The organism is Haloferax marisrubri (assembly GCF_001469875.2).
GTDB lineage: Archaea > Halobacteriota > Halobacteria > Halobacteriales > Haloferacaceae > Haloferax > Haloferax marisrubri.
In genome coordinates this window covers 593,924-649,734 of record NZ_LOPW02000010.1, presented here as the reverse complement: position 1 = coordinate 649,734, position 55,811 = coordinate 593,924, and the positions used below count along the sequence as shown (strand labels likewise).

Sequence of the window (55,811 nt, the reverse complement as noted above, 5' to 3'; positions counted from 1 at the left end):
CCGCGTCGGCATCCGCGTCGTCGCCCGCGTCGGCATCCGCGTCGTCGTCCAACTCGATGTCGAACAGGTCGGCGAGGAGTTGCTCGGTCTCGGGCGAGACCTCGATTTCGTCGTCGTCGAAGTCGTCGGCCGCGGCCTCGTCCTCGTCGGCCTCGTCGTCGACGGAGACCAGCGAGGTCTCGGCGTAGACGTGCGCGAGGAGGCCTTCGCGGTCGCGCTCGAAGCGGCGAATCATCGCCGACACGGTCAGGTAGTCGTCGACGCCCGAGGCGGCGATGTACCGGAGCACGTCGGCGCGAACGTCGAGTTCGTACTGCAGGTCGGCGGCCGTCCAGCCGCGCTCGGCGGCGATTTCGTCGAGGACGACCGAGTCGCCGACGCGCTCGTGGGCGTCGTTCTCGGGGTTGCGCTTGAACACGTCGCGGAGTTCGACCTCGCCGTCGTCGTCGACGCCGGCGATTTCGGTGACGGCGATGTTCCGGCGGGTCCGGTCGCCGTCGAGGTGAATCTGCTTTTGGACCGAGATGATGTCGAGGTCTGAGAGCATCTGGGCCGGCACGCCGAGGGGCTCGTTGCGCATGCGGTGGACCACGCCCTCCGAGGAGTCGGCGTGGAACGTCGTGTACGCGGTGTGGCCCGTGGCGATGGAGTGGAAGAACGTCAGGGCGACGCGCTCTTCCGTGCGAATCTCACCGACCAGCAGGTACTCGGGGCGCTGTCGGAGCGCGGCCTGCAGGAGCGCGTACATCGACACCTCGCCGCGGCCGTCGGCCGTGAACGTGTCGCGGGTGACGGACTGAATCCAGTTGTCGTGCGGGAGCGTGATTTCGCGCGTGTCCTCGATGGAGACGACCTTCGCGTGGCCGGGGACGAAGAAGGACACCGCGTTCATCGAGGTTGTCTTCCCGGAGCCCGTGCCGCCCGCGAAGATGAGCGACCGGTTGTTCTCGATGGCGAGCCAGAAGTACGCCATCTGCTCGACGCTGAAGGTGTTCCAGCGCACGAGATCGACCGGCGACAGCGGCACGTCCGAGAACTTCCGGATGGTGAAGTTGGACCCGCGGGTGGCGACGTCGGAGCCGAGAGTCAACTGAACGCGGGAGCCGTCCGGGAGGCTCGCGTCCACGAGCGGGTCGGAGACGGTCACTTGCTTGCCCGCGCGTTGCGCGAGGCGGATGGTGAACGACGAGAGGTCGCCGTCGTCGAAGACCACGTTCGTCGGCACGTCCCGGTAGACGCTGTGGAAGACGTAGACGGGCACGTCGTCGCCGTCACAGGAGATGTCTTCGATGCCAGGGTCGCGCATCACGGGGTCGATGCGGCCGAAGTGGATGAAGTCGCGGAGCAGGAAGTAAAACAACTTCCAGAGCGACCCGTCTTCGACCGTCGCGGCGTGTTCGGAGATTATCTCGCGGGCCTCGTCGTCGAACACGTCCTCTCGGTCGCCGTCGGCGTCGAGGTCGCGGTACAGCAGGCTGTTGCGCAGAATCTTCGTCAGGTCGTCGCGCACGAAGTCCTCGAAGTCGTCGAGGCGCGGTTCGCTCACGTGGTACTGGTGTTCGCGCTTCTCGTGGTCGTACAGGATGGAGACGAACGCGAAGGGCTTGTTCACCCAGTAGTGTTCGACGGCCTCGACGCCCTCGAGGTACGAGAAGTCGAAGAACTTGTCTTCGATGAACGCCTCGGAGGGCGTCGGCGCGAACGCCGTCTCGTCGTCGATTTCGGCGAAGAACGTCTTCACTTCGCGGAGGACGGCCTCCCGGAGCGTTTCCGGGCGGTCCTCGTCTATCGCCTCGCCGGAGACGGGGTCTTCGACGGGGCCGTATTCGATTCGGTCCGACGCGGAGACCGGTAGTTCACTCGCGCGGGCGGCCATCGCCTCCGGACCGGTCGTGGGGACCAGTTCGGCGGTGCCGGCACCGTCTGCTCGGAACGATTCTTCGCCATCGAGGCGGTCAGTCTGGGAGTTCTTGTCAGGAGACGCCATTCTCTGGAAATACTGAACGGTAGGAACGGCTGTAAGTATGGAGCGACTAGATGTGCGAATTCGGCAGGTTAGGCCCGAACTACCGCCGAATTCAGGGACTTATCTGGTCCGCTCTCGGTGGGGGTACGAACCGAGTTACGCCTCGGATTCGCCCGACGGAGGCTGACAATTGAATGATAGTACAGCGCCGCGCGCGCCACCGTCACGGCCGACGTGTCGGCGAAAAATGGGGACGTTCAGCAAAATAATAGTGTTAACAATGCTCACAGGCCGTCTGCCGGCGGAATTCGTCCCTTCAGCCCCGGCGTGGCCTTGCGATTTCGGTCCTTCCTAGCGGATGGAAACGGGACGAACCTTCAAGAGACGAGGCGTTGTATGTAAGGATGTATTATGGATATTGCTGATATCGCCACTCCTGATTTCATCGAGGTCGACGTTGACGAGCGATTAGGCAAGGTCCGCTCTATCTTCGAGCGGGAAAACCCTAAGGGCATCATCGTCCAGGACGACGGCGAGTACGCGGGCGTCATCGGTGAGAAGCAGCTCATCAACTCGCACGTCGAAGACAGCACCAAAGCGGCCGCGCTGACGAAGGCCGTCCCCAAGATAGACCGTCACGAGAACGTGCGGGAGGTCGCGCGCATGCTCGTCGAGGGCGACACGAAGGTCGCGCCGGTCTACGAGGGCGAAAAACAGTACGGCATCATCACGCAGGACGCCATCCTCGAGGCCGTCCTCGACCACCTCGACGCGCTGACCGTCGAGCAGATTTACACCGACGACGTGGTCACCATCGGCGAACGGGACCACCTCGGGCAGGCCATCAACCGCCTCCGCGAACACGGCGTCTCGCGGCTGCCGGTCGTCAACCCGGACGGTCGCCTCGCGGGCATCCTGACCACCTACGACCTCGTCGAGTTCATGGTGCGCGACGAGGGCCGACAGGGCAAGCAGGACCGCCGCGGCGACACCGACCGGATGCTCGACCTCCCGGTCTACGACCTCATGACCAGCCCCGCGCGCACGGCGACGCCCGAAGAGAGCGTCCGCGACGCGGTCGCGCGCATGCTGGAACACGACATCGCCGGGCTGGTCGTCACGCCCGCCGACGACGACGGCGAGGTCCTCGGCGTGGTGACCAAGACCGACGTGCTCCGCGCGCTCACCTACACCGAAGAAGAGCAGATGGACGTGCAGGTCACGAACATCGGCCTCCTCGAGACGCTGAGCCGCGCCGACATCAACTCGGCCATCACCGAGGTCGCGGACAAGTACCAGCGGATGAGCGTGCTCCACGCCCACGTCCGCTTCCACGAGCACAAGGAGAAGCTCCGCGGGACGCCGCTCATCCAGTGCCAGATTCGGCTCCGCACGAGCCACGGCCAACTGGCCGGCAGCGGCGAGGGCTACGGCGCTGAACACGCGTTCCACGTCGCGCTCGACAAACTCGAACGCAACGTGCTCGAAGTCAAGGGCTTCGAGGCCGACGAGCGCTACCGCGGCCAGCTCCTCCGCAAGTTGAACGAGCTGTAACGTCGCCGACCGCGCCCGAGAAGAAACGCGAACAGAACACAGGAGCGGGATTCGGCCGGGGCGTCCGCCCGGCCGCGTCGACCTTTTTTTATACGTCAGTCGCGGAGAGCCCGCGGTCCGTTATCTTGAACGTCGCCGTCTCCCCGGCGGGTTTCGCGCGGTGCTTTTCGAGCGTCGCCCGGCGGTTGCCGCCGCGGAAGCGGTCGAGGCGGACGACGGTGCCGGTCCAGTGTTCGAGGGTGTGGCCGCCGAGCGCGCGCGTCCGGTCGGTGTCGGGGTCGGAGTACACCTGATTCGTTAGGACGACCGCGAGGTCGTGTTTGCGCGCGAGCGACAGCAGGTGCGTGACCTGCCGGGCGACCCGTCGGAGCGCCTCGCCGCCGTCGCCCTCGGCGGTCCGTTCGAGCCGGTAGAAGCCGGTCGCGGAGTCGAGGACGATGAGGTCGGCGCTGGCGGCGAACTCCTCGGCGTCGCGGACGGCCTGTTCTTGGTCTTCGAAGTCGTACGCCTCGCTTATCATCAGCCGCGAGGTCACAGACTCCACGTCCTCGGGGGCGACCGCCTCCGCGAGTTGTTGGAAGCGGTCGACCGACAGGCCCTCGGTGTCGATGTAGACGACGGTGCCGCCCGCCGCGGCGACCCGGACCGCCGCCGAGAGCGCGACGTTCGTCTTGCCGGCCGCGGAGGGGCCGTACACCTGCGTGACGGTGCCGCGTTCGAACCCGCCGTCGAGGAGGTCGTCGAGCGCGTCGCACCCGGTGGAGACTGACTCTGTCACGTCAGGTGGTGGGTGCCACCGGCCGAAAAAGACCCCGGTCCACCCCGGTCGTCGCGGGCGGCGGCCACCGCGGCGACTCGCGCACGACGCTTTATTCGTCGCCGTCGCCAAGGGACCCCCGTGATAGTCGTCGCCACCGCCGATTTCGACCTCTACCACGAGGCCGTGTCCGAACTCCGGAGCCGAGGTGTCACGTTTACGACCGTCGAGCCGGGCGACCCCTTGCCCGAGCGGGCGCGGGTCCTCCTCACCGGTCCCGACGACGACCTCGACGGCACGGGCTCCGACGGGAACGTGACCCGCGTGACCGCGACCGGCGACGACGTGCGCCGCGCCGTCGACGAGGCGCTCGCGAGCCTCCGCGACGGCGACGGGCGGACCGTCGTCGGGGTCGACCCCGGGACCAGACCCGGCATCGCCGTCCTTTCGGGCGAGACGGTCGTCGCCGCGTTCCACGTCCCGCTTGCGGACGCCGTCGAAGTCATCCGACGCGAGACGGAAGACGCGGTCGACCCCGTGGTCCGCATCGGCGACGGCGCGCGCCTGCAGGGCGCGAAACTCATCAACGAACTCGACGGCATCGCGGTCGAACTCGTCGACGAGACCGGGACGACGCCGTACCTCGGAAGCGGCGCGCGCGGCATGGGCGACGTGCTCGCCGCGGTGAACATCGCCCGTCTGGACGGCGAGCGAATCGAGTCCCGCGAGATAGAGCCGACCGAGGGCGAACTCACGCGCATCAAAGCGCGCTCGCGCGAGGCGTCCGACGACAACCGCACCATCGACGAGGGCCTCGCGCGCCGCGTCGCCGGCGGCGAACTGAGCATCGACGAGGCGCTGGACGAACACCGCTCGCGCGAGGAGTGAGCGCCCGCGGCGGCGGTTTTGACGCCGTTAACGGCCGCCTAACGGTGCTCTACGCGACCGACAGAAGCTTCCGTGATTCGAGTGGTCGGCGGGAAAAGAACGCTCTTAACCCGACTCTCAGTTTATGAGACGCGCCGTGTCCAAGTTCATAGCTACGTTCCACCGACGCGTATCGAGTGTCGCATGAGCACATCAGTCGCATGAGCACATCACGCACCCCTGGGGTCGGGCGACGGACGTATCTGAAGGCACTCGGCGTCGGCGCGCTCTCGGTCGGGGCGTTCACCGGGCCCGCGGCGGCGCACCGCGGGGCGCTCCAGCGCGAACTCGCGTCGGTCCGGGCGGCCACCTCGAAGTACGCGGACGTGCGGAAGGCCATCGCGGACGGCTACGTCCTCGGCAGTCCGTTCGTGCCGGACATGGGCTACCACTACGTGAACCACGAGTACATCATCGAGAACTACGACGACGAGGTCGATATCACGAAGCCCGCCGCGCTCGTCTACGGGAAAAACGAGGGCAACGGCAAGGAAACGCTCGTCCTCGGCGCGGTCGAGTATCTGTTCGACGAGGGGTCGGAGTACACCGGCCCGTTCCCGGACCTGTTCCACGGCGACAGCGACGACGGCATGTGGGGCTTCGCGGCGGGGCACTGGGGCCTCCACGCGTGGATTCACGTGAACAACCCCGCGGGGACGTTCGCGCCGTTCAACTCCCGGCCGCAGTTCAACGAGAAGTGACCGCCGAATAGCCGATTCGGATTTTCCCCTCGGTAATCGCCCAGTCGAGAGGCCGGCCGTCTCGATTTATCACCGTCGGCGACGCGTCTCTCGGATGGACCCGCGAATCACGGTGGTGACGCTCGGCGTTTCGGACCTCGACGAGTCGATTCGGTTCTACCGCGACGGCCTCGGCTTACCACTCCGCGACCGCGACCCGGACAGCGACATCGCGTTTTTCACCCTCGAAGGGACGTGGCTCGCGCTCTACCCGCGCGAGTCGCTCGCCGAGGACGCGACCGTCCCCGCGGACGGAAGCGGCTTCGCGGGCGTCACGATTGCGCACAACGTCGCCGAACAGTCAGAAGTGGACGCGGTTCTCGACGCGGTGCACGCGGCGGGCGGCGAGATAGTCAAACCCACACAGGACGCGTTCTGGGGCGGCTATTCGGGCTACTTTTCGGACCCGGACGGGCATCTCTGGGAGGTCGCGTATCCGCCGTTGACGGAGTAACCGAGTCACGTCGGCGGGGACGGCGTGGCTCACTCGCCGTCGTCCGACGACACCGCGTCGACGGCGCGGCGCATGACCTCGCGGACCGGAAGCCCCGTCTCTTTCGCCACGGCGAGCGCGTCGTCGTACTCGGCGCTTCGGTCGTAGACGACGCCGTCGGCGTCGCTTCCGACCTTGACGCTCACCTCGTAGGCTTCGCCGTCGATATCGAGCGTCGCCGTCTCGAACTCGCGGCGGGCGGTCCAGCGGTGGCCCGCGCCGTGTTCGCGGATTCCGAGCGTGCCCGTTTCGACCGCGAGGCGGTAGGCGACGCGCTCGGCGTCTTCGGGCTTGACGACGACCTTGACGAGGTGGCCGGGCCGGGACTTCTTCATCGTCGTCGGGACGATGGCCACGTCGCGCGCGCCGGCGTCTTTCAGGGTCTCCTGAAGCCCGCCGAGGACCTCGGGCGTGGCGTCGTCGAGGTTCGTTTCGAGGACGGTAATCTCGTCGCGGACGAGCCGCGAACCGCCGTCGCCGACGACCGCGCGGAGGACGTTTGGGTGGTCCGGGAAGTCCCAGCCGCCGGCCCCGTAGCCGGACGATTCGACCGACATCGCCGGGAGCGTCTCGACGCCCTCGGCGAGGTGCGCGAGGATGGCCGCGCCCGTGGGGGTGAGCAGTTCGGCCTCGACGGGACCCCCGCGGACCGACCAGTCGGCCGCCGCGGTGATGTTGAGCACGGCGGGCGCGGGCACCGGGTAGGTTCCGTGGCTCATCTCGGCCTCGCCGCCACCGACGGCGACCGGGCCGGTGACGACGCGGTCCACGTCGAGGTCGTCGAGGAGGAGACAGACCCCGACCACGTCGGCGATGGCGTCGTCCGCGCCGACCTCGTGGAAGTGCGTCTCCTCGAGGTTCGTGCCGTGGACCTCGGCTTCGGCCTCGCCGAGCACGCGGAAGATGGCCGTCGCGTCCTCGACGACGCCCGCGGGGAGGCCCATCGACTCGACGAGTTCGACGACCTCGGGGTAGGTCCGGTGCGGGCCGTGACCCTCGGCGTGGGTGTGGCCGTCGTGGGAGTGCGAATGGTCGTGGTGGTGGTCGTCGTCGTGTGAGTGTGGATGGTCGTGGTGGTGGTGGTCGTCGTGTGAGTGTGGATGGTCGTGCGAGTGACCGTGTCCACCACCGCCGCCGTGCGAATGACCGTGCCCGTCGTCGTGGTCGTGCCCGGCTTCGTCGTGAGCGCGGTCGTGGTGGTGATACTGGTGTTGGTTGCTGTGTTCGGCGTCGTCGCCGTTGCCACCGTCGTCGGAGTCTCCCCCGTCGTCGCCGTCGGCGCGCAGGCGTCGGTGGTCGTCGCCGTGACCCTCGCCGCGGGGGTCGCCACCGTCGGTCTCCGCGAGGAGCACGTCCACCTTGGTCGCGAGGATGCCGTTTTTTTCGACCTCGTGGACGCGGTAGGTCACGTCGAGGGCGTCTTCGACGGGCGAGAGGACGGACGGGTCAGCACCGGCGGCGACGAGCGCGCCGAGGAGCATGTCGCCGCTGGCACCCATCCGGCCGTCGAACGCGAGGAGTCGCATGCGTGAACCGTGGTGTTCGAGCGTAAAAACGCCAGCCATCGACGCGCCGACGCCTGTCCAGTCGGTAGGGATTAGTAGCCGCCCGCCCTACGGTGTGCTAGGCTGTAACCACGAGAGGACGGTGCCTCGGGCCGACCGGGGAAGGACTTATCCGATGGCCTCTCACAGGTATCAGCATCCCCGCGAGGTAATCATGAACGAAGTCCAACTCGAAGTGGCGAAAGCGTACCCGAACGACTCGGGGCGCGGTATCGCCCGTCTTGATCCGGACACCTTGCTCCATCTCAAGCTCTCGCCGGGAGACATCATCGAGATCGAGGGAGGAAAAACGACCGCCGCGAAGGTGTGGCGGGCAGACCGGCAGGACTGGAACACGGATACGGTCCGAATCGACGGATTCACGCGGCAGAACGCCGACGTGGGCATCGGCGAACGGGTCACCATCCGCAAGGCAGAGGCCACGAAGGCCGACAAACTCGTGCTCGCGCCGCCAGAGGAGGCGAGCGTGCAGTTCGGGTCCGACGCGGCCGGCATGGTCAAACGGCAGATTCTCAAGCGACCCGTGGTCGAACGCGACATCGTTCCGGTGATGTCGAGTACGAACCACCCGTTTATGCGGTCGCCCGGACAGGCGATTCCGCTCATCGCCGTCGAGACGAAGCCGGAGGGCGTCGTCCTCGTCACCGAGGACACTGATGTCGAACTCCGCGAGGAGCCCATCTCCGGCTTCGAGAAGGCCGGCGGTGGCATCACCTACGAGGACATCGGCGGCCTGACCAACGAGATTCAGCGCGTCCGCGAGATGGTCGAACTGCCGATGAAACACCCCCAGATATTCAAGAAACTGGGCATCGAGCCCCCGCAGGGGGTGTTGCTCCACGGCCCGCCGGGTACCGGGAAGACGCTTCTCGCCCGCGCGGTCGCCAACGAGACCTCGGCGAGTTTCTTCTCTATCGCAGGGCCGGAAATCATCTCGAAGTACTACGGCGAGTCCGAACAACAGCTCCGGGAGATATTCGAGGACGCCAAAGAGGAGTCGCCGAGCATCATCTTCATCGACGAGCTCGACTCCATCGCGCCCAAGCGCGAGGACGTGACCGGCGAGGTCGAACGCCGGGTCGTCGCCCAACTGCTGACGATGATGGACGGGCTGGAAGCCCGCGGACAGGTCATCGTCATCGCGGCGACGAACCGCGTCGATTCGGTGGACCCCGCGCTCCGCCGTCCCGGTCGGTTCGACCGCGAAATCGAAATCGGCGTGCCGGACGAGGAAGGCCGCAAGGAAATCCTCCAGATTCACACCCGCGGCATGCCGCTTTCGGACGACGTGGACCTCGACGACCTCGCCGACGACACCCACGGCTTCGTCGGCGCGGACATCGAGGCGCTGACGAAGGAGGCCGCGATGAAGGCGCTGCGGCGCTACCTCCCCGAAATCGACCTCGATAGGGAGGACATCCCGCCGAGCCTCATCGACCGGATGGTCGTCAAGAACGACGACTTCGGCGGCGCGCTCGGCGAGGTCGAACCCTCGGCGATGCGCGAGGTGCTCGTCGAGATTCCGAAGGTCACGTGGAACGACGTGGGCGGTCTCGAAGGGCCCAAACAGAAGGTCCAAGAGAGCGTCGAGTGGCCGCTGACGACCCCCGAGAAGTTCCAGCGGATGGGTATCGAGGCTCCGAAGGGCGTGCTCCTCTACGGGCCGCCCGGCACGGGCAAGACCCTGATAGCGAAGGCCGTCGCCAACGAGACGAACGCGAACTTCATCTCGGTGCGCGGCCCGCAACTGCTCTCGAAGTGGGTCGGCGAGTCGGAGAAGGCGATTCGGCAGACGTTCCGCAAGGCGCGGCAGGTCTCGCCGACCATCATCTTCTTCGACGAGCTTGACGCGCTCGCCCCGGCCCGCGGCAACGACATGGGCAACAACGTCTCCGAGCGCGTCGTCAACCAGCTCCTGACGGAGTTAGACGGCCTCGAAGACGCGGGCAACGTCATGGTCATCGCGGCGACCAACCGCCCGGACATGATCGACCCCGCGCTCATCCGCTCGGGCCGGTTCGACCGCCTCGTGCTCATCGGCCAGCCCGCAGAGGAGGGCCGCGAGCAGATTCTCGACATTCACACGCAGCAGAGCCCGCTCGCGCCCGACGTGAGCCTCCGCGAAATCGCGGAGATCACCGACGGCTACGTCGGCTCCGACCTCGAATCCATCTGCCGCGAGGCGGCCATCGAGGCGCTCCGTGAGGACTCCGACGCCGAGGAAATCGAGATGCGCCACTTCCGCAAGGCGATGGAGTCGGTCCGGCCGACCATCACCGAGGAACTGATGCGCTACTACGAGGACATCCAAGACCAGTTCAAGGGCGGTTCCCGCGAGGGCCTGTCGCCCGACACCCGCGACGGCGGCCGCATCGGCTTCCAGTAAGTCGGGGGCGGCTCTTCGCTCTTCGCGTCTTTTCGCTGCGCAAACTGTGTCAGCCAGCGGCTTTGATTTGGGCGCACACCCAGGATGACAACCAGAAAACATATTTCAGGGCGTCGTCAGCACAGTTGTGTGTCCACCCACATCGACCGACGGATCACCAGCGGGTTCCTCGTCGTCTGCGCTGGTGCCCTCGCGCCCCACATCGCCGAAGCACTACTGGCGCACCGACTATCGCTGGAGGGGATGCCCGTGGTATACGGCACGCTCGGCATGTCGCTCGTCGCGGCCGCCGGCGCAGTCTGGTACGCGTCAGCGTACTCGCTGAAGTACGTCCTGCTCTACAGTGCTGTGGCTGTCGGAACTGCGGGGCTGATGTTCGGGTATCTGTTCATGCAGACATCCGCCTGACCCGTTCGGAAAATGCGGAGAACGCCGGGGTTCGGTCCGGCCCGCGTTGACCGACCCGCGGCCGACCGAGCCACCCGAGCGCCGACGCCCGCTCAGAACAGCAGCGAGTCGTCGTTGTCGATCATGTAGAGCGTCCGCGCCGCGACGTTGACGGCGTGGTCGCCGATGCGTTCGAGGTCGCGCACCGTCAGCAGGAGTCGGCGCACGTCGACGAGGGCGGTCTCGGGCTCGAGGTCGCCGTCGCCCTCGAAGTCGTCGCCGTTCATGAGGTCGCGGACGATGCTCTGGGAGGCGTTGTCACACATCGTGTCGAGGTTGTCGTCGCGCTCGGCCACGGAGTGACAGAGGTCGGTGTCTTCGGTCTCGTAGGCGTCCATCGCCTGGTCCACCATATCGAGAGCGGCGTCGCCGATGCGGCGGATGTCGACCTCCGCGTACACGTCGTTTTCGGCGTCGATGGCGTACTGCGCGAGGTTGGTCGCGAGGTCGCCGATGCGTTCGAGGTCGGTGATTATCTTGAACGACGCCGCGATGAATCGCAGGTCGCCCGCGACCGGCTGTTGGAGCGCGAGCAGGTCGATGCAGTCCTGTTCCAAGTCGAGGTAGATGCGGTTGATTTCGCGGTCCCCCTCGATGACTTCCTGTGCCTTCCGCTCGTCTTTGTCTTCGAGCGCGTCGAGAGCGAACCGGACCCGTTCGGCGGTGAGTTCGCTGAGATACAACACGTCCTCTTCGAGCTGATTGAGGCGAGATTGGTACGTGTTTCTAGCCATACGTCACGTTCCGACAGGCGAAGTGAAATTCCTTGTGATGGTTTCGGTGGTCGAGTCGCGGTCCGTCTCGAACGACCGTGTTGAATGCGCGATGGCGGGGCGTTGGCGTCGCTCCGGGGCGGTGAATCGAGCGTCTCACAGAAGCAGCCGAGGGTGCGCGAACGCCGGCGAGGGCTATCCGAACTTGCCGGTGATGTAGTCTTCGACGCGCTGGCTCTCGGGGTTCTCGAAGATTTTCTGGGTGTCGTCGAACTCGACGAGTTCACCGCCGGTGAGGAAGACGGCGGTCTTGTCGGAGATACGCGCGGCCTGCTGCATGTTGTGGGTGACGATGACGACCGTGTAGTCCTCGGCGAGCTCCTCGACGAGGTCTTCGATCTGCGAGGTCGCCACGGGGTCGAGCGCCGATGCGGGCTCGTCCATGAGCAGCACCTCGGGGTCGGTGGCGATGGCGCGGGCGATACAGAGACGCTGTTGTTGGCCGCCGGAGAGGTCGAGACCGGACTCGTGGAGGCGGTCTTTCACCTCGTCCCAGAGGGCGGCGCGCTTGAGCGACTCCTCGACGACCTCGTCGTAGTCGGCGTCGATGCCCTGAATCTTCAGGCCGTAGACGACGTTCTCGTAGATGCTCTTCGGGAACGGGTTCGGCTTCTGGAACACCATGCCGACGCGGCGGCGGAGTGCGACGGGGTCGACGTCGTCGTCGTAGACGTTCTTGCCGCGGAGCGTGAGTCCCCCTTCGACGCGGGCGACGTCGATGAGGTCGTTCATCCGGTTGATACAGCGGAGGAACGTGGACTTCCCGCAGCCGGAGGGACCGATCATGGCGGTCACGCTGTTCTCGGGGATGTCCATCGAGATGTCGGTGAGCGCGTGGTCGTCGCCGTACCAGACGTTGATGTTCTCCGAACTGATGACGGTCTCGGCCTCCCGACCCACCGAGTTCCCCGACGCAGAGAGCCCGTCGCTCACGTCGGTTTCGACGAGCATCTCGTCGTTCGTCGGGTCCTCTGTTCCGTTCATGGCTTGCTGTTCTCCCTCGGGTGCTTTGTCTCTTTGGCTCATTGGTGGTATTCAGTTTTCACTTTCGAACTTGTTGCGCAGGACGATGGCGATGGAGTTCATGGCGAGGAGGACCGCCAAGAGAACCACGACGCCGGCCGGAACGGCCTTCGTGTAGAAGTCCTCGCTGGCGAACAGGCTGGACCACGCGTACACCTGCAGGGGCATCGCGCTCACCTTCGAGGTGAGCTCCGTCGGCAGGTTGAAAAGCACGTTCGGCGCGCCGATCATGATGAGCGGCGCGGTCTCGCCGATGGCCCGGCCGAGCGCGAGGATGGTCCCGGTCAGGATGCCGGGGAACGCCTCCGGGAGGACGACGTTCTTGACGGTCTGCCAGCGCGTCGCGCCCATGCCGTAGGACGCCTGCCGCATGTCGCCGGGCACGGCCCGAATCGCCTCGCGCGAGGAGATGATGACGATGGGCAGGATGAGGAGCGCGAGCGTCGCGCCGCCGATGAGGACCGTCCCCGTCGGCTGGCCGAGATAGGTGACGAACACGCCGAGTCCGAGCAGGCCGTAGACGACCGAGGGGACGCCGGCGAGGTTCGAGATGTTCACGTCGATGAATCGGGAGAAGGCGTTGTCGGGGGCGTACTCTTCGAGGTACACCGCCGCGCCGACGCCGAGCGGGAACGAGAGGGCGGCGACCGTCGCCATCAGCAGGATAGAGCCACCGATAGCCGGGTAGAGACCGGCGTTCTCGGCGGTTCCGCTGTGGGCGCTCGTGAGGAACTGCCAGTCGACCCACGACTGCGGGCCGGCGAAGCCGAGCGCGTCGACCGCGAACGCGCCGACGAGCGACCCGACGACGACGGCCGCGGCGAGAAGGAGGCCGATTCGCTCCTGTTCGCGGGTGACCGCCGCGCCGCCGGCGTAGGCCAGCGTCGGGACGAACGCGACGGACGTGACGACGGCGGCGGCGTTCGCATCGACGCCGAGCGTCGGGCCGACGACGGCCGCGAGGCCGGTCAAGAGGAGCGCCGACGCGCCCGCGGCGAGGCCCGCCGTGGTGTTCTCACGGATGCGGGCGACGTACTGGCCGACGACGACCGCGGCCACGCCGCCGAGGACGAGCGTCAGAATCATCCAGTCGGCGGGGACCACGGGGAGTTGGCGGACAATTTCGGGGATGCTGTGGAAGTACCCCGGCACGCCGACGAGCGACAGGATGAACGCGGCACCGGTCGCGGCGACCCGGAGCGTGAAGGGAATCTGCTGTTCGTACTTCGTCAGGACGACGACGAGCGCCGCCGGGACGAGGAGGCCGACGACGTACGAGAGGCCGGTCAGGGGCGGAATGATATCGACGAAGACGATGGCGACGCCGCCGCTGAACATCAGGAACACGGCGAGCATCCCGACGACCATGCCGCCGAGTTTGAGCGCCGGCACGTTGCGCCGGGCGAGGTAGCCGCCGACGACCGTCGTGGGGACGACGAGCGTCAGGAAGAAGGTGAGATGCCAGCCGAGGTCGGCGGTGAGCGGGCGAATCGCGTCGTTGGCGACGTAGACGAGGAGGACGGCGAGCGTGACGATGCCGAACATCGTCGCGGCCAACAGCAGGTACCGGAAGACGGTCCCGGTGGTTCGGCTGACCTGTCCGAAGCTATCGATGTAGCCGGAGTCGGTGTCGGTCGCCATCTCAGTATGCCTCCCGGTAGCGCCGCGAGACGTAGTCGCTGATGACGTTCATGACGAGCGTGATGACGAAGAGTACGAGGCCGATGGCGAACAGACTGCGGTAGGCCAGCCCGCCGCCGGTGATGTCACCGGTGAGAAGCTGGACCATCGCGGCGGTCATGGGCAACGCGCCTTCGAGGTACGACGCGGGGTTCAGCGGGTTGAGGAACTTCGCCTGCGCGCCCGCGGCGACGGTGACGGCCATCGTCTCGCCGATGGCGCGCGAGAGCGCGAGGATGAACGAGGAGAAGATGCCGGAGAGCGCGGCGGGGACGACGATGCCGGTGGACACGTCGAACTTCGTCGCGCCCATGCCGTAGCCCGCCTGCCGGAGTTCGTCGGGGACGGCGGACATCGCGTCCTCGCTGATAGAGGCGACCATCGGGATGATCATGATTCCGACGACGATGCTCGCAGACAGCATGTTGAACGTCCCGATGCTGGGGAAGACGACTTCCAGCGCCGGGGTGATGTAGATGAGCGCGAAGAAACCGTAGACGACGGTCGGGACGCCGGCGAGGATTTCCAGCGCCGGCTTGAGGACCGACCGCGCCTGCGTGCTCGCGTACTCGCTGAGATAGATCGCGGTGGCGACGCCGAGCGGGAGCGCGATGATGGCCGACCCGATAGTGACCATCAGCGTCGACGACACGAGCGCCAGTACGCCGAACTCTTGGCTGTGTATCTGCCACGTGGTTCCGGTGAGGAAGTCGACGATGGACGCCGTCTCCCCCGTTACTCCCATCAGCGGGGCTGTCAGCGTGAAGAACTTGGACGCCTCCGTGATGAGGAGTCCGACGATACTGAGGGTCGTCACGACGGACAACGCCGCGCACAGGAAGAAGAACGACCGCGTCAGTAGCTCACGCGGCGCGTTCTCCGTGTTCCGCGTGAGGTCGGTTTCGAGGTCATCTGTGCTCATTGGTTGGATTGAATCGTGGTGTATGAAAAAGCGCTTCGTTAGCTGATTCTGTCGGGAGAGCGGCTAGTTGGCTTCCTCGATGGCCGCGTTGAGGGTGTCGAGCATCTCCTGTTGCTCGTCTTCGCCGAGCGGGACGTAGCCGACTTCGTCAGCGACGATTTCGCGACTGGTGGAGTTCTCCATCCAGTAGCGGGCGAACTCCGCGACGTGGTCCTCCGCGAGCGACTCGCGGGCGGGGTAGGTGAACAGCGGGCGGGAAAGCGGGTTGTACTCGCCGGACAGCGCGGTGTCGAGCGACGGTTCGACGAATTCGCCGGCGTCGTTCTCGATGGGGACGGCCTGGACGGCGTCGGTGCTCTCGCTGTAGTACGCGAATCCCATGTAGCCGATGGCGTACTCGGAGCCCTGGACGCCCTGGATGATGGTGCGGTCCTGCTCGGTCGCGGAGTAGTCCTGGCGGTGGCCCGGACCCTCCTCGCCGATGATGGCCTCGATGAAGTAGTCGTAGGTACCGGAGGCGTCGGTGGGACCGTAAATCTCGATTTCCTCGTCGGGCCACTCGGAGTTGACGTCCGACCACGTCGTCGGCGTCGACTCGGCCGAGAAGATGGTCTGGAGTTGCTCGACGGTGAGGCCCTCGCCGAGGAAGTCGTTGTCGTTGTTGACGATGACCGTCAGCGCGTCGGTGGCGACCTTGAGTTCGACGGGGGTCACGTCGTTGTCCTCACACTGCGTCTCTTCTTCGCCCTTGATGGGGCGGGAGGCGTTGTTGAAGTCGGTCTGACCCGTACAGAAGTAGTTCGCGAAGCCGCCACCGGAGCCGGTGGACTGGAGGTTGATGTTGACCTCGGAGTGCTCGGTCTGGAAGCGCTCGCCCATCGCGGTCGCAAGCGGGAACACCGTCGAGGAGCCGGCGATGTCGATGGTTCCGGAGAGTTCGTTGCTCCCGTCGCCCGACGAGTCCGTTCCCTCGGAGTCGCCGCCGGAGCCGCCCTCACCGTCGGTGTTGTTCTCCGTGCACCCGGCGAGTCCCGCGAGGCCGGCCGCACCCGAGGCAATCAGGAACTTACGCCGCGAAAGAACGCTGTCCGAGTTACGCGTCATCGATTTTGAGGAACCGATTTTTGCGTAAATACCCTGCTATGACGACTATATAGTGGTACGTTCCGGTATGTCCTCAACGAATGCTAACGTGTGACAAGAATGGAGCAAAATCGACGAAAACAGCCGATTGTCCCATTCACGGCCGCCTCGTGCGCGAACTTTCTCCGACGTGTCAGGAAATTCGGGGCACTCGGGCCGACAGACACGGCGAAAAACGACTACTGAGTGAGTGTCGTTTCGCGTCCGAATCGGCATGAACCACGTTCGGCCGCACCCATCACATAAAACCGGCCTTCGATATATAGAGATAGACAGTTTTATTGTGCATTGAGAACCACCCACGGACATGGTCGAAACCCGAAAGGTGCAGGTGACGGGTGGTTCCACCTACACCGTCTCGATTCCCAAAGACTGGGCGACAGACAACGGCGTCTCGGCGGGAAGCGAAGTCGAGTTCTATCCGGAGGGCGACTCGCTGTTCTTGACGCCCCGCTCGGAAGAAGAACGCACCGAGGGCACCCTCGACATCGCGACCCTCGAAGGCGACGAACTCACGCGCGCCGTCATGACGATGTACGTGAGCGGGTTCGACATCATCGCGCTGGAGAGTTCGCGCATCACGACCGACCAGCGCCGGACCATCCGCGAGGCGACCCAGAGCCTCGTCGGCCTCGAAGTGCTCGAAGAGACGCGCGACCGGGTCGTCATCCGCGACCTGCTCGACTCCTCCGAACTCTCCATCCACAACGCGGTCACCCGGATGCGACTCATCTCGCTTTCGATGCTCGAAGACGCCATCGCGGCCATCGCCGAGCAGGACGACGACATGGCCCGCGACGTCATCCAGCGCGACGACGACGTCGACCGCCTCTGGATGGTCGTCTCCCGCATCTTCCGGGCGACTCTCCGGACCCCGAAGGCCGCCGAGGAACTCGGCCTGCCCCGCGAAATCTGCTTCGACTACCAGTCCGCCGCCCGGCAACTGGAACGCATCGGCGACCACGCGACCAAAATCGCCCACCTCTCGTTGAACTTCGAGGAGCCCGTCGACGACGAAATCGTCGAGGCGATTCAGGAGCTGTTCACGGAGGCCGAAAGCGTCGTCAACGGCGGTATGGACGCGCTGTTCGCCGAGGAGAGCGACGAGGCGAGCCGCCTCGCAAACGAGTCCCGCGAGGCCGTCCAGGCCATCGACACCAGCGCCCGCGGCATCGACGAACTCCTCCGGGACCTCGACCCAGCGCGTGCGCAACTGCTCGGCCTCATCGTGGACTCCGTCTCTCGGAGCGCCGACTACGGCGGCAACATCGCCGAGACGGCGCTCCAGAAGGCCGCGCCGACGCCCTGACCGGCCGCTCGGGCGTCGATTCGTCTGCACGGTTCGATTCAGTATCGTCCAGTCTCGTTTTCAACTTCGGCTTCGACCGAACCACGTCCGCGAGCGACGGCCACGGGGGTCACCGGGGTAAAACAGTCGGACCGCGCCGAAACGACGACGCGGGGAGAGAAACTTACTCTTCGTCGACGACGACGGCGTTGACCTGTCCGTCCTGACCGGGGCGGGAGGTGACGCGGGCGCGGCCGGCGCTCGTGTCGATGATGGAGCCCTTCGTGATGATGTTCCGGCGGGCGTAGTTGACGTTCGACGGGTTGTCGACGACGCCTTCGATGTCGGCCTGCGTCACGTCGGCACCGTCGGCGACCTGCGCGACGTTCGTCGAGAGCGCGCGGAGCTTCTCGTTGTTACCGCGGGAGTCGATGATCTGGAACCGGGGCTCGCCGACCGTCGTGGCGGCGGGTTCGCGGCCCAGCTGGTATCGCTTCTTGTTTCGGGACGGCTTGCGCCGACCGCCGGTCCGCTTCCGCTTGGAGCGTCCTTGGTCCTTCATACGGGGTAAAAACCTCGGTGACTACTTGAATCGCTCGAATCGGTGCTCGGCGGAGACGGGTGCCACCACGTCTCTCGGGCGCGATGGCAACGCAAACCGTTTAGTTCGCCCGCGCCCGCCGTCGAACCGATGAGTCTCGACGTTACCGTCGCCGTCCCCTTCCGGCAACACGGCTCGACCCGCCTTGGCGAGGGCGAGTTCGTCGTCGCCCTGTCGCTCGACCGCGACTGGTTCTCCCCGGACCAGGCGAAGCGCCTCATCGATCTCGCGGCGGGCCGCGGCCTCGTCGAACGCGACGACGGCGAGGTCGTCGCGACGTTCGACCCCGCCGGCGTACAGATTCCCGAGGAGTTCGAACCCGACGCCTCCGTCCTCCGCGAGCAGTCGGCGTTCGAGCAGATTCTCGACGCCTGCGTCGCCGCCGGCATCGAAAAACAGGCCGCCGTCGCCGGCATCAACGAGCGACAGTCGCGCCTCGGCGTCACCGCCGAGGCCGCCGCGGTCCTCTTCGCGCGCGCGAACGACGTGAACGTGGACGACGCGGCCGAGAAAGCCAAGCGGTCGCTGGCCGAGTAGCGCCGTCCCGTTTTTCTGCGCTCGCCCTCTCCCCACCGCGAAGCGACACCCCGAAACCGTCCGGGCGCGAACGCCCGGCATGGTCGTCGATTCGCTCTCCGACGGGACACGCATCGCCCAACTGCTCGCCTCGGAGGTCACGGGCCACGAGGACGCCTTTTCGGTTCTCTCCGTCGTCGATTCCGACCCCGACGTGGAACCGACCGACGACGGCGCGTTCGCCTACGCGGTCGCCGCCGAGGGCGAACGCGTCGCCGAGGTGTACGTCCAACCGGACCGCGCCCGCGTCGAGTTCATCGCCCACCCCGACGTGACCGCCGAGGCCGCGTCCGAGGAGGGCCTTCGCGTGCGCCCGAAGGCGGTCCGCCCGCCGCGGACGCTCGTGTTCGTCGAGGACGGCGCGCAGGTGAAGTGGACGCTCCCGGCGTTCCGCGCGCTGGTCGCGGCGCTCGACGCCGGAGACCGAGACGAAGACGAAGAATAGACGCTCGTCGCGCGACCGGTTCAGAGGTCCGCGACGAGTTCAGGAAGCGCCGTCGGCAGGTCGTCGTGGTGGATGTGGGCGACCGCCCGCGGGTCGGGGTCGTCACAGCCCTCGCCGAGCACCTGCACCGGGAGCATCCCGGCGTCGTGCGCGCCGGCGATGTCGTGGTGGACGCTGTCGCCGACGTAGACGGTCTCCTCGGGTTCGGTCCCGAGGTCGTCGAGGAGGGCGCGGAACGCCCGCTCGTCGGGCTTTCCGGCGGGGAGCGCCCCGGTCACGAGGGCCGTGTCGAAGTGGTCGCGCCACCCGAGTTTGTCGATTTTCGCCTCCTGGGCCACGACCGGCCCGTTGGTGAGGAGGCCGACGCGGTAGGTCGTCCGCAGGCCGGCGAGCATCGCCTCGACGCCCTCGACGGGGACGACCGCGTCGGTGATTCGTTCTCTGTACGCCGTCGCGACGCGCTCCGGGTCGACGGGAGAGCCGTGCTCGTCGAGGAGCGTCTCGAAGATGGGCGCGCGGGTCTCGCGCGTGAGGTTCTCTTGGTGTGCCCGGAGATACGCCTCTCGGGTCAGCGGGGGCGCGCCCGCCGCCGCCGCCGCCTCCGAGAGAATCGTCTCGCGGTCCCGCGTCGGGACGGCGAGTGTGTAGTCGAGGTCGAACCCGACCGCGCTGACAGACATCGTCGGTGAAGCGTTGGCAACGGAGCGGTATGAGCGTGCCGGGACCTGTCGAGGGGGCGACCCGTGCCGTGCTGACTCGCCGCGGGCCAGTCCAAACGACCCCTACCGACGACGACAACCACTATACCCGTCGGCGACGACGCCGAGATATGACCCTCGACCCCGTCCACGTGGACGACATCGCGTCCATGGCGAGCACCATCGCGGACTCGGTCGACGACGCCGACTACGACGACCTCGCGCGGACGGTCTGGGAGTCGTGGCTCGACCCCCTCGAATCGCCCGACGGGGGACTCCCAATCGTCGAGCCGCTCGGCGAAAAACAGCTCCACGCCGCCGATATCGACGACGTGGCGCTCACGGAGTCGCCGTTTCCGACCGTCCACGGCCTCGACTCGGGGACCATCAACCCGACGACGTTCAAAAACGGGCTCGTCCTCGACGTGGCTCACGCCGCGATGGCGTCCGAGCCGTCCGACCTCGACCTCCACCGCCACCGCTCTATCGTCATGGCGGCACACACCCACGACCCGGTCCCCTTCTTCGACACCGACGAGTGGCTCCGGTCCGACGAGGGCTACGGCCGACGGCGCGTGCTGAGCGTCCCCCGGGTCAATCGCTACGCCGAGGGCGTCGTCCACGCGCTCGCGCTCTACCTCGCCGAGAGCGCCCACGCGCTCGAACACGCCGACGCCGTCTCCGACCTCCTCATCCTCGACGGGCCGGTGTACCCGAAGGAACTCCTGAACTGGCGCGACCGCGACGCCGAACTGAAGGACCTCGCGCGCGACGCGAAGCCGAAGGCCGTCGTGGAGAACTACATCCGCCTCGTCGAGCGCTTCGTCGAGCGGGACGTCCCCCTCGCCGGCTTCGTGAAGAACCCCGGCGCGAAACACGTCGTCCGCACGGTCAGGAAACAGCTCGACGGGAGCGATGCCGGCAGGCGGCCGTGGGTCGACGACGCCGCCTTCTTCGTCAACCTGCTCGAACGCCGCGAAGGCCCCGACGGCGACGAGCGCCGCACCGAGGAGCTCACGTTCACGAGCTGGTTCGCCTCGCGCGGCGGGTCGGACCGCCAACTGAGCGCCGAAGGCGAGGCGTTCGGCATCGAGCGAACGCTCGACCCCGAGGCGTACACGGTGACGTTCTTCGTGCTGTACGACCCCCGAACCGACGTGTGCTACCGGGTCGAAGCGCCCTACGCGTTCACGAAGGACCCGGACCGCCGCGCCGACCTGATGCACCACGTCGTCCGCGACGTGGCCGCCACGCGCGGGCCGCCGCTGGCGGTCGAGAAGGCGGACGAACTCGCGCGGGTGAGCCTCGGCGAGAAGGCCGCGCTCAGGCGCAAGCTCTCGGAGAAGCTCGATTCGGACCCGATGAAGAGCTACGACAACATCCGCTGGGTCGACGCCGACGAGTGAGGCCGTCCCGCTGGAGGGCGCAAAGCGAGCCGACTACCCGCCTCAGAGCGACGTGTCGCCCTCGGGAGAGCCCTCGTCGGCGGAGCGGCCCGCCGCGTCGGGCTGTTCGTCCTCCGGCGTTCCCTCCTCTTCGGGCCTGACGACCTCGACCCGCACGTCGTCGGCGGGGACGCCGACCCGAGCGAACTGCGTCCTGACGTGTTCTTTCGCCGCCGACAGCGCCTGCTCGCGGGTGTCGAAGCCGCGGGGAAGCGGCGTGTCGAAGGCGACGCGAATCGTCCGCCCGTCGATTTCGGTCTCCGAGCCGCCGCTTTCGACCTCGTAGAACTCGTCGCAGACCCAGACGTACGGCGCGTCCTCGTCCGGCGCGCCGCGGTAGGTCGGCGCTTGCTCCCCCCGTTCGAATATCGTACCGGTGAGTGCCGTGCCGCCGCCGTGACCGCGGACCAATAACATAGCCGGGCTAGGGGCGCGACACGGAAAAGTCGTACGCGACGGCCCGAAACCGCGGGATACGGGACCGACCGACACGGGACCGAGCGCCGTCGCCGACGCGTGGCTTTTTACTTGCCGCCCGCAAGCGTTGGAACATGACCGACCTGGGGGATTTCAGCGACTTCGCCGGCGACGACTCCGACGACTCGTCCGACGCGGGTCGAGACGAGCAGGCGGGGACCGCCGCCGGGAACGGGCGCTCCGCGCGTTCCGAACCCGTCTCGGAAACCGAGAGCGCGAGCGCCGCGAGCTCGGCCGACGGTGACGGCGTCGATGCCGACCGCGACGACCGCGACGGCGGCGATTCGACCGATGCGACCGGCGCGACCGACGACGCGGACGACCTGCAGTTCGACGAGTACGACGCCGACCCCGTCGGCGACGAGCGGGGCGTCGGCGCGATTGCGGTCTCGCAGGGGCTCCGCGTGTCGGAGGACCCGGAACGGACGGCGCTCCGGGCGTTCGTGACCGCGGGCAACCGCGAGCGCGTCCGCCTCGGGAAGTACCTCATCGTCCCCTACCCGGACGACGAACTGCTGTTCTGCCGCATCGTCGGCCTGGAGTACGCCCAGGAGTTTCAGGCCGACGACGCGACGGAGATTCACGCCCGCCGGGCGATGCGCCGCCCCGCAGACGAGTTCGAGGAGCGCGATTTCAAGTTCATGGCCGAACTCGAACCCATCGCCGTCCTGTTTTCCGACCGCGGCGAACTCAAGCGCCGGATGGTCGACCGCGTGCCGAAACCGCAGGCGACGGTCGGCGAGGCCACCGACGCGACCCAGATTAAGACCGGCCTGAAGATTCCCGAGGAGGGCGTCTTCCTCGGCCACCTCTCGGTCGGCGGCGAGAAGGTCCGGACCGCGGCCCGGCCGCCCACCATCGACTACCGACTGAAAGACGACTACACCGACGGCGACCCGCTCGTGTTCCGCCACACGCTCGTCGCCGGCGGCACCGGGTCGGGCAAGACCCACGCCTCGAAGAACATCCTGCGGCAGTATCTCTCGCAGGAGCGGAGCTACGAGATGGACGACGGCCGCGAGGTGCAGGCCGCGGTCGTCCAGTTCGACCCGCAGGACGAGTACGCCCAGATGCACGACGACAACCCGGACATGGACGCCGAGACGGCCCGACGCTACGAGCGCGAGGGCGTCGCCCACGGCGGCCACGACGACACCGTCGCGCTCGTCCCGAAGATGGCCGGGTCGTCGTACCCCGGCGCGAACCACCGCGCCGAGCAGTTGGAGTTCACCATCCCCTTCTCGATGGCGCGGGACCTCCCGTGGCTCGTCGCCGGCAGCAGCCTCAACGACAACCAGTACCCGGCGCTCATCGAACTCCTGAACCGGTTCTTCCGAAACTACGGCGACTCGGGGACGTACAAGGAGTTCCTGACCTTCCTCGACGACCCGGCGCTGAAAGAGGAACTCCACGAGTCGGGGCGGGTCCACGAGGCCACCTTCGACGCGGTGAAACGCCGGGTCCGCGGCGTCCCCAGCGGCGTGTTCGACCAGGACGCCCGCCCGATAACCGAACTCGACCACGAACTCGTCCGCCCCGGCGGGCTGACGGTCGTGCCGACCTACCATCTCTCGTCGAGTCGGGCGAAGGAGCTGTTCGTCCTCGCGGTGTCGGCGCTACTCATCGACGACAAACTCTCGAACGACCCCGCGAGCGACCGCATCAAGGAGACGCCGGTCGTCCTCGGGATGGACGAGGCGCACAACTTCCTCACCGACGCCGACACCGTACAGGCGCGGCAGGTCGTCCAGAAGTTCACCGAGGCAGCGAAGCAGGGCCGAAAGGAGCGCCTCGGGCTGTTCCTCATCACGCAGGACCCGCAGGACATCGACGGCTCGGTGTTCAAGCAGGTGAACACGAAGGTGGTGCTCAACCTCGGCGACGAGGACGCCATCAAGAGCGTCAACATCCCGCCGAACCTCGAAGACAAAGTGCCGTACATGGAGAAGGGGCAGATGGTCGTCTACTCGCCCGACAACTCCGAACCCGTCGAACTGACGGGGCTTTCGACCTGCGTGACGCGACACGGCGACTGAGCCTCGCGGGGCGGTCCGCCGGTCGCCGGGCGGGTTTTTAGCCCGCGACCGAGTAGGCCGCGACATGGCCGAACACGTGCTCGTTCCGATTGACGGGTCGCCGCAGTCAGTCGCCGCGGTCCGCTTCGCCGCGACGGAGTGGCCCGACGCGGAACTCACGCTTTTGAACGTCATCAACCCCGCCGACGCCGACTATCGAGAACGGGCGCTCAGCGGCTCCGAGGAGTGGTTCCAAGAGGAGAAACGGGAGGCGAGAGAGACGTTCGCCGAGGTGAAAGCCGAGGTCGGACTCGTCGACACCGACAGGCCGGTCACCGACCGCATCGAGGTCGGCAGCCCGCAGAAACTCATCGTCGAGGTGCTGAACGGCGACGACGCCGACTACGACCACGTCGTGATGGGGAGCCACGGGCGGACCGGCGTCTCGCGCATCCTGCTGGGGAGCGTCGCCGAGGAGGTCCTCCGCCGCTCGCCCGTGCCCGTGACCATCGTCAGGTAGGTTCGGAGCGGTTCGAGGGCGGAAGGTCCACCGGAACCCGGTTACACCGCCACCCCGAAGGCCTCGCGAAGCGTCGCGTCTTCTCGTTCACCGATGTCGCGAAGCGTCTCGAACGTCTGGTCGATGTCGTCGGTCGTGGTCCGGTGACTACAGACGGAAAGTCGCAGCACCGTCCTGTCGTATATCGACGTCGTCATGACGAACGCGACGTCGCTGAGTTGGATTTCGTCCGCGATTCGCTGGTTGAGCGCGTCGAGATAGTCGTCGACCGTTTCGCGAACGTTCGCATCGGCCGCGGCGGCCGCCCGGAGGTCCGGCGGGGCGTACTGGAACGAGTACAGGTAGAGGTTCGGTTCGTGGAGCGCGACGAAGTCGTCGGCGTCGCGGACTCTGGCGTCGAGATGTTCCGTGCACCGGACGGCCCGAGAGAGGCGCGTCCGATACCCCTCGACGCCGAGGTGTTTCAGACTCATCCAGACTTTCAGCGCCCGGAACCCCCGCGACATCTGCGGGCCGAGTTCGTAGTAATCCAGTCCCTCGTAGGGGGTCCGCTCCGTTCCCTCCAAGTAGGAGGCGTGCATCGCGAACGACCGTGCCATCGCCGAGGGGTCGCGCACGAGGACGCACCCGCACTCGTAGGGGACGGACAGCCACTTGTGCGGGTCCAACGTGACGGAGTCCGCGCGGTCCAACCCGGCGTACTGCGGGCGCTTCTCGGGGAGAATCGCGCCGACTGCACCGCACGCACCGTCGGCGTGGAACCAGATACCGCGTGCTTCGCAGACGTCAGCAATCGCCTCCAGCGGGTCGATTGCGCCGACGTTGATGGACCCGACCTGCGCGACGACGCAGAACGGGACGTCGCCGTCGGCCTCGTCACGGTCGAGTCGTTCGACGAGGGCGTCGACGTCCATCGTGAAATCGTCGTGACTCGGGACGAGTCGAACCGCGTCCGCGCCGAGACCGAGGATTTCCGCAACTCGGAAGACGGAGGAGTGTCCCTCGTGGTCGGCCATGTAGATGGTGAACTGGCCGGAGTGGTCATCGGATTGGAGGCCGCGGGATTTCGTATCGTACCCCGCCGTCGAACGGAGAGCGGTGAGAATCGCCGTCAGATTCGCCATCGTCCCACCGCTCGTGAACATCCCCCCGCAGTCCGCTGGATAGCCGACCATCTTGGCGACCCACTCGATAGTCTGTCGCTCGATTTCGGTCGCCGCCGGCGCCGGTTTCCATCCGCCGACGTTCATGTTGACCGAGGCGGCGAGCGCGTCTGCGAGAACGCCCATCGTCGTCCCGGAACCCATGACGTATCCGAAGTACCGCGGTGACCCCACGTGCGTCGAGTTCGGGAGTATCCGCTCGGGCCACTCGTCTAGAATGTCCTGTTGGCGCTGCCCGGTCTCCGGCAGCGGTTCGTCGAACGTCGCTTCGACTACTGATTGCGGTTTGGCCGGGAAGACCGGCAGTTCGTCCACGTGTTCGAAGTACTCCGCGATGATGTCGACCGTCCGATAGCCGAGGTCACGAAACTCGTCGGGGTCGAAGTCAGCCGGGTCGGAGTCTACTGCGGCCACCATGCTAGATAAACGCTAACATTCGAGATAGCGTTATCTCATGGCGTCGCTTCGGCCGCGCCAGTAACACGAGTGTAACCTGATAGAATCGATGCTATGAGTGCTGCGAGCACACCGGAATCGGCCGATTCACCCGGATTGCAACGTCATATTTCCGTGCCGTCCCTCGCGGGAACCGATGGAATTCACAGCGGTCGCGACGACCCGTCGCTCGGTCCACGACTACGCCGACGAGTCGCTCGACGACGAGACCCTCCAGACGATATTCGAAAACGCCGTGCAGGCCCCGTCGAGCTACAACCTCCAGCCGTGGGAGTTCGTCGTGCTGCGCGAAGACGAGACACAGCAGGCGCTCCGCGAGGCGGCCTACGACCAGGAACACGTCACCGGTGCCGCCGCGTCGGTCATCGTGCTCGGCAACAAGGACCCCGAGGCCCACGCCGAGACCGTCACCGGCGACATGCTGGGGAAGGGCTACCTGCCGAACGAGGAGGTCCGCGACGGCATCCTCGAGAACATCGCCGGCATGGCCGACCTCCCCGAACAGGAGCGCCGCGTCTGGACCGTCCGCTCGACGTCGCTCGTCGCCATGTCGCTCATGTACGCCGCGTGGGACGAGGGCGTGGCCACCTGTCCCATCGGCGGCTTCGACACCGACGCCGTCCTCGACGCGTTCGACATCGACGGCGAGCAGTACGAACCCGTGATGCTCCTGACGATGGGCATCCCCGCCGAGGACGCCGACGAGTTGCAGGCGGAGCGCAAGTACCGCCGCCCCGTCGACGAAGTCGTCCACTTCGAGGAGTTCGCGCCGGAGCGAGCGGTCACCGCGACGCCCGCCGACGACTGAATCGGACGCGCTGACACGCTGCACCAACTGCTCCCCGCTTTTCCCGCCGCTTACGCTCCGTGGAGGCGTCCCTCACGCGCGCCGATTCTCGCCCCGTGAGGAACGACAAACTCGACTATTCCGGTTCCTCCCGTATCTGTCTCTGGTGACTCGGAGATGAGAACCCGCATTCGACGCTGGCAGGTCGTCACGACGAGTAGCGTCGGCGTCCTGTCGGTCGTCGCGTCCCTCCTCGGACTGTTCCGGCCCGGACACTATCTCGACGCCCCGGCGTTCCGCCCGCAGTTGTTCGCACAGGACGTGACGATGCTCGTGGTCGGCGTTCCCGCCTTGGCAATCGGCCTCTGGCTTGCGGTTCAGGGGTCGCACCGCGGCCGGTTCGTCTGGCTCGGCGCGCTCGCCTACATGACCTACATGTGGGCGTCGGTCGGGCTACAAGTCGCGTTCAACCAGTTCTTCCTCGGGTACGTCGCCCTGTTTTGCCTCTCGCTTTTCACCTTCGTCGGCGGCGTCGTGACGACGGACGCCGACGAGGTGGCCGAACCGCTCGTCGGGAGCCTCCCGGAACGAGTCTACGCCGGATTCTTACTGCTCGTCGCGACGGGACTGGCGTTTCTGTGGCTCTCCGAACTCGTCCCGGCGACGCTCACGGGGACGACGCCGCGCCTCGTCGAGGAGGTCGGCCCGCAGGCCATGGCGTCTCACTTCATCGACCTCAGCGTCGTCGTTCCCGGTCTCGGGCTGTCAAGTCTCTGGCTCTGGCAGGGTCGTCCGTGGGGGTACGTCCTCGCCGGCGTCGGCGTCGTGTTCGGTGCGATTCTCGCACCGACGCTCACGCTCGGGACGGTCCTCCTCGCCACCGGCGGTGCCGTCACCGTGTCGCTCGTCTCCATCGCGTTCACCGTCCTTCCCGCGCTCGTCGCCGCGGCGCTCGCTGTCAAGTACGTTATCGCACTTCCCCGTAACTCGGAGCGCGAGGCCGTCGGAGAGGTCGGGAGAGGTGAGGTGAGGTGAGGTGAGGTGAGGTGAGGTGAGGTGAGGTGAGGTGAGGTGAGGTGAGGTGAGGTGAGGTGAGGAGTCTGACGCTCACGGAGGGCCCTAGAAAATATTCGCCTGCTGGTAGACGCTGATGCCCTCGTTCGTGAGTTCGTAGGGCTTGGTCTCGCGGGAGTGGTTGGCGTCGCGTATCTTCTGAATCTCGATTGCGAGCCGGGTCTCCCGGAAGTCGTCGCCGCGGACGTACTGGAGGACGAACACGGCGTCAGAGAGGTATTCGACGATGCCGTGCCGGGAGACGTAGGGGGTGGACTGGTCCGCCTCGGAGGTGAGCATCGTCGTCACGCCGGCGTCTTTCAGCGACCGCGTGAAGTTGAACACCTCGCTGCGGCGCTTCGAGGGGTGGTCGTACATCATCTCCAGAAGCGAGACGGAGTCGAGGACGAGTCGGTCCGCACCGAACTCCTCGACCAGTCGCGGGAGGTCGTTGCGGATGCTCGACAGGCTGTTCGCCATCTCCACGGGGTCGAGGTCTACGACGGCCAGTCGACCCTCCGCCTCGTGTTTCGAAAAGTCCCAGCCCTTCTCGTCGGCGGTGTCGAGGATGCGCTCGCGGCTCTCTTCGAGCGTGATGTAGACGCCGCTGTCGCCGTCTTCGAGCGCCTTCCGGAGGAACTGCAAGCCGAACGTCGTCTTGCCGGTCCCGGCGCTCCCGATGGCGACCATGAGCGACCGCTCGGGGACCCCGCCGAGAATCATGTCGTCGAGGCCCTCGATGCCGATGTCGATGCGGTCGATGTTGGAGTCGAACTCCTCGTCGTCGAACGTCGTCGGCTCCGACCCCTCCGGTCCGGGGCTGAACCCGAAGTCGCCGTCCGACGACTCGCCGCCGATGCCGCCGGCCGCGTCGGGCATCGGTGCGTTCTCGAACGCCGTGGCGAAGTCCATCGAAAACGGGTCCTCGTCGTCGCCGTCGGTCGGGCTGTCCTCGCGCTCACCGTCGCCGAACGGGGTGTCGCCGCCGAACGACAGCGGTTCTTCGACGTCTTCGTCCGTATCCGTCGATGCGGGTTCCTCGATTCCGGCCTCGGAGTCGGTTTCCGCCGACTCGTCGGTCTCGCCGTCGTCACGCTGCTCGCGTTCGTCCGGGTCCGCGTCGTCTGCGTCGGTCTCGCTGTCGTCGCGCTCGCGGAGTGCCCGCTCGAACCAGTCGTCGTCGCCGCTCACGGGAGCCACCACCGAACGACAGCGCGGCCGGCGTCCGTGCCTGCCATCACCTCATGGTGGGCAGGCGTCGTGATGAACGTTTCCCGTGCGCGGAGCTACCGCGCGGCGTCGAGGCGAACCGAGACCGGGCGGCGTGACGGTGGGCTTTTGCCCGGGGACATCAAACCGCGGGGCATGAAGGTCGGCATCGTCGCACAGAAGGGCAACAGCCGGGCCGCATCCCTCGCCGCGAACGCGAGCGAGGCGCTCGCCGAAGTCGACGCCGAGGCGGTCGTCGACGCGGCGACCGCCGAGGAGTTGGGCGTCGAGGGCGTGCCCGTCGAGTCGTTCGACGACTGCGACCTCGTGGTGAGCATCGGCGGCGACGGAACGTTCCTCTACGCCGCCCGCGGTGCCGACGGCGTCCCCATCCTCGGCGTGAACCTCGGCGAGGTCGGCTTCCTGAACGCCGTCTCTCCCGACGACGCCATCGACGAGGTGTTGGCCGAGGTTGCCGCGTTCCGCGAGGGGAGCCAGTCGATTCGGGAGGTGCCACGTATCGTCGCCCGCGGCGACGGCTGGGAGATGGACCCGTCGATGAACGAAGTCGTCGTCCACGGCCCGCGCCGGGGTCACGGCGGCGGCGCGGACTTGGACGTCCGCGTGAACGGCTCCGTGTACTCCGGCGGCCACGCCGACGGCGTACTCGTCACGACCCCCGCGGGCAGTTCCGCCTACAATCTCAGCGAGGGCGGGCCGCTCGTCCACCCGGGCGTCGAGGGACTCGTGGTCACCGAGATGGCGGCCGACGCGGGGATGCCGCCGCTCGTCGTCCCGTTGGATGCCGCGGTGACCGTCACCGTCACCGGCGCGCCGTCGTCGGTCGTCGTCGGCGACGGCCGGACCCGACGGACGGTGTCGCCGCCGACGGAGGTTCACATCGAGCGGTCCGACTCGCCGGTCCGACTCGCCGGGCCGACCTCCGACTTCTTCGAAGCGCTCGGCAAACTCGACTGACCGCGCCGCCGCGGTCGGCTACTCCGCGAGTTCTCGTTCGCCCTCGCCGCCCGAGGCCTCGGCGCGAGGGAGCGGCGTCCAGTCGATGTCGACCACGTTGTCCGCCCGCCCGCGAAGGCCGGGCCGGGAGACGACTTCGAACGTCCGGTTTTCCGTCTGACGGGTGAAAAGGGAGTGCGCGAGGACGTTCGCCACGTCGGCGCGGGGGACGCTCCCACAGACGGAGTCGCCGCCCTCGCCGACGACCACGTCGCCGGTCGCGGGGGCGTCGGTGAGCGCGCCGGGCCTGACAATCGTGTGGTCGAGCGGCGCGTCTCGGAGCCGATTCTCGCTTCGCTCCTTCGCCGAGAGGACGCCCGCCGCGGTGAGAATCGCGCGGAGCGACAGCGGGAGTCCGCCCTTCGAGTCGCCGACGCCGATGGAGGACATGAGAACGAAGCGCTGTGCGCCGGAGGCGGTCGCGGCGTCCACGAGGTTGACGACGCCCGCGCCGTCGACGAGGTCGCCGCGGATGGTTTCGAGTCCCGCCGAGACGCCGACCGCGGAGACGACGGCGTCGGCGTCGAGGACCGCCCGGCGGGCGTCGTCGGGGTCGAGGAGGTCGCCGACGACGACCTCGTCCGCGCCGCGCGCTCTGAGGTCCGGTTCGGCGTCGGCGTCGCGGGTCAGCGCCCTGACGACGAGGGGCGTCTCGGCCAGCGCATCGAGGACGTGCCGGCCCGTCCGACCCGTCGCACCGGCGAGGAGGACGCGACCGCGATTGCGTGCCATACCCGCGCATGGGGGCGGGGCTCAATAACCTTCGGGAACGCGTCAAAAGTCCGGGTCGGCGGCGGTCGGCGACCGGGAAAACGAGGAATCGGGTCGGCGGTGAGTCGAGTGGGTCGCGCGCCGTACTGGTTCCTTACTGGCCCCAGTTGGCGACGACGCGCGGGCGCTCGCCGACCGGGAGCACGTCGATGTCCTCGTCGGCCGCGCCGCGCGCTTCGAGGGCCGCCTTCGCGGAGGCGTACGTCGAGAAGTAGCTGACCTCCTCTTCGACGCAGTCGATGAGCGTCTCGCGGTCGCGGGAGACGACGAAGTCGAAGTTATCCTCACGGAGCATCGTGAGGAAGTCGTCGATGTCCCCGGGCGTGAGCACTTCGTAGTACTCGCCGAAGGCGTCGAGCAGTTCCTGTCCGGCCTCGCTGTCGGCGTCGGGGAACTCGGGGTCCGCGAGGTCCACGTAGATGGTGCCGTCGGCCGGAATCGGGTCGTTAGCCGCCGACTGGGCCTTCTCGTAGGCCTTGCCGAACGAGGTCGCGGTGCCCATGACCTCGCCGGTGGACTTCATCTCCGGGCCGAGACGCGGGTCCGAACCCGGCAGGCGGTCGAACGGGAGGACGACCTCCTTGACCGACACCTGCTCGGGAATCTGCTCGCTCACGTCGAGGTCGGCAAGCGAGTTGCCGGCCATGACTTTCGCCGCGAGCTTTGCGATTGGGACGCCCGTCGCCTTCGAGACGAACGGGACGGTGCGCGAGGAACGCGGGTTGGCTTCGAGGACGTACACGTCGTTCGAGCCCTCCTCGTTCTGCTTGACGGCGAGTTGGACGTTCATCAGGCCGACCGTGTCGAGGGCGCTGGCGATGTCCTCCGTGACCTCGCGGACGCGGGCCATCGTCTCGTCGTCGAGCGAGCGCGGCGGAATCATACACGCGGAGTCGCCGGAGTGGACGCCGGCGGCCTCGACGTGTTCCATCACGCCGCCGATGAGGACGTTCTCGCCGTCGGAGACGGCGTCAACGTCGAGTTCGACGCCGTCGGCGAGGAACTCGTCGATGAGGATGGGCTTGTCGGGGGAGACGCGAACGGCCTCCTCGATGTACTCCTTGAGGTCCGCGTCGGAGTGGACGATTTCCATCGCGCGGCCGCCGAGGACGTACGACGGGCGAACGAGCACGGGGTAGCCGAGGTCGTTGGCGAGGTCGAGCGCCTCTTCCTCGCTGGTCGCGGAGCCGCCTTCGGGCTGGAGGATGCCGAGGTCGTCCATCAGGCGGTTGAAGCGGTCGCGGTCCTCGGCGAGGTCCATCGCGTCGATGGTCGTGCCGAGAATCTCGCAGTCGACGCCGCGGCGCTTGAGTTCCGATTCGAGCGGGTGACCGATGTTGACCGAGGTCTGCCCGCCGAACTGGAGCATGACGCCGTCGGCGTCGATGGCCTCGATGACGTCGGCGACCTCTTCTGCCGTGATGGGCTCGAAGAACAGGCCGTCGGAGGTGTCGTAGTCCGTCGACACCGTCTCGGGGTTGTTGTTGACGACGTGCGCGTCGATGCCCATGTCGCGGAGCGCCTGCACCGCGTGGACCGAACAGTAGTCGAACTCGACGCCCTGCCCGATGCGGATGGGACCGCCGCCGACGACGACGACGCTCTCCATGTCGCGGTCGACGCGGAGTTCGTTACCCGCCGAGTCGCCCTCGAAGGGCCCGCGGAAGAACTCGGGTTTGCGGGCGGAGTAGTAGTACGGCGTCTGCGCGGCGAACTCGCCGGCGCAGGTGTCGACCTGCTTGTAGGTGCGGCCGGGGACGTTCTGTTCGACCTCGCCGACGCTCGTGCCGGTCGCCGCGGCGATGCTGGCGTTGGTGTGGCCGGCGGAGGCGGCGGCGGCGAAGTCGCCATCGGAGGCGGCCTCGACCGCTTCGACGACGCGGCCGAAGCGCTCGACGTACCACTCGTGGATGTCGGTCAGTTCGACCACGTCCTCCGTGGTGTAGCCGCGCTCGAACGCCTCGAAGATGGCGTACGGGCGGTCGGGGGTCGGTTTTTCGAGATACTCGGCTTCGAGTTCCTCGTCGGACACCTCGTCCCAGTCGGCGGCGGGGTCGTACTCGGACGAGCGGAGCGCCTTCAACAGCGACTCCTCGAAGGTGCGCCCGATGGACATCGCCTCGCCGGTGGACTTCATGGCCGTCGAGAGCTCGAAGTCCACGTCGGTGAACTTGTCCTTGGGCCACCGCGGGACCTTCGTGACCACGTAGTCGATTGCGGGCTCGAAGGCGGCGGTGGTCTCGCCGGTGATTTCGTTGGTAATCTCGTGGAGGCGCTTGCCGAGGGCGACCTTCGCCGTGACGCGGGCGATGGGGTAACCGGTCGCCTTCGAGGCGAGCGCGGAGGACCGCGAGACGCGCGGGTTCACCTCGACGACGCGGTACTCGCCGCCGGGAGTGCCGTCGTCGTGCCACGCGAACTGGATGTTACAGCCGCCCTGAATACCGAGTTCGCGGATGACCTGGAGCGCGGCGTCGCGCATCTCCTGGTGGCCCTCGTCGGGGATGACCTGCGAGGGCGTGACGACGGTGGACTCGCCGGTGTGAATCCCCATCGGGTCGATGTTCTCCATGTTGCAGATGATGATACACGAGTCGTCGGCGTCGCGCATCACCTCGTATTCGAGTTCGACCCACCCGGAGATGGACTCCGTGATGAGCACCTCGCTGTTGCGCGAGAGGCGGAGGCCCTTGCGGACGCGGGAGACGAGTTCGTCCATCTCGTGGACGACGCCGGAGCCGGAGCCGCCGAGCGTGTAGGTCGTCCGCGAGATGACCGGCAGGCCGCCGACGGCGTCGACGGAGTCTTCGACGCGCTCTTCGAGGGCCTCCTCGGTGATGTTCTCGACCGCCTCGCCTTCCTCCAGCGAGATGGTCGTCGACTTCGGGACGGGCTGGCCGATTTTCTCCATGCGCTGGCGGAAGAGGTCGCGGTCCTCCGTCGCGTAGATGGTGTCGAGCGGCGTGCCCATGATGTCCACGTCGAACTCCTCGAGGACGCCTTCCTCTGCGAGTTCGGCCGTGACGTTGAGTCCGGTCTGACCGCCCAGTCCGGCGATGACGCCGTCGGGGCGCTCGCGTTCGATAATCTCGGAGATGGCCTCGGTCGTGATGGGTTCGATGTAGACCTTGTCGGCCATCTCGGGGTCGGTCATGATGGTCGCGGGGTTCGAGTTGACGAGGACAACTCGCGCGCCTTCCTCTCGGAGCGCGCGGCAGGCCTGCGCGCCGGAGTAGTCGAATTCCGCCGCCTGTCCAATCTGGATTGGGCCGCTTCCGATGAGCAAAATCGTCCGGTCCTCTGTGCCTTGCTGAGGTCCGGTCGAGGTGTCCTCGTCAGTCATCGTCGGAATCCAATCCGCACATCGTAATAAGTCCGGCGAAAAATTACGAGGTCCGAAACTCGATTGCGAATTTCGAAAAGGTCCCCGAACGACGCTGTCGCGGCCGGGGAAGGCTTTTGACGGGTATCCGAGTACCGGCTACGCATGCCCGCGGTATTCACGACGCCGCCGCCGCTCGACGCCGGGAGCCGAGTCGCGGTCGTCGCGCCGTCGCGCCCCATCGACGAATCACACTTGGACCGCGCGTGCGCGCGACTCCGCGACGTGTTCTCGCTCGACCCGGTCGTCTTCGAGTCCGCCCGCCGCGATTGGGAGTGGCTCCGGGACAACCCGGCGGCGCGCGCGGAGGACGTGATGGAGGCCTTCGAGGACCCGTCGATACGCGGCGTCATCGCCGTCACCGGCGGCGACGACCAACTGCGGGTGCTCCCGCATCTCGACCCGACCAGGCTGACCGCGTCACCGACGCGCTTCTTCGGCTTCAGCGACAACGACAACCTCCGGCTGTTCCTCTGGAACCACGGCGTCGTGAGCTACGGCGCGACGCTCCACCCGACGCTCACCGTGGACCCCGAAATCCACCCGTACGTCGAGCGATACCTCCGGCGGGCGTTCTTCGAGCGCTCTCTCGGCGTCGTCGAACCCGCGCCGGAGTGGACCGACGACTGGTTCGACTTCGACACCGAAGAACCGCGGGAGTGGCACGACAACCCGGGGCGGACGTGGCGGGGCGACGACCGCGTGACGGGTCGGCTCTGGGGCGGCAATTTCAGCGTCCTGAAGTGGCACCTCCAGACCGGTCGCTACCTCCCCGACCCCGAGGAACTCGACGGGGCGGTGCTCGCGCTCGAAACCTCGGAGGACGTGCCGCTGCCCCGCGAGGTCCGCTACACCCTGCGGGCGATGGGCGAACGCGGGCTGTTAGAACGGTTCGACGGGGTCGTGGTCGGTCGCCCGCGGACGTACTCGCCCGGACTGGAGTGGGAGCCGCCGGCCGATTACGGCGCGCAACTCCGCGCGGAGGTGCTGTCGGTCCTCGACGCGTACAACCCCGACGCGACGGCGGTGTTCGACGTGGAGTTCGGCCACGCCGACCCGACGGTGCCGCTCCCGCTCGGCGCGAAGGCGACGCTGGACCCGACGGTCGGGCGGCTTCGAATCGATTGAAAAACGAGGGTCCCCGCCCGCGCGCTACATGTACGGTTCGGGGTCGAGGTCGCGCTGGGCGCGGTACTGGTCGACGAACTCGCTCACGTCGAACTGCAGCATCTTCGACTCGAACTCCGAGACGACGTCGTCGTCGTCGGCGTGGCTGACGGCGTGTTCCATCAGTTCCACGACGAGTTCGACGATTATCTCGTGGAGCCTTCGAGAATCGAAATCGGTCACCCAGACGATACCCGCGCCGAGTTCGCCGTCCTCGGACACGTCTTCGGAGACGACGGCCTCGGGGAACTCCTCGAGGACGATGCCCATGAGGTGGGCCGTCCCGAACTCGGGCATGTCGTCGCTCGTGGTCTCGATGGTCTCCTGAAGGATTTCGACGAGGAACTCCGGGAGGAAGCGGTCGGGCGGGTGAACGTCCATGACGACGGCGTGGCTGTCGCCGCACGGACAGTCGAACTCCCGTTTGCCCAAGTCGAGTTCCCGGACGCGCTTCGTCTCGCCGCAGGGGAGGTCCAAGACGGCCCCGCGGCCGCCGGGAACGCTCGGTTCAGACATACCCGTGGGTTGCGGTTCTCGCCGTTTAAACGTCGCGTTCTTCGGAATCGGCGCGAGCGAAAAACGAGTCGCGGACCGTCGGTTGCGGTCGGTCGGTCCGTCGTACTGTCGGCGAAAAACGGTGGTGGGGAGGGCGAAACCGCCCGTCGGCGTCCCCTCAGCGACGGCCCGAGACGTAGACGATGGGGCCGACGATGAGCAGCGTGATCCCGAGGAACAGGTAGTGGGGCTGAGCCAGCGTCACCGGGGTCAGAAGGAAGATGAGCCCGAACACCGTGGTGTTGATTCCGAGGACGTGCCGGGACTTCAGCGGCAGCGTTCCAACCGTCGACAGGATGAACACGAGCAACAGCGCCTGCCCGATGTTGTAGTCGAGCAGGAAGGTGTCTACGAGCTGAAGGGGAAGCATTCTTGTTTTCTCGGTCGGTTCGAATCGACTATCAAAGTTCCGTTATTCTCGTTGGAAACCGGCGGTCGAACCCCCCGATATTGGGGCAACCGGGCGGTCGACGCGGTCCTCGGAGTCGGTGAACACCGCTGTCGGCGCGGGTGACGCCCGACGGACGGGGGCGCGCTACTCGGCCGGGCCGGTGATGTCGAGCGGGCGAATCCACCCGTACCAGACGACGAGCACCATGCCCGCGTAGCCGACGACGAACACGACCATCCCGAGGTCGTTGTAGCCGGCCTCACCGAGGAGGCGGCGCGCCACGCCCGGGAGGACGATGCCGAGCGTCACGACCGCCGCGAGGAGGAGGTTCCCCCGCGACAGAAACGACTGCTTCGTCTCGCTCATGTGCAGGGCTCGGGACCGAGGCGACGTGAATCGCACGGTTCGGGAAGCGGCCTTTGACCCCCGTCTCGACGCGCCGAATCGCTCGACTGCGCGCCCGCGGCACCGAAAACCTATATCGTCCCCCGACGCACCGCGGGTATGCACCTCCGTCCCCTCCCCGAGGAGCACCGCGAGACGTACCGCGAGTTCCTCAACTACGCCTTCCGCCCCGAGAACGGCCCCGACTGGTCGGACGAGCGAGTCCCTGACCCCGAGGGCTACCACCCGCGAGGGTTCTACGACGCCCCGCCCGACGCGCCCGTCGGGGACCTCGACGCGGCCGACCTGCGGACGGTGTGTGCCTTCTACGACTTCACGGCCCGGGTCCGCGGCGAGTGGCACCCGCTCCCCGGTATCTCGGCGGTCGCGTCACCTCCAGAGGCGCGCCGACAGGGCCACGTCGCCGCGATGCTCGACGACCTCCTCGCGGAGTTCCGCGACACCGACAGGTATCTCTCGGCGCTCTGGCCGTTCGAGTACGCCTTCTACCGCCGATTCGGCTGGGCGACGGCGAACAACTACGCGAAGACGGCGGTGCCGCCCGACGAACTCGGTGCGGTCGCCGCCGACCCGGCCGGGGAGTTCGTCCGACTCGACGCCGACGACTGGGCCCGGGTCAAGGCCGTGCACGCCGCCGCGGCGACCGAAGACCTCGCGGTGGACCGGAGCGAGGGCTGGATTCGCCATCGACTGTTCCGCGGGTGGGACGACGACCCGTTCGTCTACGGCTGGGAGCGAGACGGCGACCTCCGAGGCTACGTCGTCTACGACGTGACCGGCGACTGGGAGTCGCGGACGCTGTCCGTGGACGAACTCGTCGCCGCCGACGCCGAGGCCCGCGCGCAGCTGTTCAGGTTCCTCCGAGACCACGACTCGCAGGTCGACGAGGTCGTCCTCTCGTCGGAACACGAATCGACCCGGCTCATCGACGACCTGACCGACCCGCGGGCGGCGACGGTCGAACTCAAGCCCGGCCCGATGGTCCGTATCGTGGACGTTCGGGCCGCCCTCGAAGCCGTCTCGTTCCCCGCCGACGCCGCCTGCGACCTCGTCCTCGCGGTCGAAGACGACCGATGCGACTGGAACGACGGTCCGTTCAGCCTCGTCGTCGCCGACGGCGAGGCGAGCGTCGAATCGGTCGGCGACGACGCCGGTCCCGACGCCGTCCCCGACGCAACTGTCGAAATCGGAGCGCTCTCGCAACTCCTCGTCGGCGCGCGAGCCGTCGAGGCGCTCGCCCGCACCGAGCACCTCTCAGTCGCTGATGAGGAGGCGGCCGACGCTCTCGCCTCGGTGTTCACGGGGCGAGACCTGTACCTGCGCGAGGGATTCTGAGCGCGCAGAGTCGGACCTGTCAGCCGGTCGGGTCGGTTTTTTCCCACCGGCCGCCGAAATGCGGGCGTGGCATCAGTTCCGGTTCTCGTCGGGTTCGCGGTCGCCGGCGCGGTCCTCGCGTGGAAGGGAGGCGACATGCTCGTGCAGGCCTCGGACCGGTTGGGCGCGTACTACGGCCTCCCCGCTATCGTGCAGGGGGCCATCATCGCCGCCGTCGGGTCGAGCTTTCCCGAGCTATCGAGCATCGTCATCGCCACGCTCCGCTACCAGTCGTTCGAAATCGGTATCGGCGCGGTCGTCGGCTCCGCCGTCTACAACATCCTCATCATCCCGGCCGTGTCGGCGTTGGTCGGCGAGGGCCAGCGGCTCGCCTCGAACCGCGACCTCGTCTACAAGGAAGCGCAGTTCTACCTGCTTTCCATCGCCGTTCTCGTGCTCACGTTCTCGCTGGCGGTCATCTACCGACCCGCCGCCGACACCGCGAGCCTCGACGGGTTCGTGAGCCCCGCGCTCGCGCTCATCCCTCTGGCGCTGTACGGCCTGTATCTGTTCATGCAGTACCACGACACGCTGGAGCACCGCGCCGGGCTCACCGCCGTCGTCAACGACGTGGACCCGAGGCGCGAGTGGGCCGCCCTCGTGGGGTCGCTCGCGGTCATCCTCGTCGGGGCCGAACTGCTCGTCCGCGCGGCGGTCGGCCTCGGCGACGCCTTCGGCACGTCGCCGTTCCTCTGGGGGCTGACGGTCGTCGCCGCCGGGACGAGCCTGCCGGACACGTTCGTGAGCGTCGCGGCCGCCCGGCAGGGCAACGCGCCGATGAGCCTCGCAAACGTCTTCGGGAGCAACGTCTTCGCGCTCCTCGTCGCCCTCCCCGTCGGCATCCTCATCGCCGGCGGCACGGTCGTCGCCTTCGACGAAGTCGTGCCGATGATGAGTTTCCTCACGGGCGCGTCGATCGTCTTCTTCGCCGTCCTCCGGACCGAGATGGCGCTGACGCGCGGCGAGGCGTACGTCCTCCTCGGAGCCTACGCGCTGTTCGTCGCGTGGCTGGTCGCAGAGAGCCTCGGCGTGACGGGCATCCTCGGCTGAGGCGACGCTCGGGAGTAGTCACTCGGAAAACTGAAAACGGACTCGCCGCCAACAGGGCGGGTCGCGGCGAGCGGGGTTGATGATGACTGCACGCGCAGTCACGGGGTCGAGGGTTGGTCCGAATCCTGTTAGTCGCCGGGCGTGTTACCGCGCTGGTACCGGCCGACCATCTTCCACATCGCCGCGTCGAGGTCCTCGCCGTCGGCGGCAGACTCAATCTGGCGGTACAGGTGTTCGGAGACGTCGATGGTTGGCATCACCAGCACATATGGCGTGTACGGATTTAATACTACTGGGATACAGAACTGAGTAAATTTATTCGGGGCGGACGGCCGTCGGGCTACAAAATCGGGAGACAGCACCGCCGCTCGGACGCGTGAGACGGTTGTCTCCGAGAGAAACTCGGATTGGAAGACGTGACAGAATCCAGAGTGTTCGCTACTGCCGCGCCTGCCGGAGCGACGCGCCGTCGAAGCGCTTCAACGCGAGTTCCCCCGCTTCGAGCGGGTCGACGGGCGTGTCGTGTTCGTCGTCCATGTGTTCCATCACGAGAACGCCGACGTTCTCGCGGGAGTCGGCCGTGGAGGTGTGGCCGCACCCGTGCAGACAGGTGAGTTCGTATTCCATGTTATTCGGTACCACAATCTATTGCGTGATATAGCTTTCTCTGTATTCGTCCATTCGACCAGCCGTGTGCTGGCAAATAAGGACGAATCTGTGTAAAGAGACGTGGGTTTGTACGGAATAATCGGATAGTTGAGTCAAACATTAGTTATTCTTCGTATCTGAATAGGCATCGCTCGGGGGAGCCGAGGCTTCGTCGCTGATTCGTCCCGACGACACGAACGACAGACCGAGCGTTCTTTCGGTCGGTAGTATCCGCAGAAGTTGGGTGGCCGGGGAGTTTGAGCCCCTAACTCACATCGGCAACGGATCGTTGCCAACGGGAGTGGGCCAACGCGGGTACTCCAAAGTGGACTTTTTCCTGAGGGCTAGCTACGGTGTACGAGGTAGCGAACATCTCAGATCTCCTCCGGAATAAACTCACGACGACGACGCATCCGGTCACGCGCGTTCGCCTTGTCGTAGTGCTTCTCCAGAACCTCCTCAGAAACATCGCCGCGTTCGCTCACAACCTCGCGCGGCGTCCCCGCATCACGGAACGCCGTGATCGAACCCTTCCGAATCGCGTGCGGACCCATGCTCGAGGGGCAGCCGGACGCCTGCGAGATATCCGTGTTCTCGCACGTCGAAGGATCGCGGTCGTGCGGACATCCCTCACCGATCACGCACGGGCGCGTCCATCTGTACGCCCATTGCTGGATCGTCCCGAGAGACGCCCGTCCCAACGTCGTAGTAAACAGCGGGAAACGGCCGTGGTCATCCTGCACCGAGTGCCGATTCGCCCGGATGTAATCCTCGATGACGCGCGCGACATCCGGCTGAATCGAAACATCGCGTTCGCCCTTGTACCCGTTCTTCAGACGAGTCTCAGTCTCCGGACGGTGGACGAACGACAGCGCATTCTCGTCCTTATCGAAATCCTTCAGATCGAGCGCGTGGAGGTCACCACGACGCGCGGACGTACGCCAGAACAGTAGGATAGCAACGTGGTGGGGCGTCGCGTACTCGAAGCGGTTCATATACTCGAGAATTGCCTTCGCCCGACCGGAATCGAGGAACTCCTCATCCACGTCCTCGCCCGGCTCGATCTTCGGCAGGCGAATCCGCTCGGAGAGCGATTCAGGAACCGCATCGATATCGCTCAGGTGATCGAGGAACCGGCGAAGCGTCGAGATCTGACCCTGCATCGTGACCGCGTTGCAGGGTTCGTTCTCACCGTTGTCCTCGCGCTTGTAGACCTGGTACGCGTGAACCGTCCGAAGGTCCACATCGTTCATGTTGTGAATCCCCTGAGAATCGAGCCAGTCGATGAACGATTGCAGCCGCGCCCGGTGGCTCTGGAGCGTCGTCGGACGAACATCGTACCGTCTCGCATCGAGGTAGTAGGACAGTCCCGCCTCGGGCGTGATCGGATCGAGATCGTCGCTCATTCTGCCACCTCCAGCTGCTCGAGGTCGTCGTCACAGTTACTCTGGAGTACGACTTCCTCACGAGAAAGTCGCTCACCACTCACCTTATCGCGGAGTTGATGGAACCGGCCGTCAACGTCCTGAGTGGACGCGCACCGTTGGCACCAGAAGTGGTCTTCCGCCGCTTCCCACGTTCGGTGTTCTCGCGGACATACGAACTGCCATCGGTCCGTCCGGTTCTCATCGCAAATGACCTGCGTAGTCGTCATCACAGTTGGGCGGCCACCCGTTTTGTAATAATACGCCCGCTCGTACGGGGAGTGAAAGTGAAAGTGAACGAATTGGCCGGACGTACCCCCGGAATCGGGCGTTTCTACGAGTGAAACTAAACGGTTCTTTGGCGACTGTGCGTGCGCTCGTGCGCGGGGTTCAAGAGCCCGCGGAAGTGAGTCGAACATGGCTTTCGTGGTCTGGTCACGGAAGCCCGCGCGGGCCTGCTGTCCTACCAGCGAGGTCCGCTTCTGCAGAACCTATCGGAGAGCGATAGGTTCGTGAAGGTGCTTCCGTCAGAACTTTTGAAGGACACCATTGTATTAGTTGTTTCGACAGAACTGGTTTGTTATGGATGACTGGTTTGTCAATAACAACCATCTCTCCGGGGAATTTATTCTCTTGAGTACAGACATTGAAACATGGCTGGACGACGAGAAACAGTATCTGACTCTGAGATACTAGAGATATTTATTCAGTCTCAGGATCCGTTTCTCACCACTAACGAGGTAGCAGACTCTATCGAATTCTCGAACGAAGGTGCTCGAAAGCGGCTATATGATTTAGCAGAACGAAGTCTCGTAGATTTCAAGCGCGTTGGCCGCAGTCCTGGCTGGTGGATCACATCACACGGTGAGGAATACTTGGAAAAGTCATAGAATGCCCGGGGAAAACCAAGCTGGTCAATTGAAAGAAACATTTCGATCAATAAACTACGTTAATGGTCTAATTAGGTCATACAACCTGGACGAATCAGCGGTAACACGGTACCGTCAGAGAAAGCAATTTAAAAAGTGGGCAGATTGGTTTGCATACGGCCTTATAATTGCCACGGGGATCATAATCTACTTCGCTTCCCGATTTGGCTACACTTCTGAAGGAGAGATTACAGGACAGTTTCTATTCGCCGCTATGGGTAGCTTTTCTCTTGCATCGGTTTTTGCATTAGTGAGCCTCGGATTCCAACTTGCCCTGTTAGGTTCAGAACTTGATGACGAGATTGTTGCGTGTCATGATTTGGCGGAAGCCTTCGATTCATTCAGACGCTCTGACCCATTGGATGTTGAGGAAATAGAACACCACCTGGTCTCGGCAAGGAATTCTATCGAAGTTCCAGGACTTCTTTCTAGACCTCATGCAGAGAAGATTCCCTACGATTTACGAAAAGAGATCATACAATACATTGACCGGTTTGAGACCGCTCGAGATCAAGAGCAGGTGCTAAACAACTCGTTCAGTCAGTTTGTGGAATATGTTTCCGCCGGAATCGTTCCAAAGGATGGGTCTGTGATTAATGAGTTGTCGAAGGATATTGAGTTAGATCCGACCCACCGACCGACGAAGGTTGAAGGTCTAAAAAGGGAAATTTCCGGTGTCAAGAACGGACTTCTTTCTGGAAGTATTGGAATTGTGTTCGTCGGTGTGATGATTACAGCTGTGTCTTACCCATTTATCGGGCTTGGGAATAGTCTGGGCTTGGGTGCCTTCGTTATGACTGGCTACGGATTCATTAGAGGCAGCTAATTCAAGCTACTTCTCTGTGTTATAAGCAATCGTATGCACCGGGGGACGATTCACGTGAATCTCGAGTGAACGAACATTGGTTCTTTTTATACTCCGGTGACCCGTGATCGCGACCGTCCCAGTCTCCTAGTCGAATCACCCCGAATCTATGCACGTCCTCGAAGTTGCCGACGTTGAAAATGCATACATCGAGGACGACGTATACATTCGCACCTGACCCCTGGGGGTTGTGTCCTATAACCCCTTTTAGCTAGAATCTCCTGACTCAATCCGTTGGATGATCTCCTCGATAAGTTCTGCATACCACGCAGTATTCAGATCTAACCACCTACCTTCTCCTTCTGAAGTTGCTTGCTGGAGAGTCGCCGAATGGACGCCAAGTAGTCTATACGCAGCTCCAGACAGATTCACTCCCTCGTGAATTATTAGTGTGACCGGTCCCGCTAAAACGGGACTTCCACTTGTACCCGGGTGCATCCGAGCGTCCGTTAAGAAAGCTGGCAATCCATTGTACGGTAGTCCGTATTGAGTTGATGCAATTGCATTTCGGGTTACCGGGAAATCATACATCTGGTCAATGTATTGTCCCGGATATCCCACAATCTGCGTTCTATCTCCTGCACGGACTCGGTCCTTGTCTGACAGAATCGAATCGGAATTGAATGCCCGACTCCCTGTCTCAATAGATTGTTCGTCACTTATTCCGATACTTGGGTTTATCGAGCCCAAATCAAAATCAAGAGGTATTACAGCAATGTCAACATTATTCTGCGGGTGTGTGTACCAGTCTTCATTTTTTCCAGCTATGAGAGAAATATCGTGAAACTCTCTATTCCCCAAGTCGCCCGCCAAACGGGTGAATATCCGTATCGATTCTAGTTCCTCTTCACCAGACTCCCTCTCGACAACATGTCTATTCGTTACTAAGTACGTATTCTCCTCTGAATTATAGAAAAAACCAGTAGCATGCCCTTCCTCGTGAGGAAACCTAATGCGAGTGACTGTCTGGTAGATTGGGGTGACAGTAGACTGGTACCAACTGTTTGATGAATCGCCCATCTGTTTTCGAATCTACAAATTCGCAGAATACGACTAAAATCATTCCCCGTTCATCCTGCCACTACCTGCGATTTCGAGTGCTACACATTTCCCATGGTGCGATCTCTACTTTACCAGCCCCTGCAGCAGCTCGGTCTCGTGAAGCGGTTGGATCGGGCCGTCCTCCGGCACCGGCCGAACGACGTAGACGCCTTTGCCGAGTCGTTGGACGTGCATGCTCTGTTCTTCACGTTCGTCTTCATCGGCAACGATGACGCCGTCGAGGACGAGATCGTCGCGGTCGAGTGCAACAAGCGGGGTGCCGTCGTGGTTTCGGAGCTTTCGGAATACCATTGCTGACACCTCACCGGCCACCCAACCCTACTTAGTTCTATCTCCTAAGTCACCCATTACGAATACAGGCCGTGGTCGGTGTCGAACGTAAAATTGCTAGACAGCGTACACTTCGAGAAACTGCCACCACCACACACCCCCCCTGGCGGCGTATAATTACTTACTATATGGTTCGGTTTGGCGGGGTTCCGGTGGTGGTCGTCCCTGGTGGTGAGTCGATTTCGGGTGTTGGGGTGCTCGAGGAGCTGAAAGAGCAGCTGTGGGTCAAGCGAATTAGATTGAATGGACAGATGTCCGGGATATGCATTCTAAGATATGTGCTGCATCACCTCAACCACATTGGTGACTACATCTAGCTGATCAACTATAAGATAGGTAAACCAACGCTCTATATTTTGTATATTTTGTTCATATGTAACGTGTATATTCGATCTAATTTGGACATCTATTCTAATTTTTATCATTTTTCTAATCTTTCATATGTTCAGTAATATCCACGTGTCACTTAAAGAACGATTCAGGAGTGCCAAATGAGACTGCTAAAACCAGTTTAGGTGAGAAAATTTTGCGCAGGCAAGCCGCGCCGAGTAGGCGCGGCGACCCCCATTTCATCTGTTTCATCTGAAGCCACCGAAGGTGGCTGAAGTAATCTGTAGGTGTGGCTCTTTAGCCACACATCTAACGGAGAATTCGGGGACACCCCCGAATTCGGAGTGCCCGCGGTCGCGGTCGCTATCCGGTCGAATCGATATACGAGAAAATTCGCCCGCTACACCCCTGAAAACGCTGCAAAAGAAGCCGCTTTCTCACCAGAAGGATAGTGTCGCCACTCAGCAGTCGTGCGCTATCTGGCGAGTTTGACCACGTTCGAACCGAAGAGACTCTTCAGTTCGTGGAGCTGGAAGACGACCCGCTTCGACGTATCGAGCGCGGTCGCCTCGATCTCGAACTCGCGGGCGAACTCCACCTGCGGATCACCGGTCACCCGCGACCAGGCGTTGACGCCCGACCGGATGAGCCGCCGGATCTCCGAGCGCGACTTCTGCGGAGCCAGCTCGAGGCGCTCGCGGTACTCGCCGTCCTTCCGGTTGCGGACCCAATGGCGGAGCCAATGAGACCACGGATCGTCGCTCTCACCGTAGGTGTCCGCGCGGATGATGTCGGCCGCGGCCTCCTCGAGAGTACATTCGACGGTGCGCTTGGCCGACTCGATGTGTTCGACGATCCCGTTGGCGATGTGCTTCGAAGCCAGTTCGACGTGACCGTACTCGTGGATCACCAGCTCACCGAGTCGCTTCAGCGCGCTGTAGACCGTGCTGATGTCCTTCCCGATCCGATCCGCAAGATCGGCAGGCGAGACGTTCCCGCCGTCGGTCACCAGCTCGTCAACGAGCGCCACGTCGGTCTCGTTCATATTCCCCGCGACCGCGAACTTCCGAATCTCGTCGTCCTGTTGTTGAGCGATTCGGGGAAGCTGGTTCTCGATGACCTTGACCATCCGCGCTTCACCGTCAGCTTCGAAGTAGTCGTCCGCGACGTACTTCTGGTGGTCCGGCGTCGTCGGGAGATCCGACCAGTTCAGGACGTTCAGGAGCGCTTCATCAAGTTCGCGGTAGAGTCGATCCACGTCGTTGAATCGAAGCGTGTCGTCGTACAGCGAGTTCTGATAGGAGACCCCGATCTTCGGGTTCTCGAGGACGGTCCCTTCGACAGCGTCGGGGTTCCGGACGTGGTAGTGTTTGAACTCTTTCGGTAGCTCGTGACCACCGACGACTTCAGCGGCGCGCATCGCGCAGATCGTCGCGGTGTGGTAGTACCCGCGGCACTTCCGGTCGTCACGGACGCTCTTCGCGTAGCCGCGCCGCTCGCGGCCGAGAATCATCGACAGCCGATGAAGTGTCCCGTCGATTGCGAAGACGCCGCCCGTCTCCCCCTTCTTGCCGCGCACATATAGCTCGGCGTCGGTGATGTTCGAGGACTTGTGGATATTCTCCGGGCTGCAGGTCTCTGGACGGATTTCAGTAAACGAACTCCAGCCGAATTCGGTCTGCCGCTCGCGAAGTTCACCGAGCGCCTGGTAGAGAAGCGTCGGGTAGTCGGTGAACTCGAAATAGCTCCCTCGAGTCTCCACGTCAACACCGAGAATGCCGTGCGGGTTCGGGATAGTCTGGCCGCTCTTCGATTCGACACCCGGCCACCGCGGTCGGACCCGGAAGTACGCGCGCTTCCGGTTGTCGGCCTTCGCTTCACCGAAGCTCTGGTACGCGCCGGGGTAGATGTGGATCGTGAACTCCGGCACGTCCTCGAGCCGCCAGTCGTACCGACCGAGATCGGCGTCGTCGTCAGGAACAGCGAGACCGGGGTTATCCGCGTAGCCGAACTCGATGTTCCACTCGTCTCCGTCGTAGTCGAAACCAGTCCGAAGCCGACCGTACTCTTCGAAATCGTGCATCTTGTAGAGCGAGACGAGACCGAAGTACGCGGAGAGAGCGTCATCCCACTTCAGGTACGCGGAGAACTCGTGTTCTTGGGGCAGGAGGTACTTCCGGAGAGCCGAGACTCCCTGCGTGGTGTCCTGCCCGCGCATCGTCCGCGCGCGAGCCCCACGCTTCAGTTTCCGCCCGTGTTCCTGTGCTTCTGAACAGGCGTAGAAGTGGTCCTCACGAACGTCTTTCCGGATATGGGTGCCACCACAGAAGCGACACTCGCCGGTCGGCTCCAGGTCGCAGTTCCATTCGTGTTCGAGCGCGGCTTCCTTGGTCTCGAAAGTCCCCTGGCAGTACCGGCAGGCGGCGACGTACTCCGGAAGTTCGAAACTGGTGTCGTCCGCTTCATCTTCGACCGTCGATCCGGGCTCGTAGCCGTTGTCAACTGAAGACGAAACCGAATCCTCATCATCAGCCGTGACCGCGGCCGCGTCCTCTAGGACAGAGAACTCCGCGACGATCTCCCCGGAACTCTCGTCGCTCACCGTCGAGCACCACCGGAAAGTCGCGCGGGAATCTCCACATCCTGCGCCAGTTGCCCGGTCGCGAGGCTCGTCGAGTCGTACCCGCAGCGACCGCAAACGATAGTCGTCGGGACCGGGCCGCGCGACCATCGATGATCACCGGGCTCGCAGGGACCAATCTCCGCCCGCTCACGGAGTTCTTCGAGGAGAACGGAGCGATGGTCCACGTCGGCACGAGAGCGCCACGAGACGACCCAGACGGGCCGATGTTCGACTGTCTCGACTAACGTGGTGAGAACCTCACGAGCGCCGCCACGCGAAAGGTGGCGACGATACTGCGCTTCGAAGTTGACCGAGTTCCACGCGACAAGCGCGGGATCGTCTACCCGATCATCCTCGGCGGTCGATTCGACTCGGTTACGAGCTGTCTCGAGTCGCTTCGGCGGCGCGAGGACCGGCAGGTTCCGATCGGTGATCTCTTCGACCCATTCGGGTGCATCGCGCACGACAGCGAAGACGGACGCGGACCGCGGCGGTGTCGCAACCCCGTTGGTCAATCGTGCGAAGTACGTCCCACGCAGGCGGGTCATCGTTCCACCTCGTCGGGCGAGAACACGCGCGACCAGGCGAACTGCGCGTAGCTTGAGCGCGCGTCCCGGTCGATCCACGAGAAATCGAACTCGTCAACGAGGGTCGCGGGGACGATCTTCGCGGCGATGATGTCGCGCGCGGGAGTCGGCGCGCAGACGGCGAAGAGATAGACGCCAGCTTCCTCGAGGAGATGGTCGTGCTGGCTCTGTCGAATCAGGAACCGACCGCGGCGCTGATCCTCGCCGTAGACGACCATCGCGCTCTTGATCTCCACGACGGTCCCGGTCTCGAGAAGACAGATCCCGACGAACGGCAGCTGTCGACTCGGAGCGACGAGTGAGACGGTAACGGCGTCGTGGTGCTCGGCAGTCTCGTCGGAGACGTACCGAAAGTCGGGGTGGCGCTGGAGAAGCGTGGCTTCGACTGTATTGCCCGCGCGCTTCGATGGAGCGATCCCCATCAGGACCACCGCTCGGGATTACCGCCGTGGCGACCGGGCGCTTCTTGCGGGTCGGGGATGGGAACGTCGAGCCCGCCCGCGGAGCCGCGCTGCAGGCGAACCAGCGTGTCGCACTCGCGACAGCGGTGCGCGCGGTCGTCACTATCTCCGTAGACGCGGCGGAAGTCGTGAGTGACGTGAGAGTCGCAGTAGAGACACCGCTTTTTCTGAGCGGCCTTGGCGAGTCTCACCGCCACGCGAACTCACCCCCGGCTAAACTAATCGCTGTACGTAGTGGGGGTGCGGTAGGATACTTGTTGAGTTGACGCGAGAGAACCCTCTCTCGATTTTGGTTATCGTCAGAATCTGGGTGGCTGGGGAGCCATGAAGCCCAATTTACTTCGGCAAGGTGCCGAGTAAATTTTGGATGGGCCAACGCGGATTTGAACCGCGGGCCTCCCGGTTATCAGCCGAGCGCTCAACCTGACTGAGCTATTGGCCCAGGTAAGCGCATTCACTCGTTGTGCGCTGTTGATTTTAAGACTTTCTTTTCGGAGGCGCGTTGGTGCGTGTTAGTGAATGTCGTCGCCGTCGGTCGATTGCGGGACTCGAACCGCGAGCGAATCGGGCGGCTACGCACGTGCAACCGCCGACGAGAACCGATACGAGAAGAGAACCGACGCGTTACTCGGAGTCTTTGCCGTCGAACCGGTAGGAGTCGGGGTCGGCGTCGTAGACGCCGTCACCGCCGCTACTACTACCGCTCCCGCCGCTTCCGCCCGAACCGCTTCCACCGCTCGGGCCGGGCGAGCCACCGGGTCCACCGGGGCCGCCGGGACCGAAGTCGCCCTGCGGGAAGCCGGTCGTCCAGACGTTGCCGGTGACGAAGCCGTCGGCGCGCTTGTCGAGGTACGGCTTGACGACGAAGCGCTTGAGCACCTCGCGGATGGGGTACCGAGTCACCGGGATGGCGAGCAGGAAGCCGATGGTGTCGGTGACGAGCCCCGGCGTGAGGAGGAACGCGCCCGCGGCGATGAGCAGGCCGCCGTCCATGACCTCGTTCGTCGGGAGGTCGCCCCCGGCGAACTTCGACTGGAGGCTTCTGAGGGTGTGTCGCCCCTCGGCGCGGACGATGAGCATCCCGACGAGCCCGGTCAGGACGACGAGCGCGACGGTCGGCACGAGGTTGATGTACTGCGCGACGACCACGAGTAGCAACGCGTCGGAGAGGGGGATGAGGAGCAAGAGCGCCATCAGCGTGCGCGTTCGCATGGGCGACACTACCGGGTCGCGGCCCATAGCCCTTTTGTCCCGCCCGCGGCGCGCCGGGCTCCCGAATCCGTCCGCGACGGCCGTCGAGGAACTCGCGCGACCCGCCGACGGCGACCGGTCGTGCCACGAGGGCTCGAAGCGCTTACCCGCGTCCACCGCGGATGGGTGGACATGACCGACGAGACGCGCGTCGAATGGCGAGAGTGGGGTCCCGACGCGTTCGCCGAGGCGCGAGCGGCGGACAAGCCGATTCTGCTGTCGCTGTCGGCGACGTGGTGCGAGGACTGTCACGAGATGGACGCCGAGACGTACGCGGAGCCGCGAATCGCGGCGAACCTCAACGACGGCTTCGTTCCGATTCGGGTGAACGTGGACCGCCAACCGCGTATCCGCGAGCGGTACAACATGGGCGGCTTCCCCTCGACCGTCTTCCTCGCGCCCGACGGCCACCCCATCACGGGCGCGACGTTCATCGGCCCCGACGGCATGCGGCAGGTCATCGACCGCGTGCGCGAAGTGTGGGAGAAGAAGGGCGCTGACGCCGGCCGTCTCCCGCGGGCGCTCAGAGGCGACCTCCCTCCCGCTGGCGAGGTTTCCCCCCGAATCGAGTCGCACCTCGCCGGCCAGTTGGAAGTCACCTTCGACGAGGCTCACGGCGGCTGGGGCGACGCCGCGAAGTTCCCGCTCCCGCGGACCGTCGAGTTCGCGCTGAAGCGCGACCGAAGCCGGGCGCTCCGGTCGCTCGACGCGATTCGCGACGGCCTGTACGACCCCGTCGAGGGCGGCTTCTTCCGCTACGCCGACGACGCCGCGTGGTCGAAGCCGAACCGCGAGAAGACGCTCGAATCGAACGCCGCGCTCCTGCGGGCGTTCGCCAACGGCTACCGCTACACCGGCGAGGACGCCTACCTCGACCCGGCCGCGGGAACCGCCGAGTTCCTCGTCGACTCGCTGTGGACGGGAACCGGCTTCGCGGGGAGCATGGGTCCCGCCGCGGGGACGGACTACTACCTCCTGGGCAAGGAGGGCCGCGACAACGCCCCCGGCCCGCGGACCGACCTCACGGTGTACGCCGGCGGCAACGCCCTCGCCGCGGACGCGCTGTTGGTGCTGGCGGGGCTCACCGACGACGAGCGGGCCCGCGAGTTCGGCTCTCGCGCGCTCGCTCGCGTCGCCGAGGACCTCGTGGACGACGGCGTCGTGACTCACTTCCGGTCCGGCGGCGACGCGGGCGAGACGCTCCTGCTCGAAGACCAGGCGCGCGTGGTCGCCGCCGCCTGCCGCGCCCGGCAGGTACTGGGCGACGAATCGGTGGCGGGCGACCCGCTTCTAGACTTCGCCGCCGACGCCGCCGACGCCGCCATCGACGAACTGTTCGACGAGGGCTCGTTCCTCGACGGCCCCGCGAGCGGCGAGGCGCTCCTGTCGTCGCCGCTCCGCCCGCTCGACGGGAACGTGGAGATGGCGAACGCGCTGCTCGACCTCGCGGCGCTCACGGGCGACGAGCGCTACCGCGAGGTGGCACAGGAGACCATCGCCGCGTTCGCTGGCGCGTGGGACCGCATCGGCGTGCAGGTCGCCGCCTACGGGACCGCGGCGGCGCGCCTGCTCCGCGACCCGCTTCTCGTCGAACTCAACGACGGCGTCGGCTCCGACCTCCACCGGGCGGCGCTTCGCGTCGCGGACCACGAGGCGCTCGTGGTTCCCGACGCCGACGCCGACGACCTCGCCGACGGGACCGCGCGCGTCAGCGCCGGCGAGACGAAGGTGGAAGCAACCACTCCCGAGGAGTTGATGCAGGCGGTCTCCTCAGTCACGCCCGACGCCTGACCGCGACCGTCGGCAACCGAAGGCGGGTGTAAACATCCGGTTTGTTTATCAAGGAGAAACGTGACGGACGGTGCATGACCAGTCTGCGAGACCTCGGGTTATCCGAGTACGAAGCCCGGGCCTACCGCGCGCTCCTGCGAACGGGGGCGACGACGGCCAAGGAGTTATCGCGCGCCAGCGACGTGCCCATGGGCCGCGTTTACGACGTGCTGAACAGCCTCGAACAGTACCACCTCATCCGGAGTCAGGCGGCCAGCCGGCCGAAGAAGTACGTCGCCGTCGAGCCCGACACGGCGCTCGACCGCCTGCTCGAATCGAAGCGCCAAGAGCTGGCCGAGAAGGCCGAGCAGTACGAAAACGTCGTCGCCGAACTGACCGACGAACTCGACGCCGCGGAGCCGGTCCACGACCAGTTCTGGACGGCCGCGGTCGGCGCGGACGAGACCATCGACCTGCTCGTCGAGCGACTCGCGGCGGCCGACGACTCGCTCGTGATGGTCGCCGGGACGCCCTCGCCGCAGTTCGACCTCGACGCCGTCGGCGACCTCGTCGTCGACGAACTGGAGGCCGCCCTCGACCGCGGAGTCGAGGTTTCGATGCTCATGTCGCCCGGCCTCGTCGACAGCCTCCCCGAGAGCGTCGGCCAGAGCTACATGGACCGGCTGTCGAGCGCGGAGAACTTCCACGTGCGGACCGCGGAGAACGTCACGGGCGTGTTCAACCTCATCGACGACGTGGAGGTCTGCATCGAGGTGCCGAACCCCCTCAACCCCGGACAGGCGTTCGCCATGATAGACCTGAAAGACCCCGAGTTCGCGGCGAACCTGCGAGAGACGTTCGACCCGCGCTGGGAGGAAGCGGCACCGCTCCCGCTGTAGGCGACTCGGAAAGAGAAAACGGTCGGGTCCGGGTTGCGGTCCCGTTCAGGCGTCGAGTTCGTCGCGGAGCTGTCCCAGCGTCACCTCGCGCTCGGCGTGCGCGTTGTGCTGGTGAATCGACTCGTCGTTCGACTGTTTCATGTGGACCACCGCGTCGTCGCCGAGGTGGTCGAGCGCCTCGATGGACATCTCGGCCATCGAGCGGACGCAGTCCTCGACGAACTTCGCGTTCGCGTGGGCGTGGTAGGTCATGTGGTCCTCGTCGGGGCGCTTCGCGAGGTTGTAGATGCGCGCCGACATCGAGTCGCGGGCGATGTCGATGAGGTCCATGAGGTCGACCTCCGGCGAGCCCTCCGTCTCGACGGTGAGCGTGGCGTGGCCGCGCTGGGAGTGACCCGGCTGTGGGACCTTGTCGAGGAACTCCTCGATGGTGTCGTCGTCCACGGAGAGGTCCTGTAACACGTCGCGGGCTCGGGAGGCGGACATGCCCTGCGAGCAGGGGCAGACGGTCATGCCGACCACTTCCGCGCCGATTTCCTCGCGGGTTCCCTCGTCGGTCGCGGTGGCGCTGGCGATAATCTGTGCGGTGCTCTGGGTGGAGAGTCCGCTGGCGGGGGTGTCCTCGCGGACGACGAGTTCGGCGGTCATGCTGACCTCGGCGGTCGTCGTGTACTCGTGTTTCGCGAGGAGGCGCTCGGCGGCGTCGCCACACATGTCCTCGACGCGGTAGGCCGGCTCGGAGACGGCGGCTTCGAGGACCTCGTCGATGACCTGCATATTTCGGCTCATGTCGATGCCCTTGCGGCCGCCGGGGAGGTCGACGAAGACCTCGAACTCAGCCATCAAGACGAGGGGTCGCTTCCCGTCGCGGGCGATCTTGACGAGCTTCTCGACGCCTGTGACGCCGACCTGGCTCAGCCCGACAGTCACGTCCGGCTGGGAGGCCTGTACGTCAGGCAACTGGTGACTCATCGAAGGATAAAAAGTGCCGTTGCTGATTAGTGCTTTCGATAGGGGAACAGAATCGCGGGCGAACGCCCCGCTGTGCTCCGACTAAGGCCAGTCGTCGCGCCCCTCGTCCTCGAAGGGGTCGGCGGGGGCGTCGTCGTCGCCGGCGAGCACCCATTCGGCGGCCTCGGCGGCGTCCTCGACGGGGAGGTACTCCCAGCCGGTCTCCTCGGCCACCGCGCGGTCCTCGTCGGACGTGCCGACGAAGACGTGCCGGTCGGTGTCGAACTGGCGCATCACGTTTTCGAGGCTCTCCTTGACGCCGCGCGGTCCGGAGAAGAAGTCCTGCCGGATGCGCTCTTTCCGGGTGAAGTTCGTCACGACGTAGGTCGGCTTCTCGCTCACCACGCCGATGTACTTCGTCCACGTTCGGGCGTCCGAAAACGCCGCGTTCGGGTCGCCGAGCTGCTTGAGCGCGGAGAGTTCGAACGCGAGCGTCATCGTTCCTTGGCCGCCACCTGTTGCCATACCCGGCGATAGGCGGCGACGCGTGGAAAACGACTTCGGTCCCGGCCGTCCGCGAGCGAGAGACCGGCGGCTCGGGTGCGGCCGAGACGGCTGAGAACGCGAGCGGTGGAGAACGAACGTGGAACGGCGTTACTGAACGCGAACGTAGTCGGTGAACACCACGATGTCGCCCCGCGAGAGCCGCGAGGTGGTCGTATCGATATCGAGCGTGCCGGCGGGGCTAGCGGTCGCGAGCGCGTGTTGGGTCCGCTCGCTCAACTCGTCGAAGTGATGGACGCGAGCGCCCGGCGGTACGTCGGTGACGGGAGCGACGGTCGGTGGCGTGACGGCGTCCGGCGAAGACGGCGGCTGTCCGTCTTTAGATGACATGTGGTAACACACACCACGAATAGAGATAAATGTTTGGCCGTCGGGGCGTGGAACGACGAGAGAGTAGGCTGACTGGAGGACGTCGAGTGCACCGGACGAAAGAGAGCCAAAACGAGAGCGAGCGAACCGCGAACCGGGGGCGGCGCGGCGCGCGAGCCGACTTTCGGCGGGACACGCGCAGACGCGGCTGACCGGGTGAAAACAGCGGGAACGGGTCCCGAGTTACTGCTCTGCCGCCGCGCCTTCGAGGTCGTCGAGCTGGAAGTCCTGCTTGACGAGGACTTCCTTCTGACCGCTCACGTCGACCTGTTCGCGCATGAGCTTCTTGTACTTCGTCTGCGGCGAGAGGTCGCCGATGAGGACGCCGCCGACGATTTTGCCGTCCTTGATGGCGAGACGCCGCCACTCGGTGTCGGAGTACTTGGCCTCGACGTGGTCGTCGCCGAGCGTCGGGTGGCCGAACGAGAGGAACGGGAAGTCGAAGTGGGTGATGGAGTACGACGAGACCCAGCGGAACTCCTCGGAGCCGTAGTCGACCATGTTCTTGGCCGCGATGGTGCCCTGCTCTTTGGCGGAGCCCCACGCGCCGTTCTGGGCGCGGTCGCCGAGGATGAGGTCGTGGAACTCGGTGATGTCACCGGCCGCGAAGATGTCCTCGTGGTTCGTCCGCATGAACTCGTCCGTGTAGATGCCGTTGTCGTACTCGATGTCGGTGCCACCGAGAATCTCCGTGTTGAAGTTCAGGCCGATGGCGATGCCGACGAAGTCGGCGTCGTAGCGGTCGCCGTTGGGGTCGACGGCGGTCGTGACGCGGTCGTCGTCGTCGACCTCGAAGTGGTCGACGCCGGAGTCGAAGACGGGTTCGACGTTGCGCTCGCGGAGCGCCTCGTGGATGATTTCCGCGCCTTCCTCGGAGAGCGCGTAGCGCCACCACGCCTTGCCGCGCATGAGGTACTTGCCCTCAACTTCTTGGGCGGCCGTGATGGCCGCGAGGTCGATGCCGAGCAGGCCCGCGCCGATGACGACGGAGTTGTCCGCGCCCTCGATGTGCTCTTTGATGTCGCGGGCGTCCTGGAACGTCCAGAAGTGGTGGATACCCTCGGCGTCGGAGTTCTCGACGGGGAGTTGGGTCGGCGTGCCGCCGATGGCGAGGAGGAGTTTGTCGTAGTCGTACTCGGTGCCGTCGTGGGCGGTGACGGTGTGGCCCTCGGGGTCGATGTCCGTGACGAGCGTGTTGAGTTCGAGGTCAACGTCGCGGTCGTCGTACCACGACTCGTCGTGGATGGAGATGGGGGCCTCGGGCAGTTTGCCCTTGGCGAATTCCTTGATGAGAATGCGGTTGTACAGCGGTTCGCCCTCGTCCGTGATGATGGTGATGTCGGCGTCGGGTTCCTCTTCGCGGAGTGTCTCAGCCGCTGAGGCCCCGGCGATACCGTCGCCGACGATCACGTACGATTGGCTCATGACCCGACGTTTGTATTCGGGGTTAATGTGGATTGCTATCTCCCTCATGATTGTTTTGCAGGCGGAAATCGGGGCGAGATGGGGAGACGGGAGCCGAATCGC

53 protein-coding genes and 1 tRNA gene (1 of these 54 cut by a window edge) are annotated in these 55,811 nt (G+C 65.3%); 22 read left to right on the top strand and 32 right to left on the bottom strand.

The window, feature by feature from the left end; all coding sequences use genetic code 11:
* Positions 1-1,987, bottom strand: the 5' portion of a protein-coding gene (locus AUR65_RS10310; RefSeq protein WP_058566814.1) for a type II/IV secretion system ATPase subunit. It extends 263 nt beyond the left edge of the window; the window shows 1,987 of its 2,250 coding nt (coding positions 1-1,987); its start codon is at positions 1,985-1,987; its stop codon lies beyond the left edge, outside the window.
* Positions 1,988-2,377: 390 nt separating this feature from the next.
* Between AUR65_RS10310 and AUR65_RS10305 the strand changes: the two genes are divergently transcribed.
* Entirely contained in the window at positions 2,378-3,520 is a 1,143-nt protein-coding gene (locus AUR65_RS10305) for a CBS domain-containing protein (protein WP_058566813.1), read from the top strand.
* Between the two features lie 88 nt (positions 3,521-3,608).
* Here the strand turns inward: AUR65_RS10305 and radB are convergent, their stop codons facing one another.
* Positions 3,609-4,298 (bottom strand): DNA repair and recombination protein RadB, encoded by a 690-nt coding sequence (gene radB, locus AUR65_RS10300; protein ID WP_058566812.1) that lies wholly within the window; start codon positions 4,296-4,298, stop codon positions 3,609-3,611.
* Between the two features lie 120 nt (positions 4,299-4,418).
* Here radB and AUR65_RS10295 point away from each other — a divergent pair, with 120 nt between their 5' ends.
* From AUR65_RS10295 to AUR65_RS10285, 3 genes are all read left to right on the top strand, one after another.
* Positions 4,419-5,165 (top strand): hypothetical protein, encoded by a 747-nt coding sequence (locus tag AUR65_RS10295; protein WP_058566811.1) that lies wholly within the window; start codon positions 4,419-4,421, stop codon positions 5,163-5,165.
* A gap of 200 nt (positions 5,166-5,365) precedes the next feature.
* Positions 5,366-5,905 carry a hypothetical protein gene (locus AUR65_RS10290; RefSeq protein WP_058566810.1) on the top strand — a complete coding sequence of 180 codons (540 nt, stop codon included), beginning with the start codon at positions 5,366-5,368 and terminating at the stop codon, positions 5,903-5,905.
* Positions 5,906-5,999: 94 nt separating this feature from the next.
* Complete coding sequence (locus AUR65_RS10285) at positions 6,000-6,398, top strand: VOC family protein (RefSeq protein WP_058566809.1); 399 nt, start codon at positions 6,000-6,002, stop codon at positions 6,396-6,398.
* Between the two features lie 29 nt (positions 6,399-6,427).
* Here the strand turns inward: AUR65_RS10285 and larC are convergent, their stop codons facing one another.
* Entirely contained in the window at positions 6,428-7,963 is a 1,536-nt protein-coding gene (gene larC / locus AUR65_RS10280; protein WP_058566808.1) for a nickel pincer cofactor biosynthesis protein LarC, read from the bottom strand.
* 193 nt (positions 7,964-8,156) lie between these two features.
* Between larC and AUR65_RS10275 the strand changes: the two genes are divergently transcribed.
* Positions 8,157-10,388: a CDC48 family AAA ATPase gene (locus AUR65_RS10275; RefSeq protein WP_058566807.1), complete on the top strand. Its 2,232-nt coding sequence runs from the start codon at positions 8,157-8,159 to the stop codon at positions 10,386-10,388.
* Between the two features lie 129 nt (positions 10,389-10,517).
* Positions 10,518-10,796 carry a hypothetical protein gene (locus AUR65_RS10270; RefSeq protein ID WP_058566806.1) on the top strand — a complete coding sequence of 93 codons (279 nt, stop codon included), beginning with the start codon at positions 10,518-10,520 and terminating at the stop codon, positions 10,794-10,796.
* A 92-nt stretch (positions 10,797-10,888) separates the two neighbouring features.
* Here the strand turns inward: AUR65_RS10270 and phoU are convergent, their stop codons facing one another.
* The 5 genes from phoU to AUR65_RS10245 all read right to left on the bottom strand — a co-directional run bounded on the left by phoU (position 10,889) and on the right by AUR65_RS10245 (position 16,337).
* Positions 10,889-11,569 (bottom strand): phosphate signaling complex protein PhoU, encoded by a 681-nt coding sequence (gene phoU, locus AUR65_RS10265; protein WP_058566805.1) that lies wholly within the window; start codon positions 11,567-11,569, stop codon positions 10,889-10,891.
* A gap of 174 nt (positions 11,570-11,743) precedes the next feature.
* Positions 11,744-12,592 carry a phosphate ABC transporter ATP-binding protein PstB gene (gene pstB / locus AUR65_RS10260; RefSeq protein WP_058566804.1) on the bottom strand — a complete coding sequence of 283 codons (849 nt, stop codon included), beginning with the start codon at positions 12,590-12,592 and terminating at the stop codon, positions 11,744-11,746.
* Positions 12,593-12,643: 51 nt separating this feature from the next.
* Positions 12,644-14,272 (bottom strand): phosphate ABC transporter permease PstA, encoded by a 1,629-nt coding sequence (gene pstA, locus AUR65_RS10255; protein ID WP_058566803.1) that lies wholly within the window; start codon positions 14,270-14,272, stop codon positions 12,644-12,646.
* Position 14,273: 1 nt separating this feature from the next.
* On the bottom strand, positions 14,274-15,233 hold the full coding sequence (gene pstC / locus AUR65_RS10250; RefSeq protein ID WP_058566802.1) for a phosphate ABC transporter permease subunit PstC: 960 nt from the start codon (positions 15,231-15,233) through the stop codon (positions 14,274-14,276).
* Between the two features lie 63 nt (positions 15,234-15,296).
* A complete protein-coding gene (locus AUR65_RS10245; protein WP_058566801.1) occupies positions 15,297-16,337 on the bottom strand; it encodes a PstS family phosphate ABC transporter substrate-binding protein in 1,041 nt (346 codons plus the stop codon).
* Between the two features lie 346 nt (positions 16,338-16,683).
* Between AUR65_RS10245 and AUR65_RS10240 the strand changes: the two genes are divergently transcribed.
* Positions 16,684-17,685 carry a phosphate uptake regulator PhoU gene (locus AUR65_RS10240; RefSeq protein ID WP_058566800.1) on the top strand — a complete coding sequence of 334 codons (1,002 nt, stop codon included), beginning with the start codon at positions 16,684-16,686 and terminating at the stop codon, positions 17,683-17,685.
* Positions 17,686-17,848: 163 nt separating this feature from the next.
* On the opposite strand, the gene AUR65_RS10235 is transcribed toward AUR65_RS10240, so the two are convergent.
* Entirely contained in the window at positions 17,849-18,226 is a 378-nt protein-coding gene (locus AUR65_RS10235) for a 30S ribosomal protein S8e (protein ID WP_004969695.1), read from the bottom strand.
* A 129-nt stretch (positions 18,227-18,355) separates the two neighbouring features.
* Here AUR65_RS10235 and AUR65_RS10230 point away from each other — a divergent pair, with 129 nt between their 5' ends.
* Positions 18,356-18,802 carry a DUF2240 family protein gene (locus tag AUR65_RS10230; protein WP_058566799.1) on the top strand — a complete coding sequence of 149 codons (447 nt, stop codon included), beginning with the start codon at positions 18,356-18,358 and terminating at the stop codon, positions 18,800-18,802.
* A gap of 79 nt (positions 18,803-18,881) precedes the next feature.
* A complete protein-coding gene (locus AUR65_RS10225) occupies positions 18,882-19,286 on the top strand; it encodes a hypothetical protein (RefSeq protein ID WP_058566798.1) in 405 nt (134 codons plus the stop codon).
* Between the two features lie 20 nt (positions 19,287-19,306).
* Here the strand turns inward: AUR65_RS10225 and AUR65_RS10220 are convergent, their stop codons facing one another.
* Entirely contained in the window at positions 19,307-19,966 is a 660-nt protein-coding gene (locus AUR65_RS10220; RefSeq protein ID WP_058566797.1) for an HAD family hydrolase, read from the bottom strand.
* Positions 19,967-20,115: 149 nt separating this feature from the next.
* Here AUR65_RS10220 and AUR65_RS10215 point away from each other — a divergent pair, with 149 nt between their 5' ends.
* A complete protein-coding gene (locus AUR65_RS10215; RefSeq protein ID WP_058566796.1) occupies positions 20,116-21,390 on the top strand; it encodes a DNA double-strand break repair nuclease NurA in 1,275 nt (424 codons plus the stop codon).
* Between the two features lie 42 nt (positions 21,391-21,432).
* Here the strand turns inward: AUR65_RS10215 and AUR65_RS10210 are convergent, their stop codons facing one another.
* Positions 21,433-21,846: a DUF7113 family protein gene (locus AUR65_RS10210; protein WP_058566795.1), complete on the bottom strand. Its 414-nt coding sequence runs from the start codon at positions 21,844-21,846 to the stop codon at positions 21,433-21,435.
* 134 nt (positions 21,847-21,980) lie between these two features.
* On the opposite strand from AUR65_RS10210, the gene AUR65_RS10205 reads away from it, so the two are divergent.
* Together AUR65_RS10205 and AUR65_RS10200 are read left to right on the top strand one after the other, a co-directional pair.
* Positions 21,981-23,942, top strand: coding sequence for an ATP-binding protein (locus AUR65_RS10205; RefSeq protein WP_058566794.1), 1,962 nt, complete (start codon positions 21,981-21,983; stop codon positions 23,940-23,942).
* 64 nt (positions 23,943-24,006) lie between these two features.
* On the top strand, positions 24,007-24,441 hold the full coding sequence (locus AUR65_RS10200; RefSeq protein ID WP_058566793.1) for a universal stress protein: 435 nt from the start codon (positions 24,007-24,009) through the stop codon (positions 24,439-24,441).
* Between the two features lie 41 nt (positions 24,442-24,482).
* On the opposite strand, the gene AUR65_RS10195 is transcribed toward AUR65_RS10200, so the two are convergent.
* The gene (locus tag AUR65_RS10195; protein WP_058566792.1) at positions 24,483-26,021 is read right to left on the bottom strand and encodes a pyridoxal phosphate-dependent decarboxylase family protein; all 1,539 of its coding nucleotides are present in this window, start codon (positions 26,019-26,021) and stop codon (positions 24,483-24,485) included.
* Between the two features lie 175 nt (positions 26,022-26,196).
* On the opposite strand from AUR65_RS10195, the gene AUR65_RS10190 reads away from it, so the two are divergent.
* Both AUR65_RS10190 and AUR65_RS10185 read left to right on the top strand, forming a co-directional pair.
* The gene (locus AUR65_RS10190) at positions 26,197-26,868 is read left to right on the top strand and encodes a nitroreductase family protein (protein WP_058566791.1); all 672 of its coding nucleotides are present in this window, start codon (positions 26,197-26,199) and stop codon (positions 26,866-26,868) included.
* Between the two features lie 156 nt (positions 26,869-27,024).
* Complete coding sequence (locus AUR65_RS10185; RefSeq protein WP_058566790.1) at positions 27,025-27,882, top strand: hypothetical protein; 858 nt, start codon at positions 27,025-27,027, stop codon at positions 27,880-27,882.
* Positions 27,883-27,966: 84 nt separating this feature from the next.
* Here AUR65_RS10185 and AUR65_RS10180 read toward each other — a convergent pair whose 3' ends face one another.
* Positions 27,967-29,091, bottom strand: coding sequence for a KaiC domain-containing protein (locus tag AUR65_RS10180; protein ID WP_058566789.1), 1,125 nt, complete (start codon positions 29,089-29,091; stop codon positions 27,967-27,969).
* A gap of 174 nt (positions 29,092-29,265) precedes the next feature.
* Here AUR65_RS10180 and AUR65_RS10175 point away from each other — a divergent pair, with 174 nt between their 5' ends.
* Positions 29,266-30,087: an NAD(+)/NADH kinase gene (locus tag AUR65_RS10175; protein WP_058566788.1), complete on the top strand. Its 822-nt coding sequence runs from the start codon at positions 29,266-29,268 to the stop codon at positions 30,085-30,087.
* 18 nt (positions 30,088-30,105) lie between these two features.
* Here AUR65_RS10175 and AUR65_RS10170 read toward each other — a convergent pair whose 3' ends face one another.
* A complete protein-coding gene (locus AUR65_RS10170; protein ID WP_058566787.1) occupies positions 30,106-30,858 on the bottom strand; it encodes an SDR family oxidoreductase in 753 nt (250 codons plus the stop codon).
* 133 nt (positions 30,859-30,991) lie between these two features.
* Positions 30,992-34,240, bottom strand: coding sequence for a carbamoyl-phosphate synthase large subunit (carB, locus tag AUR65_RS10165; RefSeq protein ID WP_058566786.1), 3,249 nt, complete (start codon positions 34,238-34,240; stop codon positions 30,992-30,994).
* 144 nt (positions 34,241-34,384) lie between these two features.
* On the opposite strand from carB, the gene AUR65_RS10160 reads away from it, so the two are divergent.
* Complete coding sequence (locus AUR65_RS10160; protein ID WP_058566785.1) at positions 34,385-35,407, top strand: S66 family peptidase; 1,023 nt, start codon at positions 34,385-34,387, stop codon at positions 35,405-35,407.
* A 24-nt stretch (positions 35,408-35,431) separates the two neighbouring features.
* Here AUR65_RS10160 and AUR65_RS10155 read toward each other — a convergent pair whose 3' ends face one another.
* The 3 genes from AUR65_RS10155 to AUR65_RS10145 form a co-directional block, all read right to left on the bottom strand.
* A complete protein-coding gene (locus tag AUR65_RS10155; RefSeq protein WP_004969680.1) occupies positions 35,432-35,962 on the bottom strand; it encodes a DUF5815 family protein in 531 nt (176 codons plus the stop codon).
* Positions 35,963-36,119: 157 nt separating this feature from the next.
* Entirely contained in the window at positions 36,120-36,371 is a 252-nt protein-coding gene (locus AUR65_RS10150) for a hypothetical protein (RefSeq protein WP_058566784.1), read from the bottom strand.
* Positions 36,372-36,536: 165 nt separating this feature from the next.
* Positions 36,537-36,758: a hypothetical protein gene (locus tag AUR65_RS10145; protein WP_058566783.1), complete on the bottom strand. Its 222-nt coding sequence runs from the start codon at positions 36,756-36,758 to the stop codon at positions 36,537-36,539.
* Positions 36,759-36,896: 138 nt separating this feature from the next.
* Between AUR65_RS10145 and AUR65_RS10140 the strand changes: the two genes are divergently transcribed.
* Positions 36,897-38,132, top strand: coding sequence for a GNAT family N-acetyltransferase (locus tag AUR65_RS10140; RefSeq protein ID WP_058566782.1), 1,236 nt, complete (start codon positions 36,897-36,899; stop codon positions 38,130-38,132).
* A 66-nt stretch (positions 38,133-38,198) separates the two neighbouring features.
* Positions 38,199-39,221 (top strand): sodium:calcium antiporter, encoded by a 1,023-nt coding sequence (locus tag AUR65_RS10135; RefSeq protein WP_058566781.1) that lies wholly within the window; start codon positions 38,199-38,201, stop codon positions 39,219-39,221.
* 128 nt (positions 39,222-39,349) lie between these two features.
* On the opposite strand, the gene AUR65_RS20435 is transcribed toward AUR65_RS10135, so the two are convergent.
* The 3 genes from AUR65_RS20435 to AUR65_RS10125 form a co-directional block, all read right to left on the bottom strand.
* On the bottom strand, positions 39,350-39,478 hold the full coding sequence (locus AUR65_RS20435; protein WP_004042243.1) for a hypothetical protein: 129 nt from the start codon (positions 39,476-39,478) through the stop codon (positions 39,350-39,352).
* A 181-nt stretch (positions 39,479-39,659) separates the two neighbouring features.
* Positions 39,660-39,848, bottom strand: a complete 189-nt coding sequence (locus AUR65_RS10130; protein ID WP_058566780.1) for a hypothetical protein — start codon at positions 39,846-39,848, stop codon at positions 39,660-39,662.
* 395 nt (positions 39,849-40,243) lie between these two features.
* A complete protein-coding gene (locus AUR65_RS10125) occupies positions 40,244-41,275 on the bottom strand; it encodes a tyrosine-type recombinase/integrase (RefSeq protein WP_058566779.1) in 1,032 nt (343 codons plus the stop codon).
* Positions 41,276-42,184: 909 nt separating this feature from the next.
* Between AUR65_RS10125 and AUR65_RS19475 the strand changes: the two genes are divergently transcribed.
* Positions 42,185-43,048: a hypothetical protein gene (locus AUR65_RS19475; protein ID WP_146047400.1), complete on the top strand. Its 864-nt coding sequence runs from the start codon at positions 42,185-42,187 to the stop codon at positions 43,046-43,048.
* Between the two features lie 246 nt (positions 43,049-43,294).
* Here AUR65_RS19475 and AUR65_RS10115 read toward each other — a convergent pair whose 3' ends face one another.
* The 3 genes from AUR65_RS10115 to AUR65_RS10100 form a co-directional block, all read right to left on the bottom strand.
* On the bottom strand, positions 43,295-44,107 hold the full coding sequence (locus AUR65_RS10115; protein WP_084816426.1) for a S1 family peptidase: 813 nt from the start codon (positions 44,105-44,107) through the stop codon (positions 43,295-43,297).
* A 105-nt stretch (positions 44,108-44,212) separates the two neighbouring features.
* On the bottom strand, positions 44,213-44,440 hold the full coding sequence (locus AUR65_RS10110) for a hypothetical protein (RefSeq protein WP_049967636.1): 228 nt from the start codon (positions 44,438-44,440) through the stop codon (positions 44,213-44,215).
* Between the two features lie 844 nt (positions 44,441-45,284).
* A complete protein-coding gene (locus AUR65_RS10100) occupies positions 45,285-47,411 on the bottom strand; it encodes a DUF7845 domain-containing protein (RefSeq protein WP_058566776.1) in 2,127 nt (708 codons plus the stop codon).
* Between the two features lie 131 nt (positions 47,412-47,542).
* On the opposite strand from AUR65_RS10100, the gene AUR65_RS20430 reads away from it, so the two are divergent.
* Positions 47,543-47,677, top strand: a complete 135-nt coding sequence (locus AUR65_RS20430; RefSeq protein WP_269844091.1) for a hypothetical protein — start codon at positions 47,543-47,545, stop codon at positions 47,675-47,677.
* Between the two features lie 299 nt (positions 47,678-47,976).
* Here AUR65_RS20430 and AUR65_RS10090 read toward each other — a convergent pair whose 3' ends face one another.
* From AUR65_RS10090 to AUR65_RS10075, 4 genes are all read right to left on the bottom strand, one after another.
* The gene (locus tag AUR65_RS10090) at positions 47,977-48,441 is read right to left on the bottom strand and encodes a hypothetical protein (RefSeq protein ID WP_058566775.1); all 465 of its coding nucleotides are present in this window, start codon (positions 48,439-48,441) and stop codon (positions 47,977-47,979) included.
* Positions 48,441-48,671 (bottom strand): DUF7563 family protein, encoded by a 231-nt coding sequence (locus AUR65_RS10085; RefSeq protein ID WP_103429258.1) that lies wholly within the window; start codon positions 48,669-48,671, stop codon positions 48,441-48,443. Before AUR65_RS10085 ends, AUR65_RS10090 begins: the two co-directional genes overlap by 1 nt.
* A 177-nt stretch (positions 48,672-48,848) precedes the next feature.
* Positions 48,849-48,922: transfer RNA gene (locus tag AUR65_RS10080), tRNA-Ile, on the bottom strand.
* A 182-nt stretch (positions 48,923-49,104) separates the two neighbouring features.
* Entirely contained in the window at positions 49,105-49,692 is a 588-nt protein-coding gene (locus AUR65_RS10075) for an FxsA family protein (RefSeq protein ID WP_199180589.1), read from the bottom strand.
* Positions 49,693-49,863: 171 nt separating this feature from the next.
* Here AUR65_RS10075 and AUR65_RS10070 point away from each other — a divergent pair, with 171 nt between their 5' ends.
* A complete protein-coding gene (locus AUR65_RS10070) occupies positions 49,864-51,522 on the top strand; it encodes a DUF255 domain-containing protein (RefSeq protein WP_058566772.1) in 1,659 nt (552 codons plus the stop codon).
* A gap of 74 nt (positions 51,523-51,596) precedes the next feature.
* A complete protein-coding gene (locus AUR65_RS10065) occupies positions 51,597-52,400 on the top strand; it encodes a TrmB family transcriptional regulator (protein ID WP_058566771.1) in 804 nt (267 codons plus the stop codon).
* A 45-nt stretch (positions 52,401-52,445) separates the two neighbouring features.
* Here the strand turns inward: AUR65_RS10065 and mptA are convergent, their stop codons facing one another.
* The 4 genes from mptA to AUR65_RS10045 all read right to left on the bottom strand — a co-directional run bounded on the left by mptA (position 52,446) and on the right by AUR65_RS10045 (position 55,709).
* Positions 52,446-53,372: a GTP cyclohydrolase MptA gene (gene mptA / locus AUR65_RS10060; protein ID WP_058566770.1), complete on the bottom strand. Its 927-nt coding sequence runs from the start codon at positions 53,370-53,372 to the stop codon at positions 52,446-52,448.
* A gap of 81 nt (positions 53,373-53,453) precedes the next feature.
* Positions 53,454-53,849 (bottom strand): DUF7124 domain-containing protein, encoded by a 396-nt coding sequence (locus tag AUR65_RS10055; RefSeq protein WP_004975410.1) that lies wholly within the window; start codon positions 53,847-53,849, stop codon positions 53,454-53,456.
* Between the two features lie 156 nt (positions 53,850-54,005).
* Positions 54,006-54,245 (bottom strand): hypothetical protein, encoded by a 240-nt coding sequence (locus tag AUR65_RS10050; RefSeq protein WP_058566769.1) that lies wholly within the window; start codon positions 54,243-54,245, stop codon positions 54,006-54,008.
* A gap of 222 nt (positions 54,246-54,467) precedes the next feature.
* Positions 54,468-55,709, bottom strand: coding sequence for an NAD(P)/FAD-dependent oxidoreductase (locus AUR65_RS10045; protein WP_058566768.1), 1,242 nt, complete (start codon positions 55,707-55,709; stop codon positions 54,468-54,470).
* Positions 55,710-55,811 lie beyond the last annotated feature (102 nt).

What these genes read in the sequence shown, in the direction of transcription:
- AUR65_RS10155 (WP_004969680.1), bottom strand. Translation starts at nt 35,962, where the DNA reads ATGTCTGAACCGAGCGTTCCCGGCGGCCGCGGGGCCGTCTTGGACCTC.
- AUR65_RS10220 (WP_058566797.1), bottom strand. Translation starts at nt 19,966, where the DNA reads ATGTCTGTCAGCGCGGTCGGGTTCGACCTCGACTACACACTCGCCGTC.
- AUR65_RS10075 (WP_199180589.1), bottom strand. Translation starts at nt 49,692, where the DNA reads ATGCGAACGCGCACGCTGATGGCGCTCTTGCTCCTCATCCCCCTCTCC.
- AUR65_RS10290 (WP_058566810.1), top strand. Translation starts at nt 5,366, where the DNA reads ATGAGCACATCACGCACCCCTGGGGTCGGGCGACGGACGTATCTGAAG.
- AUR65_RS10210 (WP_058566795.1), bottom strand. Translation starts at nt 21,846, where the DNA reads ATGTTATTGGTCCGCGGTCACGGCGGCGGCACGGCACTCACCGGTACG.
- AUR65_RS10065 (WP_058566771.1), top strand. Translation starts at nt 51,597, where the DNA reads ATGACCAGTCTGCGAGACCTCGGGTTATCCGAGTACGAAGCCCGGGCC.
- AUR65_RS10170 (WP_058566787.1), bottom strand. Translation starts at nt 30,858, where the DNA reads ATGGCACGCAATCGCGGTCGCGTCCTCCTCGCCGGTGCGACGGGTCGG.
- AUR65_RS10150 (WP_058566784.1), bottom strand. Translation starts at nt 36,371, where the DNA reads ATGCTTCCCCTTCAGCTCGTAGACACCTTCCTGCTCGACTACAACATC.
- AUR65_RS10285 (WP_058566809.1), top strand. Translation starts at nt 6,000, where the DNA reads ATGGACCCGCGAATCACGGTGGTGACGCTCGGCGTTTCGGACCTCGAC.
- AUR65_RS10215 (WP_058566796.1), top strand. Translation starts at nt 20,116, where the DNA reads ATGACCCTCGACCCCGTCCACGTGGACGACATCGCGTCCATGGCGAGC.
- AUR65_RS10110 (WP_049967636.1), bottom strand. Translation starts at nt 44,440, where the DNA reads ATGGTATTCCGAAAGCTCCGAAACCACGACGGCACCCCGCTTGTTGCA.
- pstB (WP_058566804.1), bottom strand. Translation starts at nt 12,592, where the DNA reads ATGAACGGAACAGAGGACCCGACGAACGACGAGATGCTCGTCGAAACC.
- pstC (WP_058566802.1), bottom strand. Translation starts at nt 15,233, where the DNA reads ATGAGCACAGATGACCTCGAAACCGACCTCACGCGGAACACGGAGAAC.
- AUR65_RS10160 (WP_058566785.1), top strand. Translation starts at nt 34,385, where the DNA reads ATGCCCGCGGTATTCACGACGCCGCCGCCGCTCGACGCCGGGAGCCGA.
- AUR65_RS10130 (WP_058566780.1), bottom strand. Translation starts at nt 39,848, where the DNA reads ATGGAATACGAACTCACCTGTCTGCACGGGTGCGGCCACACCTCCACG.
- AUR65_RS10225 (WP_058566798.1), top strand. Translation starts at nt 18,882, where the DNA reads ATGGTCGTCGATTCGCTCTCCGACGGGACACGCATCGCCCAACTGCTC.
- AUR65_RS10230 (WP_058566799.1), top strand. Translation starts at nt 18,356, where the DNA reads ATGAGTCTCGACGTTACCGTCGCCGTCCCCTTCCGGCAACACGGCTCG.
- AUR65_RS10240 (WP_058566800.1), top strand. Translation starts at nt 16,684, where the DNA reads ATGGTCGAAACCCGAAAGGTGCAGGTGACGGGTGGTTCCACCTACACC.
- AUR65_RS10195 (WP_058566792.1), bottom strand. Translation starts at nt 26,021, where the DNA reads ATGGTGGCCGCAGTAGACTCCGACCCGGCTGACTTCGACCCCGACGAG.
- AUR65_RS10185 (WP_058566790.1), top strand. Translation starts at nt 27,025, where the DNA reads ATGAGAACCCGCATTCGACGCTGGCAGGTCGTCACGACGAGTAGCGTC.
- phoU (WP_058566805.1), bottom strand. Translation starts at nt 11,569, where the DNA reads ATGGCTAGAAACACGTACCAATCTCGCCTCAATCAGCTCGAAGAGGAC.
- AUR65_RS10050 (WP_058566769.1), bottom strand. Translation starts at nt 54,245, where the DNA reads ATGTCATCTAAAGACGGACAGCCGCCGTCTTCGCCGGACGCCGTCACG.
- AUR65_RS10245 (WP_058566801.1), bottom strand. Translation starts at nt 16,337, where the DNA reads ATGACGCGTAACTCGGACAGCGTTCTTTCGCGGCGTAAGTTCCTGATT.
- larC (WP_058566808.1), bottom strand. Translation starts at nt 7,963, where the DNA reads ATGCGACTCCTCGCGTTCGACGGCCGGATGGGTGCCAGCGGCGACATG.
- AUR65_RS10090 (WP_058566775.1), bottom strand. Translation starts at nt 48,441, where the DNA reads ATGGGGATCGCTCCATCGAAGCGCGCGGGCAATACAGTCGAAGCCACG.
- AUR65_RS10200 (WP_058566793.1), top strand. Translation starts at nt 24,007, where the DNA reads ATGGCCGAACACGTGCTCGTTCCGATTGACGGGTCGCCGCAGTCAGTC.
- AUR65_RS10055 (WP_004975410.1), bottom strand. Translation starts at nt 53,849, where the DNA reads ATGACGCTCGCGTTCGAACTCTCCGCGCTCAAGCAGCTCGGCGACCCG.
- mptA (WP_058566770.1), bottom strand. Translation starts at nt 53,372, where the DNA reads ATGAGTCACCAGTTGCCTGACGTACAGGCCTCCCAGCCGGACGTGACT.
- AUR65_RS10045 (WP_058566768.1), bottom strand. Translation starts at nt 55,709, where the DNA reads ATGAGCCAATCGTACGTGATCGTCGGCGACGGTATCGCCGGGGCCTCA.
- AUR65_RS10125 (WP_058566779.1), bottom strand. Translation starts at nt 41,275, where the DNA reads ATGAGCGACGATCTCGATCCGATCACGCCCGAGGCGGGACTGTCCTAC.
- AUR65_RS20435 (WP_004042243.1), bottom strand. Translation starts at nt 39,478, where the DNA reads ATGCCAACCATCGACGTCTCCGAACACCTGTACCGCCAGATTGAGTCT.
- carB (WP_058566786.1), bottom strand. Translation starts at nt 34,240, where the DNA reads ATGACTGACGAGGACACCTCGACCGGACCTCAGCAAGGCACAGAGGAC.
- AUR65_RS10235 (WP_004969695.1), bottom strand. Translation starts at nt 18,226, where the DNA reads ATGAAGGACCAAGGACGCTCCAAGCGGAAGCGGACCGGCGGTCGGCGC.
- AUR65_RS20430 (WP_269844091.1), top strand. Translation starts at nt 47,543, where the DNA reads ATGATCACCGGGCTCGCAGGGACCAATCTCCGCCCGCTCACGGAGTTC.
- AUR65_RS10140 (WP_058566782.1), top strand. Translation starts at nt 36,897, where the DNA reads ATGCACCTCCGTCCCCTCCCCGAGGAGCACCGCGAGACGTACCGCGAG.
- AUR65_RS10115 (WP_084816426.1), bottom strand. Translation starts at nt 44,107, where the DNA reads ATGGGCGATTCATCAAACAGTTGGTACCAGTCTACTGTCACCCCAATC.
- AUR65_RS10175 (WP_058566788.1), top strand. Translation starts at nt 29,266, where the DNA reads ATGAAGGTCGGCATCGTCGCACAGAAGGGCAACAGCCGGGCCGCATCC.
- AUR65_RS10145 (WP_058566783.1), bottom strand. Translation starts at nt 36,758, where the DNA reads ATGAGCGAGACGAAGCAGTCGTTTCTGTCGCGGGGGAACCTCCTCCTC.
- AUR65_RS19475 (WP_146047400.1), top strand. Translation starts at nt 42,185, where the DNA reads ATGCCCGGGGAAAACCAAGCTGGTCAATTGAAAGAAACATTTCGATCA.
- AUR65_RS10190 (WP_058566791.1), top strand. Translation starts at nt 26,197, where the DNA reads ATGGAATTCACAGCGGTCGCGACGACCCGTCGCTCGGTCCACGACTAC.
- AUR65_RS10305 (WP_058566813.1), top strand. Translation starts at nt 2,378, where the DNA reads ATGGATATTGCTGATATCGCCACTCCTGATTTCATCGAGGTCGACGTT.
- AUR65_RS10205 (WP_058566794.1), top strand. Translation starts at nt 21,981, where the DNA reads ATGACCGACCTGGGGGATTTCAGCGACTTCGCCGGCGACGACTCCGAC.
- AUR65_RS10275 (WP_058566807.1), top strand. Translation starts at nt 8,157, where the DNA reads ATGAACGAAGTCCAACTCGAAGTGGCGAAAGCGTACCCGAACGACTCG.
- AUR65_RS10070 (WP_058566772.1), top strand. Translation starts at nt 49,864, where the DNA reads ATGACCGACGAGACGCGCGTCGAATGGCGAGAGTGGGGTCCCGACGCG.
- pstA (WP_058566803.1), bottom strand. Translation starts at nt 14,272, where the DNA reads ATGGCGACCGACACCGACTCCGGCTACATCGATAGCTTCGGACAGGTC.